This window comes from Kitasatospora sp. NPDC032121 (assembly GCF_055580145.1).
Genome location: NZ_JBVILX010000003.1, coordinates 375,633 through 433,303, shown reverse-complemented (window position 1 = coordinate 433,303; position 57,671 = coordinate 375,633). Strand labels below are relative to the sequence as shown.

General features: G+C 74.5%; 43 protein-coding genes (1 of these 43 only partly in view). 19 read left to right on the top strand and 24 right to left on the bottom strand.

Annotated features, from left to right (window positions below):
• The 15 genes from ACZ5OX_RS12865 to ACZ5OX_RS12795 form a co-directional block, all read right to left on the bottom strand.
• Positions 1-410, bottom strand: the 5' end (the start) of a protein-coding gene (locus tag ACZ5OX_RS12865) for a non-ribosomal peptide synthetase (protein WP_465629932.1). 13,045 nt of this gene lie to the left of the window's left edge; 410 of the gene's 13,455 nt are visible here — the first part of the coding sequence; the start codon lies at positions 408-410; the stop codon falls past the left edge of the window.
• Between the two features lie 91 nt (positions 411-501).
• The gene (locus tag ACZ5OX_RS12860; protein ID WP_465629931.1) at positions 502-1,497 is read right to left on the bottom strand and encodes a TauD/TfdA family dioxygenase; all 996 of its coding nucleotides are present in this window, start codon (positions 1,495-1,497) and stop codon (positions 502-504) included.
• 8 nt (positions 1,498-1,505) lie between these two features.
• Positions 1,506-1,718, bottom strand: coding sequence for an MbtH family protein (locus ACZ5OX_RS12855; protein ID WP_380451513.1), 213 nt, complete (start codon positions 1,716-1,718; stop codon positions 1,506-1,508).
• Positions 1,719-1,833: 115 nt separating this feature from the next.
• Positions 1,834-3,018 (bottom strand): cytochrome P450, encoded by a 1,185-nt coding sequence (locus ACZ5OX_RS12850; RefSeq protein WP_465629930.1) that lies wholly within the window; start codon positions 3,016-3,018, stop codon positions 1,834-1,836.
• The gene (locus tag ACZ5OX_RS12845; protein ID WP_465629929.1) at positions 3,018-3,797 is read right to left on the bottom strand and encodes a thioesterase II family protein; all 780 of its coding nucleotides are present in this window, start codon (positions 3,795-3,797) and stop codon (positions 3,018-3,020) included. The genes ACZ5OX_RS12850 and ACZ5OX_RS12845 overlap by 1 nt, the downstream gene beginning before the upstream one ends.
• The gene (locus ACZ5OX_RS12840; RefSeq protein WP_465629928.1) at positions 3,794-5,635 is read right to left on the bottom strand and encodes a non-ribosomal peptide synthetase; all 1,842 of its coding nucleotides are present in this window, start codon (positions 5,633-5,635) and stop codon (positions 3,794-3,796) included. The genes ACZ5OX_RS12845 and ACZ5OX_RS12840 overlap by 4 nt, the downstream gene beginning before the upstream one ends.
• A 9-nt stretch (positions 5,636-5,644) precedes the next feature.
• Positions 5,645-10,108, bottom strand: coding sequence for an amino acid adenylation domain-containing protein (locus ACZ5OX_RS12835; protein ID WP_465629927.1), 4,464 nt, complete (start codon positions 10,106-10,108; stop codon positions 5,645-5,647).
• Positions 10,109-10,140: 32 nt separating this feature from the next.
• Complete coding sequence (locus tag ACZ5OX_RS12830) at positions 10,141-14,847, bottom strand: amino acid adenylation domain-containing protein (protein ID WP_465629926.1); 4,707 nt, start codon at positions 14,845-14,847, stop codon at positions 10,141-10,143.
• A gap of 177 nt (positions 14,848-15,024) precedes the next feature.
• Positions 15,025-16,287, bottom strand: a complete 1,263-nt coding sequence (locus ACZ5OX_RS12825; RefSeq protein ID WP_465629925.1) for a glutamate synthase-related protein — start codon at positions 16,285-16,287, stop codon at positions 15,025-15,027.
• A 23-nt stretch (positions 16,288-16,310) separates the two neighbouring features.
• Entirely contained in the window at positions 16,311-17,303 is a 993-nt protein-coding gene (locus ACZ5OX_RS12820; RefSeq protein ID WP_465629924.1) for an asparagine synthetase A, read from the bottom strand.
• A 111-nt stretch (positions 17,304-17,414) separates the two neighbouring features.
• Positions 17,415-18,731, bottom strand: a complete 1,317-nt coding sequence (locus tag ACZ5OX_RS12815; protein ID WP_465630134.1) for a methylaspartate mutase — start codon at positions 18,729-18,731, stop codon at positions 17,415-17,417.
• Positions 18,732-18,817: 86 nt separating this feature from the next.
• Entirely contained in the window at positions 18,818-19,261 is a 444-nt protein-coding gene (locus tag ACZ5OX_RS12810) for a cobalamin B12-binding domain-containing protein (protein ID WP_465629923.1), read from the bottom strand.
• A 210-nt stretch (positions 19,262-19,471) separates the two neighbouring features.
• Positions 19,472-20,746 carry a helix-turn-helix domain-containing protein gene (locus ACZ5OX_RS12805; protein WP_465629922.1) on the bottom strand — a complete coding sequence of 425 codons (1,275 nt, stop codon included), beginning with the start codon at positions 20,744-20,746 and terminating at the stop codon, positions 19,472-19,474.
• 436 nt (positions 20,747-21,182) lie between these two features.
• Positions 21,183-21,617, bottom strand: coding sequence for a DUF7144 family membrane protein (locus ACZ5OX_RS12800; RefSeq protein WP_465629921.1), 435 nt, complete (start codon positions 21,615-21,617; stop codon positions 21,183-21,185).
• Positions 21,618-21,782: 165 nt separating this feature from the next.
• Entirely contained in the window at positions 21,783-22,994 is a 1,212-nt protein-coding gene (locus tag ACZ5OX_RS12795) for a hypothetical protein (protein WP_465629920.1), read from the bottom strand.
• Between the two features lie 497 nt (positions 22,995-23,491).
• Here ACZ5OX_RS12795 and ACZ5OX_RS12790 point away from each other — a divergent pair, with 497 nt between their 5' ends.
• Together ACZ5OX_RS12790 and ACZ5OX_RS12785 are read left to right on the top strand one after the other, a co-directional pair.
• A complete protein-coding gene (locus ACZ5OX_RS12790; protein WP_465629919.1) occupies positions 23,492-24,013 on the top strand; it encodes a DUF6325 family protein in 522 nt (173 codons plus the stop codon).
• 22 nt (positions 24,014-24,035) lie between these two features.
• Complete coding sequence (locus ACZ5OX_RS12785; RefSeq protein ID WP_465629918.1) at positions 24,036-24,323, top strand: SHOCT domain-containing protein; 288 nt, start codon at positions 24,036-24,038, stop codon at positions 24,321-24,323.
• Positions 24,324-24,413: 90 nt separating this feature from the next.
• On the opposite strand, the gene ACZ5OX_RS12780 is transcribed toward ACZ5OX_RS12785, so the two are convergent.
• The gene (locus ACZ5OX_RS12780; RefSeq protein WP_465629917.1) at positions 24,414-24,935 is read right to left on the bottom strand and encodes a hypothetical protein; all 522 of its coding nucleotides are present in this window, start codon (positions 24,933-24,935) and stop codon (positions 24,414-24,416) included.
• Positions 24,936-25,264: 329 nt separating this feature from the next.
• On the opposite strand from ACZ5OX_RS12780, the gene ACZ5OX_RS12775 reads away from it, so the two are divergent.
• From ACZ5OX_RS12775 to ACZ5OX_RS12750, 6 genes are all read left to right on the top strand, one after another.
• Positions 25,265-27,094 carry a glycoside hydrolase family 15 protein gene (locus ACZ5OX_RS12775; protein ID WP_465629916.1) on the top strand — a complete coding sequence of 610 codons (1,830 nt, stop codon included), beginning with the start codon at positions 25,265-25,267 and terminating at the stop codon, positions 27,092-27,094.
• 12 nt (positions 27,095-27,106) lie between these two features.
• The gene (locus ACZ5OX_RS12770; RefSeq protein ID WP_465629915.1) at positions 27,107-28,519 is read left to right on the top strand and encodes an MFS transporter; all 1,413 of its coding nucleotides are present in this window, start codon (positions 27,107-27,109) and stop codon (positions 28,517-28,519) included.
• 73 nt (positions 28,520-28,592) lie between these two features.
• Positions 28,593-28,946 (top strand): hypothetical protein, encoded by a 354-nt coding sequence (locus ACZ5OX_RS12765; protein WP_465629914.1) that lies wholly within the window; start codon positions 28,593-28,595, stop codon positions 28,944-28,946.
• Positions 28,943-30,307: a DUF2252 domain-containing protein gene (locus tag ACZ5OX_RS12760; RefSeq protein WP_465629913.1), complete on the top strand. Its 1,365-nt coding sequence runs from the start codon at positions 28,943-28,945 to the stop codon at positions 30,305-30,307. The genes ACZ5OX_RS12765 and ACZ5OX_RS12760 overlap by 4 nt, the downstream gene beginning before the upstream one ends.
• A gap of 348 nt (positions 30,308-30,655) precedes the next feature.
• Positions 30,656-31,546: a YhjD/YihY/BrkB family envelope integrity protein gene (locus ACZ5OX_RS12755; RefSeq protein ID WP_465629912.1), complete on the top strand. Its 891-nt coding sequence runs from the start codon at positions 30,656-30,658 to the stop codon at positions 31,544-31,546.
• A 135-nt stretch (positions 31,547-31,681) separates the two neighbouring features.
• Positions 31,682-34,405, top strand: a complete 2,724-nt coding sequence (locus tag ACZ5OX_RS12750) for a winged helix-turn-helix domain-containing protein (protein ID WP_465629911.1) — start codon at positions 31,682-31,684, stop codon at positions 34,403-34,405.
• 29 nt (positions 34,406-34,434) lie between these two features.
• Here the strand turns inward: ACZ5OX_RS12750 and ACZ5OX_RS12745 are convergent, their stop codons facing one another.
• Entirely contained in the window at positions 34,435-35,319 is an 885-nt protein-coding gene (locus tag ACZ5OX_RS12745; RefSeq protein ID WP_465629910.1) for a hypothetical protein, read from the bottom strand.
• Between the two features lie 260 nt (positions 35,320-35,579).
• Here ACZ5OX_RS12745 and ACZ5OX_RS12740 point away from each other — a divergent pair, with 260 nt between their 5' ends.
• The 3 genes from ACZ5OX_RS12740 to ACZ5OX_RS12730 are packed head-to-tail and all read left to right on the top strand — an operon-like array spanning position 35,580 to position 38,555.
• Positions 35,580-36,251 (top strand): HEAT repeat domain-containing protein, encoded by a 672-nt coding sequence (locus ACZ5OX_RS12740; RefSeq protein WP_465629909.1) that lies wholly within the window; start codon positions 35,580-35,582, stop codon positions 36,249-36,251.
• Between the two features lie 3 nt (positions 36,252-36,254).
• On the top strand, positions 36,255-37,280 hold the full coding sequence (locus tag ACZ5OX_RS12735; protein WP_449807096.1) for a MerR family transcriptional regulator: 1,026 nt from the start codon (positions 36,255-36,257) through the stop codon (positions 37,278-37,280).
• A 24-nt stretch (positions 37,281-37,304) separates the two neighbouring features.
• Positions 37,305-38,555 carry an MFS transporter gene (locus tag ACZ5OX_RS12730; RefSeq protein WP_465629908.1) on the top strand — a complete coding sequence of 417 codons (1,251 nt, stop codon included), beginning with the start codon at positions 37,305-37,307 and terminating at the stop codon, positions 38,553-38,555.
• Between the two features lie 51 nt (positions 38,556-38,606).
• Here the strand turns inward: ACZ5OX_RS12730 and ACZ5OX_RS12725 are convergent, their stop codons facing one another.
• The gene (locus ACZ5OX_RS12725) at positions 38,607-39,413 is read right to left on the bottom strand and encodes a hypothetical protein (protein ID WP_465629907.1); all 807 of its coding nucleotides are present in this window, start codon (positions 39,411-39,413) and stop codon (positions 38,607-38,609) included.
• Between the two features lie 139 nt (positions 39,414-39,552).
• Positions 39,553-40,539: a helix-turn-helix transcriptional regulator gene (locus ACZ5OX_RS12720; RefSeq protein WP_392876576.1), complete on the bottom strand. Its 987-nt coding sequence runs from the start codon at positions 40,537-40,539 to the stop codon at positions 39,553-39,555.
• A 336-nt stretch (positions 40,540-40,875) separates the two neighbouring features.
• On the opposite strand from ACZ5OX_RS12720, the gene ACZ5OX_RS12715 reads away from it, so the two are divergent.
• The 4 genes from ACZ5OX_RS12715 (at position 40,876) to ACZ5OX_RS12700 (ending at position 48,554) form a co-directional block, all read left to right on the top strand.
• On the top strand, positions 40,876-41,112 hold the full coding sequence (locus tag ACZ5OX_RS12715; protein ID WP_465629906.1) for a hypothetical protein: 237 nt from the start codon (positions 40,876-40,878) through the stop codon (positions 41,110-41,112).
• 27 nt (positions 41,113-41,139) lie between these two features.
• Positions 41,140-41,382, top strand: coding sequence for a hypothetical protein (locus tag ACZ5OX_RS12710; RefSeq protein ID WP_465629905.1), 243 nt, complete (start codon positions 41,140-41,142; stop codon positions 41,380-41,382).
• A gap of 239 nt (positions 41,383-41,621) precedes the next feature.
• The gene (locus ACZ5OX_RS12705; protein WP_465629904.1) at positions 41,622-47,825 is read left to right on the top strand and encodes a DNRLRE domain-containing protein; all 6,204 of its coding nucleotides are present in this window, start codon (positions 41,622-41,624) and stop codon (positions 47,823-47,825) included.
• A gap of 174 nt (positions 47,826-47,999) precedes the next feature.
• Positions 48,000-48,554, top strand: coding sequence for a hypothetical protein (locus ACZ5OX_RS12700; protein ID WP_465629903.1), 555 nt, complete (start codon positions 48,000-48,002; stop codon positions 48,552-48,554).
• Positions 48,555-48,646: 92 nt separating this feature from the next.
• On the opposite strand, the gene ACZ5OX_RS12695 is transcribed toward ACZ5OX_RS12700, so the two are convergent.
• From ACZ5OX_RS12695 to ACZ5OX_RS12675, 5 genes are all read right to left on the bottom strand, one after another.
• Positions 48,647-49,123, bottom strand: a complete 477-nt coding sequence (locus ACZ5OX_RS12695; protein WP_465630133.1) for a hypothetical protein — start codon at positions 49,121-49,123, stop codon at positions 48,647-48,649.
• 346 nt (positions 49,124-49,469) lie between these two features.
• The gene (locus tag ACZ5OX_RS12690; protein WP_465629902.1) at positions 49,470-50,222 is read right to left on the bottom strand and encodes a choice-of-anchor P family protein; all 753 of its coding nucleotides are present in this window, start codon (positions 50,220-50,222) and stop codon (positions 49,470-49,472) included.
• Between the two features lie 143 nt (positions 50,223-50,365).
• Positions 50,366-51,853: a glycosyltransferase family 2 protein gene (locus ACZ5OX_RS12685; RefSeq protein WP_465629901.1), complete on the bottom strand. Its 1,488-nt coding sequence runs from the start codon at positions 51,851-51,853 to the stop codon at positions 50,366-50,368.
• Positions 51,850-52,467 carry an archaeosortase/exosortase family protein gene (locus ACZ5OX_RS12680; protein WP_465629900.1) on the bottom strand — a complete coding sequence of 206 codons (618 nt, stop codon included), beginning with the start codon at positions 52,465-52,467 and terminating at the stop codon, positions 51,850-51,852. The genes ACZ5OX_RS12685 and ACZ5OX_RS12680 overlap by 4 nt, the downstream gene beginning before the upstream one ends.
• Before the next feature lie 93 nt (positions 52,468-52,560).
• Positions 52,561-52,776 (bottom strand): hypothetical protein, encoded by a 216-nt coding sequence (locus tag ACZ5OX_RS12675; RefSeq protein ID WP_465629899.1) that lies wholly within the window; start codon positions 52,774-52,776, stop codon positions 52,561-52,563.
• A 371-nt stretch (positions 52,777-53,147) separates the two neighbouring features.
• Between ACZ5OX_RS12675 and wecB the strand changes: the two genes are divergently transcribed.
• The 4 genes from wecB to ACZ5OX_RS12655 all read left to right on the top strand — a co-directional run bounded on the left by wecB (position 53,148) and on the right by ACZ5OX_RS12655 (position 57,597).
• Complete coding sequence (gene wecB / locus ACZ5OX_RS12670; protein WP_465629898.1) at positions 53,148-54,365, top strand: non-hydrolyzing UDP-N-acetylglucosamine 2-epimerase; 1,218 nt, start codon at positions 53,148-53,150, stop codon at positions 54,363-54,365.
• Positions 54,366-54,600: 235 nt separating this feature from the next.
• Positions 54,601-57,195: a class III lanthionine synthetase LanKC gene (lanKC, locus tag ACZ5OX_RS12665; protein WP_465629897.1), complete on the top strand. Its 2,595-nt coding sequence runs from the start codon at positions 54,601-54,603 to the stop codon at positions 57,193-57,195.
• 62 nt (positions 57,196-57,257) lie between these two features.
• Entirely contained in the window at positions 57,258-57,380 is a 123-nt protein-coding gene (locus ACZ5OX_RS12660; protein WP_402399241.1) for a hypothetical protein, read from the top strand.
• A gap of 94 nt (positions 57,381-57,474) precedes the next feature.
• Entirely contained in the window at positions 57,475-57,597 is a 123-nt protein-coding gene (locus ACZ5OX_RS12655; RefSeq protein ID WP_465629896.1) for a hypothetical protein, read from the top strand.
• Positions 57,598-57,671: the final 74 nt, after the last annotated feature.

Below are 57,671 nucleotides of genomic sequence, written 5' to 3'. Positions count from 1 at the left end.
GACCAGCCGTCGCCGGCGATGTGGTGGAGCACGACGAGCAGCACGTGCTCGGTCGGGCCGAGGGTGAACACCGTGACCCGGATGGGCAGTTCGCGACTCAGGTCGAAGGTCTCGGCGGCCGCGGCGTCCCGGCGGGCCGGGTAGTCGTCCGGTGCGCAGTCCACGGCCAGGAAGCGCGGCTGCGCCTCCTCGGCCGGCAGGATCCGCTGCACCGGGACTCCCCCGGCCACCGGGAACACCGTGCGCAGGGCCTCGTGCCGGGCGACCACGTCCGCCGTCGCGGCGCGCAGCGCGGCGGTGTCGAGGCGGCCGCGCAGACGCAGGGCGAACGGCAGGTTGTACAGCGCGGTCGGCCCCTCGATCTGGTCGATCAGCCAGAGCCGTTGTTGGGCGTACGAAACCGGGATCACGGTGCTTCCTCTACTCGGGTCTGCTCACGGCAACGGCACGGGCTGGTCGGCGGGGCGGGGACGACCGCGCGGGCGGGGCGGGACGGGGCCCTCAGACGGCGGCCAGGGTGGGCCGGACGCTGGGCCGGCAGTCCAGGACGTCCAGCGGGCGCCCCATCGAGACGGCGATCCTGCGGGCGCCGCGGTACGGGTCCCGGCCGTGGGCGCAGAGCACGTTGTCGACCAGCATCACGTCGCCGACCTGCCAGCGCTCGCGCACGGTCGCCGCGTGGTACGCCTCGTTGAGGGCGTCGACGTCGGCGCGCTCCAGCGGTTCGCCGTCGCCGAACCCGGTGTTGAACGGCAGGCCGTCCGGGCCGAACTCGTCGGTCATCGCCTCGCGGATGTCCGGGTCGAGCGACCACTCGTTCCAGAACGCGAGGTGGTTGAACCAGACCTCCTCGCCGGTCACCGGGTGGTGGATGGTGCCGGGGCGCAGCTGGGTGGTGCGCAGGTTGCCGTCCGCCGACCACTCCCAGGTGATGCCGTTCTCCCGGCAGTAGGCCTCGACCTCGGCGCGGTCCTCGGTGGCGAAGGCGGTGCGCCAGCCGAGGGAGACGTAGTCCGAGTAGTTGCGGGTGAGGGTCCAGCCGGAGGTCCGCATCCGCTCGACCAGGTGCGCGGGCAGGTGGTCGAGCACCCGGCGGCAGTCGGCGGTGGGGGTGGCCCCGCCCTCCTCGGGGGCGGTCAGGCAGGCGAAGAGCAGCCGGCCGGGGAAGGTCAGGGTGTAGCTGTTCTCGTTGTGCATCCGGATCGGCTGGGCCGGCGGCAGGTCGGTGGAGGAGAAGACGCCGTTGCCGTAGTCGCTGCGCGGGGTGGCCTTCTCCCGGTACGGGGTGCGCTCGGGGATGAGGACGTCGCGCACGGCGGCGACGTCCTCGGTGCCGGCGACCGGCAGGCCGCGCAGGAAGATCGTGCCGTGCCGGTGCAGGGCTTCGGTGAGGGCGCTCTCGTTCTCGCGCAGCCACTCGCAGGCCTCGCCGATGTCGGCGGTCCGCGGCGCGTGGGCGAGGGCCGGGCGGCCGGGGTTCAGTTCCCAGGTCGGCATGGCGGCGGTCACCGGTCGGCGAGGGCGGCGACCAGGCTGGCAGGCCTGATGTCGGTCCAGTTGGCCTCGATGTGGTCGAGGCAGCCCTGGCGGGTGTCCTCGCCGTGGACGGTGGTCCAGCCGGCCGGCACGTCGATCCAGACCGGCCACAGGGAGTGCTGGTTCTCGTCGTTGACCAGCACCAGGTAGCCGGCGTTGTCGTCCTCGAACGGGTTGCTCATGGTGTCCTCCTTGGGTTGTTTCGAAGGTAGGGGCGGGCCGCGCGGCGGAAGGGCAGGAGTCGCGGCAGGAACGCGGCAGTTGGGGCCCTGCCGCAGGGGCCGGGTGGGCGCCGGCTCAGCGCGGGGTGAGGCGGACCGGGAAGCGGTCCAGGCCGAAGTTGATGATCGAGCGGTTGTGGGTGACCGGCCCGGTCGGCTCGATGGCGGCGACGCGCTCCAGCATCGCCGTGAACAGGCCGCCGAGTTCGGCCTTGGCCAGCGGCGCGCCGACGCAGTAGTGGGCGCCGAGGCCGAGTGCGAGGTGCTTGTTGGGGGCGCGGTCGAGCAGGATCTCCTCGGGCCGGTCGAAGGCCTCCGGGTCCCGGTTGGCGGACCAGACCCAGACCGCGACCCGGTCGCCGCGCCGGATGGTGCGGCCGTCGAGCTCGGTGTCCCGGCCGGCGGTGCGCAGGGTGTGCAGGCCGACGGAGGTCCAGCGCAGCAGTTCGTCCAGGGCCGAGTCCATGCCGACCTCGCCGCGCTGCAACTGCCGCCACAGGTCCGGGCGTTGGACCAGGGTGTGCAGGCCCATGGCGGCGGTGTGGCGGACGGTCTGGACGCCGCCGACCACGATGTTGTCCAGGTTGAGGACGACGTCCTCGATCGGCAGCAGCTTCCCACCGACCCGGTAGGTGGCCATCATGCTGATCAGGTCGTCGCGCGGGTCGCTGCGGCGCAGCATCACCTGGTGCAGCAGGTACGGGATGAGCTGCTGGTGGCCGGCCCTGCGCTCCTCGGGGGTGCGGCCGAGGAAGGCGACGTCGCAGACCCGCACGACCATGTCGCGGTCCGCCTCCGGGACGTCCAGCAGGTCGCACATGACGGACAGCGGCAGCGCGGAGACGGCGTCGACGAGGTCCACCTCACCCTGTTCGACGGCCCGGTCGACGATCGAGGCGGCGAGTTCGGCGATGCCCCGGGAGGCTCCGCGCACCGCGCCCGGGGAGAAGAACGGGTTGGCGGGGGCCCGGAGTTCTCGGTGCCGGGGCGGGTCGGTGAGGGCCATCATCCGGCCGGAGCCGACCGGCACGTTGCCCTCGCCGGCGCCGAGCAGCGAGCCCTGTTCGGAGCTGTAGACGGCGGCGTTGCGCAGCACCTCGGCGGAGTGCCGGTAGGAGAGCACCGACCAGACCGGCCCGTCGTCGACGGTGTCGGTGAGGTGGACGGCGGACTCCCGGCGCAGCTCCGCGACCAGCGCGGGGGTGTCGGGGCGGGCCCACAGGTCGGGGTCGGTGAGGTCGACCGCGGTGGTGGTTGGCATCAGTGCTCCGTGGTGGGCTGGTGGGCGGCGCCGGGCCGCGCGATGAGGGAGGTCAGCAGGTCGACCGGGCCGGGCCCGTCGACGGTGGCGAGCAGGTGGCCGCCGGGGACGACGTGGTGGCCGTGGCCGCCGCGGGTGTGGACGGCCCAGCCTTCGAGCCCTCCGCCGGCGAGGAGCGGGTCCTCGACGCCGACGACGGTGTGCAGGGCGGAGCCGATCGGCGGGTGCGGGCGGGGCCGGTAGGTGTCGACCACGGCCAGGTCGGTGCGGATGCCGCGCAGCGCGTGCTCCTTCAGGTCGCCGTCGCCCGCGACGAGTTCGCCCATCCCGGCGAGCCGCAGCAGGTCGTCGGCGGTGTACTGCGGGCGGTCGGCGCCGGCCCAGGCTGCGGGCGGCGAGGCGGAGGCGGCGACGACGAGTTCGGGCCGGCGCTCGGCGGGCAGCGCCCGGGCGACCTCGTAGCCGAGCAGGGCGCCGAAGCTCTGCCCGTAGAAGCCGAACCGGCCGGTCAGGTGCGGGGTGAGGGCCTCCAGGACGGCGTCGACGAGCAGGTCGAAGCTCGCGGGCATCGGGTGGCCGAGCCGGCCGCCGCGGGCGGGCGGGCGCAGGGCCCAGACCTCGGCGGCCGGGGCGAGGGCGCGGGCGAGCGGAGTGTAGGCGGTGGCGTCGCCTCCGGCGTGCGGGAAGCAGAACAGCCGGTACGGGCGGTGCGGTTGGGGTGCGGGGACGAACAGCCAGTCCCCCTCGACGCGGGGCCGCACCCGCAGTGCGGTGGTCATGCGCCGGCCGCCCGGGCGCGGGCGGTCAGGGCGGGCCGGGGGGCGGCGGTGCCGGCGGCGACGGCGCGCTCGACGGTGGCGGTGAAGGCGGCGAGGTCGGCCGAGTCGAGCAGGTGGCGCAGCTGGAGTTCGATGCCGAGCCGGCGGCGCAGCAGGTGGACGACCCGCAGCGCGGCGATCGAGTGGCCGCCGAGCGAGAAGAAGTCGTCGGTGGGCCGGACGCCGCCGACGCCGAGCACGGTGCTCCAGACCTCGGCGACCTGCCCGGCCAGTCCGGCGTCCTCCTGCGACGCGCCTTCCTCGACGGAGGCGGGGGCCGCGGGTACGGGCAGCGCCGCCAGGTCGACCTTGCCGTTCGGGGTGAGCGGCAGGGCGTCCAGCACGGTGATCGCCGAGGGCACCAGGTGGGCGGGGACGGTGGCCCGCAGCCGCTCGGTCAGTTCGGCGGCGGTGACGGCGCCGGTGACGTACCCGGCGAGCCGGCGGTCCCCGGGGGCGGGCTCGTACACGGTGACGGCGGCGGACCGGACGCCCGTCAGCCGGGCCAGGGCGTGCTCGACCTCGCCGAGCTCGATCCGGTAGCCGCGCAGCTTGACCTGGCGGTCCACCCGGCCGACGTACTCCAGCCGGCCGCCCTCGCCGCGCCGGGCCTGGTCGCCGGTGCGGTACATCCGCTCGCCGGCGGCGGTCGGGTCGGCGACGAAGCGCTCGGCCGTCAGGCCGGGCCGACCGACATAGCCGTGGGCGAGGCCGGGCCCGGCCAGGTACAGCTCGCCGACGACGCCGTCGGGGACGGGGGTGAGCTTCTCGTCCAGCAGGTGCAGGCGCACCCCGGGCAGCGGCTCGCCCAGGTGCGGCCCGGGGCCGGTGATCGGCGCGGTGACGGCGTCGACGGTGCACTCGGTGGGCCCGTACAGGTTGAGCGCGTCGATGCCGCCGTCGGCCAGCTCCCGCCAGGTGCGCTCGGGGACGGGCTCGCCGCCCATGAACAGCCGCGGCACCCGGGCGCCGGCGAGCGGCTCGCGCAGCAGCTCCCAGTGCGAGGGGGTCAGGTCGAGGTCGGTGACGGCGTGCTCGGCGAGCAGGGCGGCGAGCAGGGCCGGGTCTGCGCGCTGCTCCTCGCCGATGACCAGGACGGTGTCGCCCCGGCAGATCCGGGCCCACTGCTGGACGGAGGCGTCGAAGGAGACGCTGGCGTTCCAGCCGACCACGCCGGGCTCGGCCCGGTAGGCGCCGGAGGCCTCCAGGGCCTCGACCAGGGCGGCGACGGCGCCGCGCGGCACCTCGACGCCCTTGGGGCGGCCGGTGGAGCCGGAGGTGAAGATGACGTAGGCCGGGTCCAGCGGGTGGGCGTGCCCCGGCAGTTCTCCCCCAGCCTGGCGGCCGGGAGGTACCCCCACCCCAGCCTGGCGGCCGGGAGGTACCCCCACCCCAGCCTGGCGGCCGGGAGGTACCCCCGGCCCGTCGGCGGCGGCGTCCGGGCGCAGCACCGGCACGCCCTCGGCGGCGGGCAGGCCGTCGGCGCTGATCAGGGCGGCGATCCGGGCGTCGGCGGCCATGAGGGCGAGCCGCTCGGCGGGGTAGGCCGGGTCGAGCGGGACGTAGGCGGCGCCGGCCCGCCAGACGGCGAGCAGGGCGACCGGCAGGTCGGCGGTGCGGGCGAGGTGCACGCCGACCCGGTCGCCGCGGCCGATGCCGCGCTCGCGCAGGGCGCGGGCCAGGGCGGCGGTGCGGCGGTCGAGTTCGGCGAAGTCCAGGCGGGCCGGGCCCGCGAGGACGGCGGTGCGACCGGGGTGGGCGGCGACGGTGTCGCGCAGGCGGTCCAGCAGATCGGTCATGACGGCTCCTCAGGACTCTCGGGCGGCGGCGGCCATGGTGTGCAGGGCGGCGGCGTAGGTGTCGATGAACTGCTCGGCGGTGCTGTCGGCGACCAGCGAGCGCTGGTGGTCCACGGCGAGCAGCACCCGCTGCGTGACCGGGTCCTGGATCACCGAGGCGCCGAAGGCAAAGCTGTTGGGTTCGTGGCGCAGGGTCGGCTCGGTGCCGATCCGGCCGTCCACGATGCGGGCCGAGCTGAGCCGGCCGAGGGCGTGGAAGCGCAGGTAGCCGAACTGACTGTCCAGCGCGGTGTCGGTCATCAGCCGGGCGAGCCGGGCGAAGGGCACCCGGCGGTGCGGCATCATGTCCAGCTCCTCCCGGTGGACCTCGCGGACCAGGGCGAGCAGGTCGTCGGTGGGCTCGCAGCCGAGCGGGACGGTGTTGAGGAACAGCCCGTACACCTCGGTGCCGCCGAGCCGTTCCAGCCGGCCGTTGACGGCCAGGCCGGTGGTGACGCGCCGACGTCCGGTGACGGTGGCGAGGGCGTGCAGGTGGGCGGCGAGCGCCACCGACTTGACCGGCACGCCGAGCGCGTCGGCGACGTCGCGCAACTGCCCGGGCGCCTCGGGCAGCACCCGTTCGACGGTGCGGGGCGCCTCGTGGACGTCCTCGCTGCCGGGGAACAGCTGGCCGCTGACGCCGGTCAGCCGCTCGCGCCAGTAGCCGAGCGAGCGCTCGTCCCCGGCGGCCTGCCGTTCGACGGCGACGAAGTCGCGGAAGGCGGTGCGCGGCGGCGGGGCGGGCACGCCGAGCGGGTCGGCGGCGAGGGCGCTGTGGCGCTCCAGGATCTCGGTGAGCAGCGAGGTGAAGCTCCAGCCGTCGAGGATCGCGTGGTGCTCGGAGACGGTGAGCTGGAAGGCGTCCTCGGCGAGGCGCTGCACGGTGATCCGGAACAGCGGCGGCGCGGTGAGGTCGAAGGGCGTCCACCGGTGGGTGTCGAAGACCTCGCGGATCGCGGCGTCCTGGTCCGCCTCCGCCGTGCCGCGCAGGTCGGCGAACTCGACGGGGGCGGGCAGCCGGCCGTGCACGAGCTGCAGCGGTTCGCCGTAGCCGGACAGGTCCAGGCCGGTGCGCAGCACCGCGTGGCGGTCCATGGCCTCGGCGACGGAGCGGCGGAAGGCCTGCTCGTCGAGGTCGCCGGCGATGCGGTAGGAGTTGACGTTGTGGTAGCTGTCGGTGCCGCCGGCGATCTCCATGTGGAAGACCATGGAGAGCTGCATGGACACCATCGGGTAGGCGTCGACGAGGCCGGGCGGCAGGTCGGCGCGGTCCTCCGGGGAGATCAGGGCGAAGGGCTCGCGGGCGTCCCGGTCCTCGGTGACGGGCTTCGCCAGCGGCAGCAGGGCGGCCACGGTGGGGGCGTTGAAGACGTCCCGCAGGCTGAGCCCCCAGCCGCGCTCGTGCAGCGCGCCGGCCAGCTGGACGGCCCGGATGGAGTCCCCGCCGAGGTGGAAGAAGTCGTCGTGGACGCCGATGCCGTCCACCCCGAGGACCTCCGTCCAGACGGCGGCGAAGGCCTCCTCCTCCGGGGTGCGCGGCTCGACGTGGCGCCCGCCGGTGGCGGCGCTGCGCTGGCCGGGGGCGGGCAGGGCGGCGCGGTCCACCTTGCCGTTGACGGTGAGCGGCAGCGACTCCAGCACGGTGTAGCTCGCCGGGACCATGTACGGGGGCAGCGAGCGGCCGAGGAAGGCGCGGACGTCGGCGGGCTCGCGGCCGGTGACGTACGCGGCGAGGCGGTCCTCGTGCACGGTGACGACGCACGCGTCGACGTCCGGGTGGGCGGCGAGCGCGTTCTCGATCTCGCCGAGCTCGATCCGGAAGCCGCGCAGCTTGACCTGGAAGTCGGCGCGGCCGATGTACTCCAGTCCGCCGCCGGGCAGCCGACGGGCGACGTCGCCGGTGCGGTAGAGCCGGGCCCCGGGCGGGCCGTACGGGTCGGCGACGAAGCGGCCCGCGGTGAGGCCGGGGCGGCCCCAGTAGCCGTGGGCGAGGCTGCCGCCGCCGATGTACAGCTCGCCGGCCGCGCCGGGCGGCACCGGCCGCAGCCAGTCGTCCAGGACCTGGGCGCTCAGGTGCGGCATGGGGGCGCCGATCAGGCTGCGCTCGAAGCCGGCGCTGCCGGCCAGGTCGTGGGTGGTGACGTGGACGGTGGTCTCGGTGATGCCGTACAGGTTGCACAGCCGGGCCGGGGGCGGCGGGTCGAGTTCGAACCAGCGCTGGACGACGGCCGGGTCGAGCGCCTCCCCGCCGAGCATGATCCACTTCAGTGCGGGCAGGGCGCGCGGGCTGCGGCGCAGCACCGGCTCCAGCTGGCGCAGCGCCGAAGGGGTGAGGCAGAGGCAGGAGACGGCCTCCTCCTCCAGCAGCTGGGCGAACTCCTCCGGCGAGCGGCTGGTCACGTACGGGACGACGACCAGGCGGGCGCCGTGCAGCAGGGCGCCCCACATCTCCCAGACCGTCCAGTCGAAGGCGTAGCTGTGGAACAGCGTCCAGGTCTCCTGCGGGCCGAAGCCGAAGTGCCGCTCGCCGTCCGCCATCAGCCGGCTGACGTGCTCGTGGGCGACGGCGACGCCCTTGGGGCGGCCGGTGGAGCCCGAGGTGAAGATGACGTAGGCGACGTCGCCGGGGCGTCCGGCGGCCGGCGGGCGGGTGTCGGGGCGGGCGGCCAGGTCGGCGGCCTCGGCCGTCAGGTCGTAGGCCCGCCAGGGGCCCTCGGGCACCCGGTCCGGGCGGTCGGTGACGACGAGGGTGACGCCGGTGTCGCCGAAGACCAGCGCGGCGCGGTCGGCGGGGGCGGCGAGGTCGACGGGCACGTAGGCGGCGCCGGTCTTGAGCACGCCGAGGACGGCGACCAGGACGTCGGCGGTGCGCTCCAGCAGCATGCCGATCCGGTCGCCGGGGCCGGCGCCGCGGGCGCGCAGGGCGTGGGCGAGGCGGTTGGCCCGGCGGTCCAGTTCGGCGTAGCTCAGGGTGCGGTCGGGGTCGCTGACGGCGGGCCGGTCCGGGTGGGCGTCGGCGGCCCGCTCGAACAGGTGGTGCAGGCAGCGGCCGGGGGTGTCGGTGGCCGCCGTGGTCTCGGCGCCGGCGCCGGCCGCCCGGGTGGTCAGCCGCAGCACGGTGGCGTCGGGGTCGTCCAGGGCGGCGGTGAGCAGGGTGTCGTACTCGGCGGCGAGGCGGCGGACCGTCCCGGCGTCGAACAGGTCGCTGCGGTACTCGGCCTCGCCGCGCAGCTCGCCGCCGGCTTCCCCGGCGTCGAAGACCGACCAGGTGAGGTCGAACTTGCTGGTGCCGTTGGACCGCACCCGGCTCTGCGCGGTGGCCGCCGGGCCGAGCGCCAGCGGGGTGCGGTCCTCGCCGTGGGCGCCGAACACCACCTGGACCAGCGGCGGGTGCTGGGCGCTGCGGGCGCCGCCGAGCAGGTCGACGATCCGGTCGAAGGGCAGGTCGAGGTAGCCGTACGCCTCGAAGGCGACGTCCTGGACGTGCTCCAGCAGGTCCCGGAAGCCCATCGTGGGCGCGAGCCGCAGACGCAGCGGCAGCAGGTTGACGAAGTAGCCGAGCAGGTGCTCCAGTTCGGGGCGGTCGCGGGTGGTGACCGGGGTGCCGACGACGAGGTCCTCGGCGCCGGTCCAGCGGTTCAGCAGCAGGGCGAAGGCGGCCAGCTGGACGGTGAACGGGGTGACGCCCTGCGCCTCGGCCAGGGCGCGGACCCGGGCCGCGGTGCCGGGGGCGAGGCCGAACCCCTCGGTGCGGCCGGCCGCGCCGCGCTCGGCGGGCCGGGGCCGGTCGGTGGGCAGCTCCAGCAGGGCGGGGGCGCCGTCCAGCCGCTCCTTCCAGTAGGTCAGGTGCTCCTCGTACGAGGTGCCGAGCTGCTCCTGCGCGTAGTCGGCGTACTGCACCGTCAGCTCCGGCAGTTCGGCCTCCCGGCCGCGCACCGCCGCGCCGTACAGCTCGGCGAGCTCGCGCTCGAAGACCTCGGCGGACCAGCCGTCCCAGACGATGTGGTGGACGGTGAACAGCACCGTGGTGCGCTCGTCCGCGAGCCGGAACGCCTCGGCGCGCAGCAGCGGTCCGGCGGCCAGGTCGAAGGGCTCGGCGCAGCGGGCGGCGAGCAGTTCCTCCAGGCGCCGCGCCTGGCCGGAGCCGCTCAGCGGGCGCAGGTCGGTCACCGCGAGCGGCACGGTGAGGCCGTGATGCACCTGCTGGCGGGGGCCGTCGGGGTGCAGCGCGAAGCTGGTGCGCAGCGTCTCGTGGCGGGCCGTCACGGCGTCCAGCGCGCCCTGGAGGAGCGCGAGGTCGAGCGGGCCGGTGACGTCGAGGGTCCAGGGGGTGCAGTAGGTGACGGCGCTCGGGTCGAGGCGGTCGAGGAACCAGAGGCCGCGCTGCAGCCCCGAGGCGGGCGCGGTGCGCGCCGGGTGGTCGGACGGGCTCACGGCCTCGTTCCCTTCGTGTGCGGTGCGGGCCCTCACCGGGCGGCCAGCCGTTCGGCGATGGCGCTCACGGTCCGGGCCCGGAACACCAGTTGCGGGGGGACGCGGCTGCCGGTCTCCCGGGACAACCGCATCGCGACCCGGACGGCGGCCAGCGAGTTGCCGCCGATCCGGAAGAAGTTGTCCTCGCGGCCGACCTCGGCGAGGTCGAGCACCTCGCGCATCGCGTCGGCGACCAGCCGTTCGGCCTCGGTCATCGGGTCGGCGGCGGCGGTGGCGCGGCGTCCGGCGGGGGCGGGCAGCGCCTTGCGGTCCACCTTGCCGTTGTGGTTGAGCGGCAGCGCGTCCAGGACGTCCAGGGTCGCGGGCACCATGTGCTCGGGCAGCAGGCCGGCCAGGTGGTCGAGCAGGGCGTCCGGCTCGGGGGCGTCCGGGCCGACGGTGACGTAGGCGGCGAGCCGGCGGTCGCCCGGGGCGGGCTCGTGGACGGCGACGGCGGCCTCCCGGACGGCCGGGTGGCGGGTGAGCGCGTCCTCGACCTCGCCGGGCTCGACCCGGAAGCCCCGGATCTTGATCTGGTCGTCGATCCGGCCGGTGACCTCCAGCAGGCCCTCGGCGTTGACGTAGCCGAGGTCCCCGGTGCGGTAGAGGCGCTCGCCGGGGGCGCCGTACGGGGAGGCCACGAAGCGCTCGGCGGTCAGCCCGGGCCGGCCGAGGTACCCGTAGGCGAGGCCGGCGCCGGTGGCGTACAACTCGCCGGTCACGCCGGGCTCGACGGGGCTCAGCCGCTCGTCCAGGACGAGGACGCCCTTGCCGTTGAGGGCGACGCCGATCGGGACGGAGCCACCGGTGACGTCCTCGGGGCCGACCCGGTGGCAGGTGGTCAGGCCGAGGCTCTCGACCGGGCCGTAGCCGTTGGCGACCGCCAGCTCCGGGTAGGCCTCCAGGGCCTTGGCGACATGGGTGACGGAGGCCCGCTCGCCGGCGGTGATGGCGAGCTTCAGGCCGTCGTAGGTCTCCGGGAAGTCCTCCAGCAGGAAGTTGAACAGGCTGGCGGAGAGCTGGAGTTGGGTGACGCCGTGGCGGCGGGTCAGCTCGGCGATGGTCTGCGGGTCCGGCCGCTGGCCGGGCTGCAGGACGCAGGCGCCGCCGAAGCAGAGCGCACCGTACAGCTCCAGGGCGAAGGCGTCCCAGGAGACCGGGGAGCACTGCAGCCAGACCTCGTCCGGGCCGAAGCGGGCGTAGTCCTGGCCGAGGTAGGTGGTGGTGAGTGCGCGGTGCGGGACGGCGGCGCCCTTGGGGCGGCCGGTGGAGCCGGAGGTGAACATCACGCAGGCGAGGTCGCCGCCGTCGACCGGCAGGCCGAGGTCGTGCGCCGCGTGGCGGGCCAGTTCGGCGGCCGAGGCGTCCAGGTCGACGAGGCGGTCGACGGGGAAGGGCACGGTGGTCCGCCGGTGGGTGACCACCGTCGAGGCGCCGGTGTCCGCGACGGCGCCGGCCAGCCGCTCGGCCGGGAAGTCCGGGTCGAGCAGGGTGTAGGCGGCGCCGGTCTTGAGGGCCGCCAGCAGGGCGACGACCATCTCGGGACCGCGCTCGGCCAGCACCGCGACGGTGTCGCCGCGGCCGGTGCCGAGGCCCGCCAGGTGGCGGGCGAGCCGGTTCGCGGCGGCGTTCAACTCGCCGTAGCCCACGGTCCGTTCGCCGGAGATCAGGGCGACGGCCTCCGGGCTCCGGGCGGCCCTCGCCTCGAACAGGGCGTGCACCGGCACCTCGACGGCGGCGGCCAGGGTGCCCAGCCACTCCTCGCACAGTCCGGCCATGGTGGTGGGCTCGAAGAGGTCGCTGTCGTACTCGAAGCGGCCGGTGAAGCCGGTGCCGAGGTCGTCCACCGAGACGGACAGGTCGAAGCGGGAGACCGGGTTGGAGTGCAGGGCCCGGGTGACCTCGTGACCGCCGACCGTGAACGGCCTCGGGTCCAGCGGGTGCAGCTCCAGCAGCACCTGGCAGAGCGGGTTGCGGTCCTCGGGGCGCTCGTCGAGCACGGCGTTCGCGATGTCGTCGAAGGGCACCTCCTGGTGCCGGTAGCCGCCGATCGACACCTCGCGCACGTGCCGGACCAGCTCGCGGAAGGAGACGCCCTCCTCCAGCTTCAGCCGCAGCGGCAGCAGGTTGACGAAGTAGCCGATCAGTCCGTCGAGTTCGGCCCGGCCGCGGACGTTCACCGGGGAGCCGAGCACCAGGTCGCGCTGCCCGGAGCGGCGGTGCAGGGTGAGCGCCAGCCCGGCCAGCAGCACCATGAACGGGGTGGCGTCCTCGCTGCGGGCGAGCGCCCGGACGGCCTCGGCGACCGGGCCCGGCATCGCGAAGCGGTGGAAGGCGCCGCGGAAGGCCTGCTCCTCGGGGCGGGGGTGGTCCGGCGCCAGCGCGTCGGCGGTCGGCGCGTCGCGCAACTGCTCGCGCCAGTAGTCGAGTTGCCCCTCGATGGTGTCGTCCCGGTACTGCCAGGCGGCGTAGTCGCCGTACTGGACGGCGAGCTCCGGCAGCCCGGCCGGGCGGCCCTCGGCCAACGCGGCGTACAGCTCCTGGAGTTCGGTCTCCAGCACCGCCAGCGAGCCCTCGTCCCAGACGATGTGGTGGAGGGCCAGCAGCAGCGTCGTCGCCCCGTCGGCCCGGAACACCCGGGCCCGCAGCAGCGGCCCCCGCTCCAGGTCGAAGGGCTCCAGGGCGGCCTCGGCGACGAGCGCGTCCACCTGCTCGGCGGTGGTCTCGGTGAGCGTGAACGGCAGCTCCACGGACGGGTGGACGACCTGGCGCGGACCGTCCTCGGCGAGCTCGAAGGTCGTCCGCAGGCTCTCGTGCCGCTCGACCACGCCGGCCAGCGCCCGCCGCAGCAGCTCGGGGTCGACCGGGCCGGAGAAGCGGAACACCCAGGGCACCACGTAGGTCGGCGCGTCCGGGTTCCACTGGTCGAGGAACCACAGGCCGCGCTGGAACTTGGACAGCGGGGCCTCGGTGGCGCCGCTCCTGGTCAGCGCCGGGCGCTCGCCGCCGGACGCGGAGGTCACCGCGGCGGCGAACTCGGCCAGCGTCGGCGCGTCGAAGATGGTGTACGGCGACACCATGCCGAAGACGTCGAAGACCCGGCCCACCACCCGGACGGCGGTCAGCGAATCGCCGCCCAGGTGGAAGAAGTTGTCGTCGGCGCCGACCTCCGGCACCCCGAGCACGTCCGCCCAGACCGCGGCGATCAGCTGCTCGGCGGGCGTGCGCGGCGGGCGGCCGGCCGGCTTGCCCTCCGGCGCGGCCTGCGGCTCGGGCAGTGCCGCGCGGTCCACCTTGCCGCCGGCCGTCAGCGGGAAGGCCTCCAGCGCGGTGACCGTCGCCGGGACCATGTGCTCGGGCAGCCGCTCGGCCAGCCAGGCGCGGGCCTCGGCGTACCCCGGTGCGGCGCCGGTGACGTACGCGGCCAGCCGGCCCTCGTGGGCGACCACCACGCAGCCGGTGACGCCGGGGTGGCCGGCCAGCACCTGCTCGATCTCGCCGGGCTCGACCCGGAAGCCGCGGATCTTCACCTGGTGGTCACTGCGGCCGAGGAACTCCAGCGGGCCGTCCTCGGCGGTGCGGCGCACCAGGTCTCCGGTGCGGTACATCCGGGCGCCCGGGGCGCCGTCCGCCGGCGCGAACGGGTCGGCGACGAAGCGGCCTGCGGTGAGGCCGGGGCGGCCGAGGTAGCCGGAGGCCAACAGCGGCCCGCCGACGTACAGTTCACCGGTCCCGCCGGGCTCCACCGGGCGCAGCCGCTCGTCCAGGACGTGGAGCCGGCGCGCGCCGACCGCGGTGCCGATCGGCACCCGGGCGGCCGGCTGCTCCTGCCCCGCCCGTTCGCCGTCCAGCCGGTGGGTGGTGGCGGTGACCACGGTCTCGGTCGGGCCGTACGCGTTCAGCAGCGGCACTCCGGTGGCCGACCACCAGGCGGCGGCGGTGGCGGGCTCCAGCTTGTCGCTGCCGGAGACCATCAGCCGCAGGGTGCGCGGCACCCGGCCGCCGAGGGCCGCCACCACGTCCTGGAAGTAGCCCGCGGCCAGGTTGGCGACGGTGACGCCCTCGTCGTCCAGCAGGTCCAGCAGCGCGGCCGGGGCGAGGAGTCGCCGCTCCGGCAGGACCAGGCAGGCCCCGGCGGACAGCGCGCCGAGCACCTGCTCCACGGCCACGTCCACGGTCGGGCGGGCGAACTGCAGCACCACGTCCCGCTCGGTCAGGCCGAAGGCCCCGACGATGCCGGCCAGGTGGCCGGTGAGCGCGGCGAGCGGGACGTGCACGCCCTTGGGGCGGCCGGTGGTGCCCGAGGTGTAGATGACGTAGCCGGCGCCCGCGTTCCCGCCCGGGCCCGTGCCGAGCTCGGTGAGCTCCTCGCCGTCGAGGGCGAGGCAGGCCCCGGCGTCCTCGGTGATCCACCGGTTGCGCTCCTCGGGGGCCTCCCGGTCCAGCGGCAGGTAGGTGGCACCCGCCCGCAGCACCGCCAGCAGCGCGACCACGTGGTCCAGCCGGTCGCGTCCGGTGACGGCGACCGTCCGCCCGGGGGCGATCCGGGCGGCGAGGGCGGCGGTCAGGCCGTCCAGCTCCCGGTAGCTGATGCTCCGGCCGGCGGCCCGGACGGCCGGCCGCTCCGGGAAGCGGGCGACGGCGGCGGCGAACGGCGCCAAACCGGACGGCGCGAGTCCGGACGGCGCGAGTCCGGGCACCGGGAATTCGGTTGCCGGGAATTCGACGGGAAAACCGCGCGAGGACATCATCCAACCCCAGATCGTGAGAGAAACCGGCGACGAAAGCGACGATAGGGGGAATTCGGCGGCCCTATCGGCAGAACGAGCGGAAGGAAATCGGCAGTTTCACCATGCCGCTTCCCGAGCAGGCCAGGGCTACCGGCCGGAGATTGCGAAGGAATTCCCCGGGGACCAGACATCCTCCCGGCCCAGGGCCTCGGGAGCGTACTTCCCGAGCGAACTGATCAGCAGCCGGAGCTCCAGCGCAAGGCATTCCGCGAAACGGCGGAGCCCGGATTCCCGGTCCTCGGCGACGGCGAGCAGCGCAGCCCGGCCGAGGCCCACCGCGCGGGCCCCCAGCGCCAGGCTCTTGACCGCCCGGGCGCCTTCCCAGATCCGCCCGGAGACCAGCAGGGAGGGCGGCGGCGCGTCCGCCAGCCGGCGCAGGCACTCCGCGAGCGGCAGACCGACATGCGGCAGGAACACCCCCGGCGCCCAGCCGGTGCCGCCCTCCGCGCCGTCCACCACGACGGCATCCGCTCCGGCCTCGTGCGCCACCCGGGCGGCCTCGGCCACGTCCCGGCCGGGGTAGAGCTTCACCCAGATCCGCACCCGCGGGTAGTTGTTGCGCATCAGCCGGATCTGCTGGCGCAGGATCTCCGCGGTGAAGGTGCCCGGGGTGGCGGCGCGCAGCATCCGGCCGTCGCCGAACAGCGGGTCAAGACCGAAGCGGTCGCCGAGCGCGGCGGCGGCATCCGCGTCCAGCACGGTCATCCCGCCGAGCCCCGGCTTGGCGCCCTGGCCGACCTTCAACTCGAAGGCCAGCCGCCCGGATTCGAGCAGCGGCAGGGCCGCCGGATCACTGTGGACGAGGTTCCACACCTCGGCGTCGGCGTCCTCGGTGCTCTGCTGGACGGCCACGCCGCCGAGCCCGTCCGGCAGTTCCTCGGCGTAGGCGCGCAGCCGGCCGAGCAGCGTGCGGTCGGCGGCCTCGCCGAGCCGGCCGTAGCCGTTGACCGGCACCACGTTCTCGCCGATCACCATCGGGATCCCGAGCGCCCCGGCCTGCCGGCTCAGGGCCAGCCCGAGGTCGCCGCCGGCCGCCCGGGTGGATCCGGTCGCGGAGACGTACACCGGCAGCGCCGAGGCGAACCCGCCGGTGGTGGTGGCGAGTTCGACGTCCCGGTAGTCGGGCTCGCGGCCGAGGTCGATCAGCTTGGCGAGCCGCTGCGGCAGGAACAGCGGCGGGACGATCCGCAGAGCGTCCAGGGCGTCGGCGGGTGCCGCCTCCCCGGGCCCGCCGGCACCGAACAGCACGTGCCCGTACTCCTCGGCGGGCGGGAAAGCGGCGGCCGCCCCGGCACGGGCCCGACGCCGGACCTCCTCCTCCGGGAACCCGGGTGCGGTGAGCTCGCTCACTCCCACCGCCTCGCTTCGCTCCCTCACGGTGACACCACCCCGGCGAGCTTCGGGAACGCACTGGCCTGCCAGACGGCGTCCAGCCCGGCGACGTACCGGGTGAGCCGCTCGACCCCGATGCCGAAGCCCGCGCTGGCCGGCACGCCCTCGCGCACCAGGTCCAGGTACCAGCGGTACTTCTGCGGGTTCTCGCCGGTCTCCCGCATCCGGGTGATGATCTCCGCGTAGTCGTTGGTCCGCTGGCTGCCGCTGCACAGCTCGCCGTAGCCCTCGGGCGCGAGCAGGTCGAAGTTCCGCAGCAGGCCCGGGTCCTGGGGGTGTTCGCGGTCGTAGAAGCCGCGCGAGCCCTTCGGGTAGTCGGTGACGAAGAACGGCCGGTCGCGCCGGGCGGACAGCAACGCCTCGCCCTCCCAGTCGAGTTCGGCCTCCGGGCTCTGCGGGTGGCCGATGCCGCGCAGTTCGGCGACCGCCTCGGCGTGCCGGATCCGGCCGAAGGAGCCCTTCAGGAGTTCGGCGAACGCCTGCGGGTCCCGGCCGAGTTCGGCGAACTCCTTGGGCAGCTCGCACAGCACGCCGTCGACCATGTGCACCACCAGGTCCTCGGCCAGCTGGACGACGTCGTCCCGGCTCGCGCCGGCGACCTCTACGTCCAGCTGGTGGAACTCGGCCAGGTGCCGGCTCGTCCCGGCGGTCTCCAGCGGCTCCAGCCGGACGTTCGGGGCGATGCAGAAGATCTTGTCGAAGGCGAGCAGCGAGGCCTGCTTGTACAGGATCGCGCTGGTCATCAGCTTGTAGCGGTGGCCGTAGTAGTCGATGTCCACCTGCTTGGAGCCGCGCGCGCCGGGGTCGGTGACCGGGCCGATGATCGGCGGCAGCAGCTCGGTGAAGCCCCGGCCACGCAGGAACTCGCGGGCGGATGTGAGCAGTTGCTGCTGGATCCGGAGCGCGCTACGGGTGGCCGGTGCGGTCAGGTGGCGGCCCGGATCGGTCGGGGGCAGGGGCGTGGCGTCGGGCATGGCCGGGGTCCTCTTCTCTCGGGGAGTGTCCGTGCTCGTTCGGCGTGAAGTGGTTTCGGGCGTATGGCGGTTCGACCTGGAGCGGCGGCGCCGCGGGCCCGGTCGGGAGGGTCAGCGCGCCACGGGCAGGCCACGGGCCGCGGACGCGGACGCCGCCGCGGCCGCGTACTCGGCCCGGCCGTCGTAGCCGCGCTGGACGTGGGAGAGGGCGGCCAGCAGCCCGGCCGAGCCGAGGATCGGCGTCCGGCCGCGCTCGCCGAGTCCCGCGATCGGCATCGAGCCGACCGCGGACCAGTGCAGCCGCCCGTCCGGGCCCAGCGAGCTGCGCGTCCGCCCGGCGTTGTCGGGGTGGAGGCAGTACGGCACGTCCAGGTAGCCGGCCGCGAACGCCCGCACCAGGGCGCGCCCGACGTCGGCGTCCAGGTCGAGCACCGCCCCGATCAGCGCCCTGGCCTCGGCCTCGATCCCGGTGTCCGGTGGCGCGGCGGGCCGCGGGCGGGCCCGCTCCGCCGTGGCGGCCGCGGCGGCCGCCTCCAGCGCCCGGACGTTCTCGGCGACGGTCGGGATCCGGTGCGCCTCGGCCGTGGTCTTGACGATCAGCCGGGCCGCACCGCCGCGCACCGAGAGCCGCGCCGCGTCCTCCAGCAGCAGCCGCGCGCCGCCGGGCGAGCGCGGGTACACGCCCATGTACGCGTACACCACGAGGTGCCAGTCGACGTCCGCGAGCAGTTCCCCCGCGATCCGGCCGAGCGCGGCGAGCGCCTCCTCGTCCTGGCGGGCGTTGGCCTGCTGGGCGTAGCTGAGCGAGATGCTGCGCAGTCCGTGCGCCCGGAAGAACAGCGCCTCCAGCACGCTGACGGCGATCAGCAGCGAGGGCGGGCAGAGCTGGCCCATCAGGCAGCCGCCGAAGGTCTCCAGGTGCGGCTCGGCGCCGAACTCCCTGGTGGACGCCAGGAGTTCGCAGCTGGTTCGCCAGCGGGCGACCGACTCGTGGAGCGGGGTGCGGCCGTACGGCAGACAGTAGGAGACCGGCCCGCCCTCGGTGGCGTCCAGGCCGGCCGCCAGCAGTGCGCGGAAGATCCGCTCCGGGGCGGCCGAGCCGTGCCGTACCTGCACCGGGAAGCCCGCGTCCGCCACCCCGCGCAGCACCTCCCGGGTGACGTCGACCGGGTGGGTGGCGATCGGGTAGCCGTTGAGGCCCGCCCCGGCGGCCAGGGCGCGCCGCGCGGCCGCGAGGTCGCCGGTGCGGGTGTAGCTGTCCAGGGTGATGGTGCCGACGGTGACGGCGGCCGCGTCCCGGGTGGCCAGCAGGCCCTCCCGCATCCGGGCCGCCTCCGCCATGCCCATCCGGGGCTGGACCACCGGGGCGCCGGCCTCGGCGGCCTGCGCCACGAAGGCGCCGAAGCCCGCCCGGGCCGGGCCCGCCACAACAGGGCCGATCGCCAGCGGCCCCGCCACAACAGGGCCGGTCGCCAGCTGCCCCGCCGCAGCAGGGCCGGTCGCCAGCGGCCGCGTCACAGCAGGGCCCCGGAGCGCAGCCCGGCGACGAACTCGCGGAACCCGGCCACCGCCGCGCCCTCCTCGAAGACCGCGTCGAAGCCGGCCGCCAGCAACTCCCGCTCGCGGTCCGGGTCATCGGCTCCCGCGATGCCGAGCTTGCCGCCGATGACGGTCGGGGTGCGCCGCAGTTCCGGACAGGCACGGAGGGCCTCGATCACCCGCAGGCCCTCCTGGTGGCCGTGCCCGTTGACGCTGCTGATCACGATCAGGTCCGGTTCGATCCGGCGGCATTCGGAGAGCAGCAGCGCGTCCGGGACGCAGGCGCCCAGATTCGTCACCCGGTGGCCCGTCTCCTCCAGCAGGACCTGGAGGAACACCAGGTTCCAGGTGTGCGAATCCGAGGCGGTCGTCGTCACGACGACGGCCAGACCGTTCTGTTCGGCGTTCCCGTGCTCCACAACTCAGCCCTCATCGGTAGAGATCGTCGATGGCGTTCCGGCACGCTCCTCGCGGTGGTCCGGCCCCACGGAGAACGCTAGGAACGATCGGGCCGGGCAAGCGGCAGCTCCTGCGGCATTAAGCGGCAGAATCGGCGCAGTGGGCAGAGTCGGCGGAGTCGGCAGCCTGCCGACGCGTCGCGGTCGGCCGGCGACAGCCGACCCCGGCGGTCAGCCCGCGACGGCCAGCAGCGGGACGTCCCCGCCCGAGCCGAGCCGGGCCCCCGGCTCCTCCCGGACGAGGCGCCGGCACAGGTTGAGCACCGTGAAGCGCACGCCGTCCCGGGCGGGCACGCTGCGGATCAGCCCGCGCGACAGCAGTTCGTGCACCGTGGCGAGGCAGGTCTGCAGCGCCCAGCCGCTGCGGACCACCGCGTCCTCCCCCGACCACTCCCCCGGTTCGTCCACCAGCACCTCAAGCAGGGCGCGCTGACGGTCAGTCAGGCATCGGATCGCGGGCTCCACCTCGTCCCGCAGGTCACCGCGCGCGCCGAACACCACCGGCGGCGCGGCCAGGGTGAACGGGACGGCCCCCAGCCGGGCCACCAGCTGGGCGGTGGACTGCACCAGCGCCCACCCCGCCGCCCGCTCCAACGCGCCGGGCAGGCCGTCGAGGCGGCGGCAGAGCTCCGCGACGGCGGGTGCCTCGGAGCGCTCCAGGGTGTAGCCGGGGCGCAGCCGGCACAGGTGTGAGAGCAGCAGCCGGACGGCTCCGACCTGCGCCAACGCCTCCGGCTCGGCGTCGAGTTCGGGAGCCGGGACGGGCAGCGGCGCGAGCGGGATGACCTGGCCGCCGGGCAGCGGCCTGGCCTGCCGGGCGGTGATCAGCACCCGCAGCCCGGGGCAGTGGTGGAACAGCCCGTCCAGCTGCCCGGCGTCCACCCCGCCGTCGGCGCCGTCCAGGACCAGCAGGGCGGGCCGGTCGCCGAGGTCGCGGACGAGGTCGTCCAGCGGCGCGCGCCAGGGGTGCGGGCCGCCGCCGCAGTCCACCCAGCGCACCGACCAGCGGACGGCCAGGTGCAGCCGACGGGCGACCTCCAGGGCGAGCCGGGTCTTGCCCACTCCGCCGAGGCCCACCAGCGAGACCAGCCGGTCGCCGTGCACGGCGAAGGCGTCGGCCAGCACCTCGGCCTCCATCTCCCGGCCGACGATCGCCCCGCGCGCCACCGGCGGGGCGGCCGGCGCGGCCACCGGCTCGTCGGCGAGCGGGTGCCGGCGGGCGGCCTCCTCGAAGTCGGCCCGGCTGCGGCCCTCCAGCCGCAGGGCGTCCGCGAGCAGCCGGACGGTCTCGTTGCGGGGCCTGCGCACCCGGCCGCTCTCCATGTCCCGGATCGCCCGCACGCTCAGGGTCGCGTGGTCGGCCAGGCACTGCTGGGTCAGCCCGATCCGCTCGCGCCGTAGCCGCAGCAGCTCGCCGAAGACCGCCGCCGTTCTCACCGCTTGCACCGACTGCCCGCCGTCCATGCCTCGTCTGCCCTTCGTGGTCCGGACTCCTCCTGGCGTCGGGACCGGTGGCGGCATCAGCGCCGGGTCCCGTTCGGCCCGTGGTCCGGCCGTACGGGACCCGCGTCCAGGCTGTGGCCTCCGACCGGCTCCCTCCGGTTCCCGATGCTCCAGGCTCGCCGTCTACGCCCGATCAACGGCCGATCACCGGCCCTACCCACGACCTTCACCCGGGCCTCACAGTCCGTTTCGGTACGTCCGACGCGGCGCCGGTGGCCCGGTCACCCGGCGGCCCGGCCCGGGTCACCCGGCGGGCACGACCGGCACCCGGCAGGCACGCGACCGGCACCCGGCGCCCGGCGGACATGCGGCGGCCCGGACCCCGACGGGTGCCGGGATCCGGGCCGGTCGCGCGGTCAGCGCCAGGCGTCCCGGGAGGTCATTCGGCCGCCTGCCTGAGGCCGCCGACGCACAGCGCCCAGATGACCAGGGCGTCGATCCCGATCAGGATGGCGGCCCACGCCGGGTAGTACGGCAGCCACAGGAAGTTGGCGATGATTCCCAGCGAGGCGACGGCCACACCGAAGATGCGGGCCCACAGGGCGCCGCTGAAGACCGCGATACCCGCCACCACGATGAGGACACCGATGATCAGGTGGATCCACCCCCACCCCGCGGTGTTCATCGAGTACACGTAGTTGCGGGTGACGACGACCAGGTCGTCCTTGGCGATCGAGGAGATCCCCTCGAAGATCGCCATGAGACCGCCGGTGATCAGCATGACCCCGGCGAAGATGGTCCATCCGGACGCATAGGGATGCCGCTGGGGCTGGGGGATCTGGCTGGTGCCGACTCCACTGACGCTGCTGGTCATGGTGACTCCTTCGATGGCAACCGCCTCGCGGGCCGCGGTGGGCGGGAGGGTGGAACAGAAGTCCTACGTTCACGGTAGAGCCGGATCCCGGTCCTGTCGTTCGCACGGATCCGGCCGCGGCTGCGGAGCGTGGCCGCCGCCCCGTACGACCACGTGGGGTTTCCCTCAGTCCTCGTCCCGCGGACTCCCGGCCCCGACCCGTCCGGAGGCGGCGAGCAGCGCCAGCACGGCGAGGACGGCGAGGAGCACGAGGGCGAGCAGCAGCACGGTCAGCACCGTCGGGTGGTTCCAGAGGGCGAACACCAGGGCGACGATCAGCAGCGCCGCGAGGACGAGCCAGCGGCGGTGGGCGTCGGTCCAGGTACCGGCCCGACCGGTGTGCACGCCGTGCGCACCGCTCCACCGGGCGACCGAGTCCGCGGCGTGGTCCGCCCGGCCGCGCACGGCGCGCGGCAGGCGGCCCGCCCCGGAGAGGTAGGCGCCGAGCGCCACCACCACGCCCAGGACGATCGCGGTACGCAGACTGACCCGCAGGAACCTCACCAGCGTGTCGAAGATCGCGGCCGCGGCGTCCGGGGACTGGACGGCGGGCGGCAGGTGGTCGAGGTAGTAGTGCCGGGCGACCACCAGGGCGATCGCCACCAGCAGACTGGCCCCGGCCGCTCCGAGCGCCGTGGCCACCAGGGCGCGGCGCCGGCGCCGCGCCAGCAGGACGCCGACCAGGCCGAGCAGCACGGTGATCACCGGCAGCCAGTTGCCCAGCACGTCCAGCGCGTGTGCGGCACCGCGGGCCTTTGCCAGCTCGTCGGACTGGAACAGCACCATCTGCTTGTTCACTTCCGGGATCTTCTCGGCCGGGGTCAGGCCCGCGGCCACCAGATCCTGCTTCAGCTGGTCCACGGCCTTGCCGACGTCGAGGGTGACCGTGCCGTCGCCGACCTCGACGGCGCCGCGGCCGTGTCCGGTCAGGGCGTGGACCACGGCCGTGTGGGCGGCACGGTTCGCCTGGGTCCAGACGGTGTCGAAGGCGTCGCTGCGCACCACCTTGGTCGCCGCCGCGGTGACCACCTGGTCCACCGCGTCGTCGATCTTGGGCCCCAGCGACTTGACTGCGGACGCGGCCCGGGGCGGCAGCCCCTGCGACTGCAGCCAGCCGGCCAGATCGGAGGCGACCTCCGGGCCGTTCACCCTCACGTCCACCGCCTCGGTGATCCGGTGGACCGCGGCGTCCTGGACCGCGGGGTTCCTCGCCAGAGGCGCGACCGTGCTGACGTACCGGTCGGTGTCCAGCGCGATGTCGTGCAACCAGACGGTGAGCAGCGAGACCGGCACCAGGATGCAGGTCAGCGTGATCAGCACGGCCGACACGGTGCTCATGACGATCCGGCCCGCCCGGGGGCGGTGCCCGGGCCCCACGGGGGCGCTGCCGCCCCCTGTCGGAGGCCCGTCGCCTGGCGGGGGCCCGGACGCCGGGGGCCCGGACGGCTGGGACCTGGACGGCTGGGGCCCGCCCGTCGGACGCTCGGACGGCTGGGGCCCGGACGGCTGGGGTTCACTCGGTCCGTTCAACGGCTCTCCCGGCACTCGCCACGCGGCCCTGGCACCGCTGGACACCATTCACGCCGCACCGCCCCCCGCCCGGCACGCCGGGCTGGGCCGCCCGGACGAGGTGTGTTCCGGGCCGGCCGGCCCGGAACACACCCGACACCGGGCCGTTCCTCACCCCGGGCAGGTGATCCGCGGGCCCGGCGGCGGCCCCTAGCGTCGGAAGCAGCGCCCTGCCCGACGGACCGACCTGCCCGACGGACCGAACGGACCGAACGGACCGACCCGACGGGCCGGGCGAGGGACTCCACGTGGAAGGGAACACCACCATGACCGAGGACGTCCTCGCCGAGACCGGGCCCATCGACTACCTGGTGGTCGAGTTCCCCGGCAACCGGATGACCGGCGAAGCACTCCCGCTGCTGATCGACCTGGTGGACCGGGGTCTGATCCGCATCCTGGACTTCGCGTTCGTACGCAAGGACACCGACGGCACCGTCGCGGGCATGGAGATCGCCGACTTCGACGGGGACGGCCGACTGGACCTGGCCCTCTTCGAGGGCGCCGGATCGGGCCTGCTCGACGAGGACGACCTGAGCGAGGCCGCCGGGGTCATCGAGCCCGGCAACTCGGCCGGCGTGCTCATCTACGAGAACACCTGGGCCGCGCCGTTCGCCGCGGCCCTGCGCCGCGGCGGCGCCCAGGTGGTCGCCAGCGGCCGGGTGCCGCTGCAGGATCTGCTGCACTCCCTGGACGCGCTGGACGGCACCGAAGGAAACGACGGGAACGACGGGAACGACGGGACGGACGCGTCGGACGGCTCCGGCTCCGGAACGTCCGCCGCCGGGTGAACCGCCGAGAGGAGAACGAACCATGCCAGGTCTGCTGCGCGGTGTCGCGCGCACCGCCGTCGTCGCCGGCACGGCGACCGCCGTGTCCAACCGGGTGTCCCGTCGCCAGGCGGGCCGCTGGGCCCAACAGGACCTGGTGGCCGAACCCGCGCCGCCCCCGCCACCGGCTCCCGCCGCTCCTGCCGCGCCCGCCCCGGCGGGCATGGACCAGAAGATCGCCCAGCTGCAGCAGTTGGCGCAGCTGCGGGACCAGGGTGTCCTCACCGAGGAGGAGTTCACCGCGCAGAAGCAGCGGCTCCTCGCCGCGTAGCACCGTCTACGCAGAGCGCCCCACAGCACCGTCCGCGCACAGCGCCCTCGGCACACCGGCGGATCCGGCGGATCACCCGCGGAGGGTGATTCAGTGCCCCACCGCGACCTTGGCCGCCACGATCACCAGACCCAGCACCAGGTTGACCGCCCCCTCGGCGGCGATCTGGCCCGGTGAGGCGCCCGCCCGGCGGGCGCCCAGCGCCGCCCAGGCCACCTGCTGCGCCACGGCGACGCCGAGGGCGAGCCAGGCGTTCTCCCCCGCCCCCAGCCACGGGCTGACCAGCACAGCCAGGGCGGGCAGCGCCGACGCCTCGACGAGCGGCCACTCGTGCCGGCCCACCTCGCGCACCTGGCGCCGGGTGACCTGCCGGCCGGCCTCACGCTCTCCGGCCACGCGCGCGTAGACGTGGGCGGCCCAGAACACCAACCCGGTGATCACCAGCAGCAGGATGAGCGACAGCCTGGGGTGCGGTTCGTTGAGGCTGGCGGCCGCGATCACGGAGGCGGCGAGCATCGAACCGTACACCGCGCCGGCGTAGTCGGTCCGGGGCCGGATTCCGGCCGCGGCCGGTTCGCCCGGGGCGGGGGTGCGACTGCGCGAGGTGGTCATGACGCCTGCTCCCGTCATCCCCTCGAACACGTCCGATGGGTCCCACGACCGACGGGTCCCACCTCCGGGTCCCACGTCCGACGGGCCCGTTGCGGCCATCATCGCCCGCGTTCCGGGTTCCGGCGCGTCGGCGCGGTCACCCACGCCGGGTGATCCGGAGTCCGGCCGACGCTCGTAGCGTGGGCGGGAAAGGTCGTTTCCCCCGTCGTCCTGCGGAGGTCGTTTCCCCCGCCGTCCGCGGTTTCCCCCGCCGTCCGCGGAGGTCGTTCCCCTCGCCGTCCGTCCGTCGTTTCCCTCGCCGTCCACCGAGGAGTCCACGAGGAGTCCGCGTGAGCCCCTACCCTCCGATCGCCGAGCACGGGATCATCGGCGACCTGCAGACCGCCGCGCTCGTGTCCACCAGCGGTGACATCGACTGGTGGTGCACCCCCCGCTTCGACTCCCCGAGCCTGTTCGCCTCCCTGCTGGACCACGCCCAGGGCGGCCGCTGCAGGCTGGCCGTCGACCGGGACGCGGTGCCCGACGTACAGGTGAAACAGCTCTACCTCGCGGACACGGCCATTCTGGTCACCCGGTTCCTCGCCCCGCAGGGGGTGGCGGAGGTCGTCGACTTCATGCTCCCCGACACCTCCCCGGCCCCGAGCGACCGGCACCGGATCGTCCGCACGGCCCGGGTGGTGCGCGGACGGGTACCGTTCCTGCTGGAGTGCCGGCCGCGCTTCGACTACGGCCGGGCCCCTCACGGGCTCACCCTCGTGGACGAGCACTGCGCGGTGCTCCGGGGCCCGGAGCAGGAGCTGTGCGTGCAGACCACCGCTCCCGTCGCGCTCGGGCCCGACGGCTCCGACGTGACCGCGGCGTTCACCCTGGACGCGGGAGAGTCGGCCACCGTACTGCTCACGACCCAGCCGCCGGACGCCACCCCTGCCGCCGCGCCCACCGAGGCGGAGCACGCCGCCGCCTTCGAGGCCTGCCGGAAGTTCTGGTACGGATGGCTCAAGTCCTCGACCTACCAAGGACGTTGGCGCCAGATCGTGGACCGCTCGGCGATCACGCTCAAGCTGCTCAGCTACCACCCGACCGGTGCGCTGGTCGCCGCCGCGACGATGGGGCTGCCGGAGCAGATCGGCGGCGAGCGGAACTGGGACTACCGCTACACCTGGATCAGGGACGCCTCGCTCTCCGTGCACACCCTCATCAGCCTCGGCTTCAACGACGAGGCGCGCGCCTTCCGCCGCTGGGTGCGGGAGCGGATCGAGGCCGCCGGTTCCGGGGGCGAACGGCTCCAGATCATGTACCGCGTCGACGGCGACCCCCACCTGACCGAGGAGTCCCTCACCCAGTGGGAGGGCTACCGCCGCTCCTCCCCGGTGCGCGCCGGGAACGCCGCCGCCGAACAGCTCCAGCTCGACATCTACGGCGAGGCCGTCTACGCGTTCGCCGCCGACGAGAGCGACATGGGGGCGCTGCGCGGCTGGACCGCGTTCCGCGGGCTCCTGGACTGGCTGACCGAACAGTGGGACCGCCCGGACGAGGGCATCTGGGAGACGCGCGGCGGACGCCAGGACTTCACCTACAGCCGCCTGATGTGCTGGGTCGCCTTCGACCGCGCCATCCGCCTCGCCCTCCGGTTCGCCCGCCCCGCGGACCTCGACCGCTGGAGCTCGGAGCGCGACGACATCCTGCGCCAGATCGTGCAACGCGGCTGGAGCCCCGAACGCGAGGCCTTCACCCAGCACTACGGCACCGACGTCCTGGACGCCTCGCTGCTGCTGATGCCCAAGGTCGGTTTCCTCTCCCCCACCGACCCGGCCTGGCTGTCCACCCTCGACGCGATGGACCGGGAACTGGTCCAGGACAGCCTGGTCTACCGCTACGACCCCGCTGCCTCCCCCGACGGCCTGAAGGGCTCCGAGGGCACCTTCAACCTCTGCACGTTCCTCTACGTCGAGGCCCTGGCCCGGGCCGGCCGGGTCGCCCAGGCCCGCTACGCGTTCGACAAGATGCTCACCTACGCCAACCACGTCGGCCTGTTCGCCGAGGAGATCGGCCCCTCCGGCGAGCAACTGGGCAACTTCCCCCAGGCGTTCACCCACCTCGCACTGATCGACGCGGCGCTCGCCCTCGACGAGGAACTCGACCGCCGCGGGACCTCCTGAAGGGGACACGCGATGACCTCCACCGTCGCCACCGCCCCCACCGCGGCCGGACGCAAGGTGCTGGTGCCGCTGGCGCTGGCCCAGTTCATCTGCAGCTTCGCCGGCTCCAGCATGAACGTGATGATCAACGACATCAGCCGGGACCTGGACACCACCGTCCAGGGCGTCCAGGTCGCCATCACCGTCTTCCTGCTGGTGATGGCCGCCCTGATGATCCCCGGCGGCAAACTCACCGACCGCTGGGGCCGCAAGCGCTGCCTGATGGCCGGTCTCACCGTCTACGGCGTCGGCGCCGTGCTCAGCGCGGCCGCCCCGGGGCTCGGCGTCCTCCTCCTGGGCAACTCCGTGCTGGAGGGCGTCGGCACCGCCCTGCTGATCCCCCCGGTCTACATCCTGACCACCCTGCTGTTCACCGGTACGGCCGCCCGGGCCCGCGCCTTCGGTGCCATCATGGCCCTCGGCGGCATCGGCGCCGCGGCCGGACCGCTCCTCGGCGGCCTGCTCACCACGGCCATCGACTGGCGGGCCAACTTCGCCTTCCAGGCCGTGATCGTGGCCCTGATCCTGTTCCTCACCCGCAAGCTGGAGGACCCGCTCCCCGCCGACCCGGACCGGCCGTTCGACACCGTCGGCGCCGTCCTGTCCGCCGCCGGGCTGATCCTCCTGGTCACCGGCATCCTCGCCGCCGACAACAACACCTGGCTGATGATCGCGCTGTTGCTCGCCGGCGCCGCCGTGCTGGCCGGCTTCTTCCGCTGGATCCGCCGGCTGGAACGCGCCGGACGCGAACCGCTGCTGGCCACCAGCCTGTTCCACAACCGCACCTCCAACCTGGGCCTCATCACCCAGAACGCCCAGTGGCTCGTCCTGATGGGCGTCTCGTTCACCGTCGGCGCCTACCTCCAGGTCGTGCGCGGCTACAGCGCCATCGCCACCGGAGGCGTCTTCACCGCCGCCACCCTCGGCCTGCTCGCCACCTCGCTCGCCGCCGAGCGCCTGGCCGAGCGCCGCTCCCAGCGCACCCTGGTCCTCGCCGGCTTCGCGCTCACCACCGTCGGCATCGTCGTGCTGCTGCTCCTGGTCCGCGCCGTCGACGGCGTCTGGGCGTTCACCCCCGGCCTGCTGCTGATCGGGCTGGGCATCGGCCTGATGCTCACGCCCTCGGTCAACATCGTGCAGTCCGCCTTCCCCGACAGCCGTCAGGGCGAGATCTCCGGCCTCTCGCGCAGCATCTCCAACCTCGGCTCCTCGCTGGGCACCGCGATCGCCGGAACCATCCTGGTCTCGGAGCTCACCCGCAACGGCTACGCGGCGGCCATGGCCGTCCTCGCCCTCTGCGGCCTGGCCGGACTCTGCGCGGCGCTGTTCCTGCCGCACGACCGGCCCGCCGCGGCGGGCACCCCCGCAACCGGCCCAGGCCGCTGAACCCGAAGGAGGCCCCCGAAGGAGGGAAGTCCCACCACCCCCGGCAACCCCGTCCCCCCAGGAGGCGAGAACGGTGCTCGGCATTCACCACCAGGCAGCTCATTCCACCAGCACGACCAAGACCGACGAGCTCGGACGAGTCGGCTGGGTCGTCCTCGGGTCCTCGCTGTTCGTCGCCGGCGCGGTCGCGCACGCGCTGTCCGGCATCACCGCGATCACCAGGGAGATCCTGCGCCCCGCGCCGCAGCGCGCACCCGCACCGGTCGGCCCGGTGCGCCCGGGCGACCTCAGCGTCAACGAGAAGGACGGATGGATCCTCATCAGCGTCCTGCTCGTCGCGAGCGGCGCGGTGGCCCACGCCGTCTCGCACGTCGTCGGGACCATCAGGGAGGTCACCCACGCGACGCACCGGCAGGCCGGGGTATGACGCTGGCACCGGCACCGGCCCCGGCGACCTCCGACTCGGTGTCGAAGGGGCGCCGGGCCCGCCGCACCGTGCCGCGCTCGGAGCACGGGACCTGGGCCCCCGCGCAGGACCGCGCCGACCCCGTCGGCATCCTGGAGGCGCAGGCCGCCACCCGCGTTCCCGAGCTGGTGCCGATCCGCTACGGCCGGATGGCGGCCTCCCGGTTCGCCTTCCTGCGCGGCGCCCCCGCCGTCATGGCCGCGGACCTCGCCGCCGGTCCGCACACCGGCCTCACCGTCCAGCTCTGCGGGGACGCGCACCTGTGCAACTTCGGGCTCTTCGCCTCGCCGGAGCGCGCCCTGCTCTTCGACCTCAACGACTTCGACGAGACCCTGCCCGGCCCCTTCGAATGGGACGTCAAACGCCTGGCCGCCAGTATCGCCGTGGCCGCGCGCGAGAACGGGGCGCCCGACGAGTCCGCCCGGGCGGTGGCGCTCACGTCCGCCCGCGCGTACCGGCTCTCCATACGACGGCTCGCCGGCCTCGGCGAACTCGACGTCTGGTACCAACGGGTGGACACCGCCGACCTGCTGCCGCTGATCGAGGAGACGAAGTACCGCAAGCGCGTCCGAACCACCCTGGCGAAGGCACGCGCACGGACCAGCCTCCAGGCGCTGGCCAAGCTCACCGAGCCCGGCCCGGACGGCGAACCCCGGATCGTCCACGACCCGCCGCTGCTGGAACCGATGGGCCGCGACGAACTGCCGAGCCTGCGGCAGATCCTGCTGGACTACCGGAACACCCTGCCGGAGGAGCGGGCGGCGCTGCTCGACCGCTTCGAGCTGGTCGACGCGGCCCGCAAGGTGGTCGGCGTGGGCAGTGTGGGCACCCGGTGCCACATCGGGCTGTTCCGCGGACGCGCCGGCGGCGAACCGCTCTTCCTCCAGGTGAAGGAGGCCCAACGCTCCGTGCTGGAGCCGTACCTCGCGCCCGGCCTCCACCGGCACCAGGGCCGACGGGTGGTCGCCGGGCAACGCCGTCTCCAGGCCGTCGGCGACATCTTCCTCGGCTGGGCCACCGGCCCCGGCGGCCACGAGTTCTACTGGCGCCAACTGCGCGACATGAAGGGCTCCGCCGTCGTCGACGGCATGCCGGTGGACCTGCTGGACCGGTACGCCGAGCTGTGCGGCAGCACCCTCGCGCACGGGCACGCGCGCACCGGGGACCGCGTCGCCATCACCGCGTACCTCGGCTCCGGCGACGTCTTCGACCGCGCCATCGCCGACTTCGCCGTCGCCTACGCCGACCGGACCGACGCCGACCACGCCGCGCTCACCGCCGCGATCGACAGCGGCCGGATCAGCGCGCGGCCCGGCGTGTGAGCCGGCCCCGGCGGCGGGACGGCCCTACGCCCGGCCCGTCCCGCCGCCCTCGCGCGCCGGCTCGCCCGCGCCGGACGCGCGCCGGGCCGGCAGGTGGCCGGTGAAGGCGAAGCAGGCGAGCGTGATCGCGGCGACGGCCGGCATTGATCACCTTGAGGCCACCGAGCTGGGCCGCGCAGTACCCCCGTACGCGCCCGCGGCCGGGACGCCCGTCGAGGGCGGTCACCGCGTTGCGCCGAACGGCGGACCGCCCGAGGTGCCGCACGGCGTCCCGTCGCCCAGTCTTGGACGGAATCCGCGGCAGCGGACCGGGAACGGGGCGAGGGCATCGACCGGAGGGAGCACGGCGTGGCGCAGCAGCGTGGTCAGCCCAGCCGCGCCGACTGGATCCGCGGCAGGACCGCCTGGCTGAAGGGGCGGACGGCCACCCTGCGCGACGCCCCGTTCCTGCGCCGGCTCGCGGCCCAGCTGCTCCACGTCCACGTCCTGGACACCGCCACCCGCCTCGCCGCGCAGACGTTCCTGACCGCCATCCCGGTGCTGTTCGTGCTGGCCGCCTTCATGCCCCAGGAGGTGCGCACCAGCGTCTCCGAGTCGCTGCGCACCGTCCTGGGCCTCCAGGGCGCCTCACTCAACGAGATCACGGCGGCGCTCAACCCCGCCGGTGAGGAGTCCACCACCGAGACGTTCGGCGGCATCGGCATCCTGGTGACCCTGCTCTCGGCCACGACGTGCAGCCGCGTCCTGCAGCGCCTGTGCGAGCGGAGCTGGCACCTGCCCCACCTGGCGGGCCGCCTGGCGGCGTGGCGGTGGCTCGCCTGGCTCCTGGTGTGGCTGACCGCCCTGATCCTCCAGGGGCAGATCCGGGTCGGGCTCGGGGCGGGCGCGGTCCTCGGGGCCGTGCTCTACCTGATCACGGCCACCCTGCTCTGGTGGTGGACCCAGCACCTGCTGCTCGGCGGCCGGATCCCCTGGCCCCCGCTGCTGCCGGGGGCGGTGCTGACCGCCGCCGCGCTGACGGTGCTCGCCTGGGCGTCACGGCTCTACGTCCCCCACTCGCTGAACCGCAGCATCACCCAGTTCGGCCCGCTCGGCCTGGTCTTCACCCTGCTCAGCTGGCTCATCGTGGTGTTCACGGCCATCACGCTCTGCATCGGCATCGGGTACGTGGTGGCGAGCCAGGGACGACTGGCCCGGCTGCTGGGAACTCCGGTGCCGGACCCGGAGGACGAGGAGTGAGGCCGCTGTGGCAGCGGCCCGTGGGGCACCCGCCCGGGCGCCCCGGCCGCCTTTGCCAGCCCGGACGGTGTCGGACAGGATGGGGTTGTCAGCGATCCGCGCTCACCATGCGCCATCCCCTCTGAGGTGAGCACCATGCCCCTCAGCCCAGCCGCCGGCTCCCCCGTCCGCCCGGCGGACGCACCTCGACGCGGCTCCGCGCGGCCGGCCCGCATACCCGGGGGCGACCCGGTGCTCGCGGCCCGCTTCGCCGTCCCCCCGATCCCGGTGACCTTCGTGCACAGACCGCGACTGGTCGGGCGCCTCGGCGACGGCCCGGGGACGTCCCTGCTGCTGGTGAACGCCCCGGCGGGAGCGGGAAAGACCCTGCTCGTCGCCGACTGGCTGGCCACGACGCGGCTGCGCGGCTCGGCGGTCTGGCTCACCGTGGAGCGGGAGGACAACGCGCCGGGCGTCTTCTGGGCCTACCTGCTGGAAGCCGTCCGGCACCACGGCGTCGCACTGCCGGACGACATCGGCTGCCCCGCCCGGGCTTCCGAGGTCGACCACTCGCTGCTGGCCCGGCTGGCCGCCCACCTGAGCCGCCGCGAGGATCCCGTGGTCCTCGTCCTCGACGAGTTCGAACACGTGTCGTCCACCGAGGTGGCCTCCGGACTCCACTTCCTGCTCGGCCACGCGGGCCCGGGACTGCGGCTCGTCCTGATCAGCCGCACGGAGCCGAGCCTGCCGCTGCACCGCTACCGCGCCTCCGGCAGCACCACCGAGATCCGGGCCGCCGACCTGGCCTTCCGCCCCCGGGAGACCGCCGCGCTGCTGCGTCGGCACGGCCTGGACCTCTCCGCCGGGACGATCCGGTCGCTGACCGAGCGGACGGGCGGCTGGGCCGCCGGTCTGCGGCTGTCCGCCCTGGCCGCCCAGGGCGCCGCCGATCCCGAGGTGTACCTGAAGGAGTTCGAGGCCTGCCGCAGCACGGTCGCGGACTTCCTGCTCGCCGAGGTCCTCGACACCCAGCCCGCCGAGGCCCAGGACCTCCTGCTGCGCACGAGCGTCCTGGAACGGGTCCACCCCGATCTGGCCGACGCGCTGACCGGCCGTCCTGACGGGGCGCGGATCCTCGCCGACCTCGCGCGCGCCGACACCTTCGTCGAGGCCCTCGGCCACGGCTGGTACCGCTGCCACCCGCTGTTCGCCGAGATCCTGCGCGTCCACCTGGCGGCACGCAGCCCGGGGCTGGAACGGGCGCTGCACCGCAGGGCCGCCCGCTGGCTGATCACCGCCGGGCACCTGACGGACGGGCTGGTGCACGCCGCCGCGGCCGGCGACTGGGGGTTCGCCGCGACGCAGGTCGTCGACCGGCTGGCCATCGGACGGCTGTTCACCGGCCGCGGCGCGGACCGGCTCGACCGGCTGTTCGCCGACATGGCGCCCGACGCCCTGGGGCCCGCCCCGGAGCTGGTCCGGGCCGCGCGCGACCTCGCCCGCCACGACGTGGACCGCGGGCTCGAACACCTCCGGCGCGCCGAGGCGCTGCTCGCCGAACGCGACGGCGAGGACGTCCCGGCGGCGGCCCTGCTCAGCCTCGCCCACCTGCGGGTGCTGGCGGGCCGGCTGCTCGGCTCGGCCGACATGGCCCAGGCCGCCGCCGACCAGGCCGCCCGGTGGGAGGAGCACCTCCCGGCGGGGCTGCTGCGGCAGCACCCCGAGCTTCCCGCGCTCCGGCTCACCGACCTCGGCTCCGCGCTGCTCTGGGCGGGGAACCTCGACGCCGCCGAAACGGCGCTGTCCGCCGCCGCGGCCGGCGACGGCGCCACCACGGCCTGTCCGCGCCAGGAGTCGCTCGCCCGGCTGGCCCTGATCGACCTGCTCCGGGGCAGGCCGGGGCGAGCGGAGGTCCGCCTGCGGAAAGCGGGGGCGGAGGCCGAACGCGCCGGTCTGCCACCGGACTCCCGCACGGGGGCCGGCCGGCTCGTGCTGGCCGCGCTCGCCGTCGACCGCGACGACCTGCCCGCGGCGCGGGCGGCGATCGACCGGGCCGCCGGATCGGACGCGGCCGACCACGACCCGGCCGTCGCCGCGGGGATCGCGATCGTCCGGGCGAGGACGCTGCTGGCCGAGGGCCGTACCCGTGCGGCCCTCGACCTCCTCGACGGGCTGGAGCACGGCGGCCCCACCGCCGGACCGCCGCCGCCCTGGGTGCGGGAGAGCGTGGCCGTGACCGTCTGCACCGGGCACCTCGCCGAGGGGGACCCGGCCGCCGCCCTCCGGGCACTGGAGCGCAGTGGCGCGGACGGACCGGAGTGCGCCGTCGCCGCCGCCCTGGCGCGGCTCGCCGCCGGGGAGAGCCGACACGCCCTGCGGATCCTGGACGCGATCCCCGATCACGACGGCCACGGGCCCGCGGTCACCGTACGGGTCCTGCTCGCCCGGTCCCAGGCGGCCCTCGCCCTCGGCGACGAGGCCGCGGCCCAGCGCCTGCTCGCCCGCGCCCTCGCGGTCGCCCGGCCGGAGCGGCTGCGCCGGCCGTTCCGGGACGCCGGGCCGTGGCTGGAGCGGCTGCTGCGCTCCCGGCCCGAGCTGGTGGACTCCCACGGCTGGCTGCCCCCCGACCTCCTGCCCGGCCCCACGGGCGAGGCGGCCGGGGACACCGCCACGGCGGACGATCCGGTCGAGCCGCTGAGCGACCGCGAACTGGACGTGCTGAGACTGGCCGCGCAGATGCTGTCCACGGACGAGATCGCCGCCGAGCTGTTCCTCTCCGTGAACACCGTCAAGACCCACCTCAAGAGCATCAACCGGAAGCTCTCCGTCACCGGGCGCAACCGGGCCGTGCGGCGGGCGCGGGCGCTGCACCTGCTCTGACCCCGGACCGCTCCACCGCTACCCGCGGCCTAGGCGCGCCGGGACCGGCGGGCGCGCAGCCAGCGCCATCCGACGGCCAGAGCGCCCATCCCGAGCAGCACCAGGAACATCGCGAGCCAGGTGTTCCCGACGACCCGGGCCCCGGTGAACAGCACGATCAGCACCGCGCCCGCGGTGGCCAGGACCGCCAGCGCGGTCCGCAGCACCACGAGGAGCATGCTCGGGCGCAGGATCGACGAGGTCCCCGCCCGTACGGCCGCGCGCCCCTCCAACCCGTACCGGAGCAGGGCCCGGTCGGCGAGCTCGCCGGTGGCGCGGCGGTACATCACGCCGCACGCGGGCACCCACACGAAGGGGATCACGGTTCCGACGAGCAGCAGCCCGCCCAGCCCGGCCCAGCCGAGCCACTTGCGCACTGCCGAGCGCTCCGGGTCGTCGGGGGTCAGCAGGCCGATCAGGTACGCCTGGCGGCGGACGACGGCCGGCCAGGAGGCCTTCTCCCGGCCGTCGACCGAGGTCCGCGACGCCTTCCGGAGGGCCTCGTGCGCCTGCGCCGGCGTCGGATGGACCCCCTGCACCACCAGCACCTCCGCCGCCGCGTCGGGACCGCAGGGGTCGCGGCCGGACAGGGCGGCGAGTTCCAGCACCATGCGCAGCTGGGCGAGCAGCGCGGCGACGAAGGCGACCGGGAGCAGGAGGATGAACGGGCCGCCGAGGAAGGAGCCCTCGACCACGGTGCGGCGCACCCCGCGGTCGATGATCCGACCGACGGGATCCGGCCCGGCGTCCTCCGCTCGCTCGGGCGCCCGCTCGGGGTCGCCCCACGCCCGCTCGGGGTCGCGCAGCGCCGCGGCCGTCTCGGCCGCCTGGGGGCCCAGGTAGTCGACCACGAAGGCCGCCAGTCGCTCGGGCATGTACGCGGGATCCGCCCGGAGCGTCCTCAGCAGTCGTCCCACCACGCCGGGTTGTCGCCGCGCACTCTCCGATCCGCCCATCAGCCGCAGAATAACCCCGCCGCCGCACGACCGCCCGGGGCCGTCCCACCCGCCGGCCCGCACCGCTCCCCCTCCCCCTCCCCCTCGGCCCGGACCCGCCCGACCGACCGACCGACCGACCGACCGCTTGACCTTGACACGGTGACAAGGACTTCACTGCGGTCCTGGAGGTGGTCCTGATGATCAGGCCGGAAGAGGACACGGAGACGACGCCGCTGCTGCGGGGGCTGGAGCACGACGACGCGTCGGTGCGGCTGCGGGCGGCGCTGGCCGTCGGCAGCCGCCCGCACCCCGGGTTCGTCGGCGGGCTCGTCGAGCGGTGCGCGGTCGAGCCCGAGTTCACCGTGCGCGAGATGCTCACCTGGGCGCTCACCCGGCACGAGGCGGCGGCGACGCTCCCACTGCTGCTCGACGAGGTCAGGGCGGAGCGCGCCCAGGCCCGCAGTCAGGCCCTGCACACGCTGTCCAAGATCGGGGACCGGCGGGCCTGGCCGGCGATCACGCCCGCGCTGCTGGCCGACGCCGACGACGAGGTGGCCCGCAGCGCCTGGCGGGCCGCGGTCGTGCTGGTACCCGACGGTGGGCAGCGCGACCTGGCCGTAGTCTTGGCGGCTCAACTCGGACGCGGCGGACGCGAGACGCAGCTGAGTCTCAGCCGGGCGCTGGTCGCGCTCGGGGAGGCGATGCTGCCCGCGCTGAACGCCGCGACGACGGACCCCGACCCCCGGGTGCGCGCCCACGCGCTCGCCACCGAACGGCTGTGGCACGACCCGGACGCCGGATTCGAGTCCGCGATCGAGGAGGCGAAGCGCACGGCGGTCTACGGTCAGGGCCGCCAGGAGGGACGGTAGGCAGTGTTGATCGGCGACGTCGCGCGGCGGTCCGGGGTCAGCGCCCGCATGCTCAGGCACTACGAGTCGCTCGGACTGGTACGGCCCACGGGGCGCACCGGCTCCGGCTACCGCCGGTACTCCGACGAGGACATCCGGCGGATCTTCCACATCGAGAGCCTGCGGTCGCTGGGCCTGTCGCTGCGCGACGTCGGCCGGGCGCTCGACGACCCCGGCTTCGCGCCGGCGGAACTCGTCGACGACCTCATCCGCCGTACCCGCGAGCGCATCGCGGCGGAGACGGAGCTGCTCACCCGGCTGCGGCGGATCGACGCCGCGGAGCCCGCCGGTTGGGAGGAGGTGCTGGGGGTCGTCGCGCTGCTCCAGGCGCTGGAGTCGAAGAGCCCGGGCGCCCGGCAGCGCGCCGCCCTGTCGGCGGGCGACGCGGCCCGGTCCGCGGGCGAGGACGTCGCGGTGCCGGTGGAGGCGCTGGTCGAGGCCGTGCTGGGCGAGTCCGACCCGAACGTCGCCGGGGCTCTGCGCTGGGCGCTGGCGCGGGCCGGCGGGGACGGGGCGGCCCTGCTCGCGGCGGGCCTGCGCTCGCCCGCGGCCGAGGTGCGCGAGCGGGCCGTCCGGTCCCTCGCCGAGCTGCCGGACGGCGCGGCGACGGCGCTGCTGCGGGACGCCCTCGGGCACCCCGACGCCGTGGTCCGCAGGTACGCGGCCCTGGCGCTCGGGGCCCGCGGGGTCGCCGACGCCGTCCCGACGCTCGTCGACATGATCGTCGAGGCGGTGAACGACGCCGACGCGGCCGACGCGCTCGGCACACTGGCGGGCGACCCCGCGCTGGCGGAGCGGATCGCCGCCGGGCTGGTCGACCGCCTCGCCCACGACGCCGTCGGCCCGGACGCCCGCCGCCGCCTGGCCCAGGCGCTCGCGGAGGTCCCGGGCGGCACCACGGACCGAGCCCTCGACGAGCTCGCCCGGGACGAGGACCGTGCGGTCGCGCTCACCGCGACGTACATTCTCAAGCTGCGCAGCACGCGATAGTCGCGGGGCGGGGACGGGGGCGGGGTGACAGGGGCCGGGCGGTTCCGTCGGCAGCGGCGGCTGTTCCTCTCGGTGGCGATCGACACCTTCGGCTCCGGCGTCTTCCTGCCGCTGTCGCTGCTGTTCTTCGTCACCGTCCAGCACTTCCCGGCGGCCGCCGCGGGCACCGCCGTCACGGTCGGGTCGCTCGCGTCCTTCGCCGTCGTACCGCTCTGCGGACGGCTGGTCCAGGCCGCGGGGCCCAAGGCCTGTCTGCTCGTCGGCAACGTCCTGACCGCACTCGGGTACGGCCTGTTCTTCGCCACCGGGAACCTGGCCACGGTGGCGGCCGCCACCTTCCTGGTGACGGCCGCCGACCGGCTCTACGGCGCCGCCTGGCCGACCCTGGTCGCGCGGTTCGCCGAACCGGAGGAACTCACCGAGTGGTTCTCCGCGGTCACCGTCCTCAAGACGACCTCCCTGGGCGTCGGCACCCTGGGGGCGACCGCCCTGATGGCACTCGACGGCGGCCACGGCCTGCGGGTCGCGCTCGCGTTGAACAGCGCGAGTTCCCTCCTCGCCGCCGTCCTGCTGCTGGGGGTCACCGTGCCGGCCGCCGAGCGGCCCGGGCCCCGGGCGGCGGCGCGCTCGAACAGCCGGGCGGCGCTCGGCGACCGGCGCTTCGTGTCCCTGGTCGCGTCCCAGACGCTGTTGTCGGCGGCCTGGCTGATCCCGACGGTCGCCTTCCCTGTGTACCTGGTGGAGAGCCTCCATCAGGCGCCCTACTGGCCGACCGTCGTGGTCGCCGTCCGCTACGCCACCGCCACCACCCTGCAGATGCGGATCAGCCGCCGGCTCTCCGGCTGGAGCCGGTCCCGGGTGCTGCGCCTGTCGATCGGCGCGGTGGCCGCCGCCATCGCCCTGACCGCGGCCATCCCGACCGCCCCGCACCGCCTCCAGGGCCCGCTCGCCGTCCTCGTCGCGGCGATCCTGGCGCTCGCCGAGCTGGCCTCGAAGCCCACCGCGGCCGCTGCGGCGGTCACCATGGCCCCCAAGGGCGACGAGGGCCCGTACATGTCCCTGTTCCAGCTGACCTGGACGGTCTCCTACGCCGTCGGCCCGGCCGTCATCGGCCTGGGCCTGCAGAACCCCCCGCTGCTCTGGACCGCCCTGTTCCTCTGCGTCGCCGCCAGCGCTCTCGCCCACCGCCTCCGGGCCCCGCTGCGACAGCCGGCCGCCCCGCCAAGTCCGGTGCCCCGTCAGCCGGTTGAGGGGCGATCGACCCGACTCCGCTGACCTGGAACGGGAGTCCCAAGACCCTCGACCGGCACCGGAGACCGCCGGACGTCAGCGCCGGACCGGCGGCCGCTCCACGAGCCCGAAGGCGCGCAACTGGTACGGGAGGGCGGCCGGGCGGCGCCACCGCAGGTCGAGGCCGCAGGCGCCGAGGACGGCGCCGAAGGCATGCCGCATGGCGTCCTGGACGGCGGTACGGGCCCGGGCGGCCTGCTCGGCGGGGGCGGCGGCCAGGCGGCGGGAGGGGTTCCAGCGGAGGTCGGCGACGCCGGTGGTGTCGTCGCCGTCGTCGACGGGCCGGCACGGCGCGAGGGTGATGCCGGGTGCGTGCAGGTGGTCGGCGACCGGGAGGCCGGCGAGTGCGGCGGTGCGGCACACCGCGTCGACGACGTCCGCGTCGATGCCGAGGTCCTGCGGGCGGGAGCCGGGCGTGGCGGAGCCGGGCGTGGTGGAGCCGGCCGGGCCGGTGGCCGGGGCGGGGCCGCCGGCGCCACCGACCCTGGTCTCGCCGTCGAGCCGGCCGGCCACGACCTCGATGCCGAAGGCCGGCAGGAACTCCGCCAGCGCGTTCTGCATGCCGGCGGTGACGATCCGTCGGGCGGCGGCCGCGGGCTGCCGGGGCTCCTCCATGGCGGCGGCGGCCGCCAGCCGGGGGCCGGGTTCCCAGTGCAGGGCGATCAGTCCGGCGCAGTCGTCGGAGTCGTCGTACGGCCGGGCCGGGCGCAGTCGGACGCCGGGCCCGTGCCCGCCGTACCCGACGGGCAGGCCGGCCAGCAGGAGCGCCTCGGTGACGCGGTCGGCGAGCAGCGGGTCGATCCGGGGCCCGCCCAGGGACGTGTCCTCCGCAGCCGTGTCCACGCCGTCCTCCTCCTCAGGGCCACGGGCGGCGGCCGACCGGCTGCGCCCCGAGGGTACGGCGTACCCGGGCGGCCGGCCGGTGAATCCCGGAACCGGCCGCCGCGACGCCCGCCCGTCCGGCGGTCAGGCCCGCGGGGCCCTACAACCAACCGCGCCGCGCCGTCTTCAACCCGGCCTCGAAGCGGCTCGCCGCGTCGAGGCGTTCCATCACGGAGGCCATCTGCCGCCGTACGGTCCGCACCGAGACGCCCAGCCGCTTGGCCGCCGCGTCGTCCGTGAGCCCGGTGGACAGCAGCCGCAGCAGCTCGCGCTCCCCGGCGCTCAGCGTCAACGACGCCACCTCGTCCCGGTCTCCGCAGATCGGGACGGCGGTCTCCCAGGTCTGCTCGAACAGGGCGACCAGGGAGGCGACGATGCCGGGCTCCCTGGTGCACAGCGCGCCGGCCCGGGTGTTCTCCGGGTCGATCGGCACCACGGCCGTGCTCCGGTCGAAGACCAGCATCCGCGGCGGCAGCGCCGACGCGGTGCGCACCTCGGCGCCGAGGTCGGCCATCCAGCGGGCGTAGTCGAGGGTCTCCGGGGCGTCGTGGATGCTGTCCTGGTAGACGGTGCGCAGCCTGACTCCGCGTCGCAGGGCGTCCTCGTCGAGCGGGCGGGACGCGGCCAGGCTGGCCGCGGACTGGCCGCCGCCGGGCATCACCGCCAGGACCTCGGTGGTCAGCCGGGCGCTCAGCACCTCCAGCTTGTCCTGGATGGCGTCCAGGCCGAGCAGCCGCTCGCGGTCGGCCACCGGGGTGTCGGTCCGTACCTTCGCGTACTCCCCCAGGGCGCGTGCGACGGCGGCCTTGGAGGCCGCCAACTCCTGCTGGCGGCGCGCGAGTTCCTCTTCCTGGCGGCGCAGCAGGATCTCCAGTCCGCGCTCCGGGCTGACCGGCCGCAGGGTGCCGGGCCGTTCGCGGGAGGTCCGCAGCAGGGTGAGGTCGGCGAGCCGGTCGAGGGCTGTGCGCACGTCGGCCTCGGGGAGTTCGAGCCGCTCGCAGAGTTCCGCGACCCCTCCCTCTGGGTCGGCGAGCATTTCCCGGTAGACGGCTTCCGCAGTGGCGTCCAGCCCCAGCAGTTCCAGCACTTCACGACCCCTGATCCCCGTGGACGATTCCGTTATGCCCGGTCGGCCCGGAGCCGATCTTTCCTCCGGCCGGAACGCGATCGCAAGGGCATGATCCGGTCAACGCCCCACTCCAGGGGCGTCCGGGCCCCGGCAGGTCCCGCGGCGGGGCGGAATCCGTCCCGCCGCCCCGCGCAATTTTGCAGCATGCTGCCTGTCCTGATCCTGCCCCCGGATTCCCTTCCCGTGGGGGGCCGCGAAACGGAAGGATTCGCCGTGCGCGCAATGCACGAATTTCCGGACATCCAGAACTGCGGTCTCCCTCAACGCAGTTCCCGCACAGAACAGGACTCCGTCGTGGCCGTCCGTCCATTCGCCGCCGCTCTCCTGACCCTTACCATCGCCGGCGCCACCGCCCCGGCCCTCGCCGCCGCCTCGACCGCCTCCGGCGCCGCGCCGTCCGCCGTCCAGGGCACGGGCGGGTCGATCGGCTGGGACGTCCCCGGCGCCGACTCGATCGGGTGGGACAGCCCGTCCCCCCGGTCGATCGGCTGGGACGCCCCGCCGGTCGACGACTTCGCCGGGCGGGTCTGACCTGCGGTGTTCGCGGTCCATCTGACCGTGCCGGCCGATGCCGCCTCCCCGTCGGGAGAGGCGGCGGCCGTGGAGGTCCAGGCCGCGCTGTGGGCGTGTGCCGGTCCGGGTGACGGCCTGGAGCACGTGCGCGCCCGCGCCGTGCCCGACGGCGTGGGCCTGGTGCTCTACGTCCGGGCTCCGGACGGGACGGCGGCCCGGTCGAGGGCGCAGGGCCTGCTGGACCGGGTGCTGACGGCCACCGGCCGGCTCCCGTCCGACCTCCGCTAGTCGCGCCGACCGCCGGTTCCCGGCGGCGGTGACCCGTCGTCACGCCCGAACGGTTTCCGCACTTCCGGGCGGTTTTCGACCGATCTCACCGGTCCGGAAAGTTGGCCGATTCATTGCGCCGGCTTTACCCCGGCATACCTGACATGCACTCGGCAAGTCGACTATGCCCCCCTTCCCCGACGGCCCTTCCTCTCCTTTCAACAGACCGAACAGACCGACCAGAACAGTCGAGGAGTTCCATGTCACGCCCCACGGGCGAATCACCACGGCACCGGACCGAAGCCGGCTCGCCTCCCCCCACCGCGCCACGCCGCCGCAACAGCGTGCTGCGCAACACCGCCGTCGCCCTCGCCGTGGTGCTCTCCGCCGAGGCCGCCGCCGTCATCATGACGACCGGTCAGGCCGTCGCGGTCACCCCGGAGCAGGCCCCGAAGCCCGCCAAGGCGCAGGGCCCCGCCGAGGCCAAGGACATCCCCACCGCCCACCTCAAGGCGCGGCTGGAGAACCGTCGGATCGAGGTGGTCGACGAGCGCACCGAGTCCACCACCACCTGGATCAACCCGGACGGCACCACCACCCTGGACCTCGCCACCGGCCCCGTCCGCTACAAGGACAAGGCCGGCAAGCTCCAGCCGATCGACGTCGACCTCGCCAAGCAGTCGGACGGCAGCGTCAAGGCCAAGGGCCACCCGCTCAACCTCTCCCTGGCCGGCGCCACCGCACCCGCCACCGCGTCGAAGTTCAAGGCCGCCGGCGCCCCGGCCGGGGACGCGAAGGCCCCGACCACCCCGCTGGTCTCGCTGGACAACGGCCAGGGCACCGCCATGTCGCTGTCCTGGCGCGGCACCCTGCCCGAGCCCACCGTGGACGGCGCCAAGGCCCGCTACAAGGACGCGCTCACCGCCACCGACCTGGTCATCGAGTCCACCCGGACCGGCTTCGAGCAGTTCCTGGAGCTCAAGGACCGCTCGGCGGTGGCCGCCAACGGCAGCGTGACGCTCACCCTGGACGCGGCCGGCCTCCAGGCCCGGCAGAACCCGGACAACTCGGTCTCCTTCCTCGACCCGAAGACCGGCGAGGAGAAGGGCCAGCTGCCCGCCCCGGTGATGTGGGACGCGCAGGTCGACGAGCGCAGCGGCGACCACACCCGCACCGCGCCGGTCGCGCTGAAGGTCACCCAGGACGGGAACGCGATCGACCTGACGCTCACCCCGGACGCCGCCTTCCTGAACGACCCGAAGACCAAGTACCCGGTGACCATCGACCCCGCGGTCAACATCGGCGTCGGCTTCGACACCTTCGTCCAGGAGGGCTACGCCACCGACGTCTCCTCGCAGACCGAGCTGAAGCTGGGCAACAACGGCTCCGGCCAGGTGGCGCGTTCATTCCTGCAGTTCCCGATGGCGAAGATCAGCGGGAAGCAGATCACCAGCGGCAAGCTCAACCTCTGGAACTTCCACAGCTGGTCCTGCACCGCGAAGAGCTGGGAGGTGTGGGACACCGGCACCGCCACCACGGCGACCCGCTGGACGGCCCAGCCCGGCTGGAACAAGAAGTGGGCGACGTCCACCGCGACCAAGGGCTACTCCAGTTCCTGCAACGACGGTTGGGTGAACCAGGACATCACCAGCCTGGTCAAGGCCTGGGCCGCCAACGGCAACGCCAACAACACCCTGGGCATCCGGGCCACCGACGAGTCGGACCCGTACGGCTGGAAGAAGTTCAACTCCGGCAACGCGACGTCCAACACCCCGTACCTGTCGGTGACCTACAACACCCCGCCGGCCGTCTCCACCCTGGTCTCCCCGGCGAACGCCGCGCTGACCAACGACGCGACGCCGACGCTGTCCGCCAAGGCGACCGACCCCGACGGCGGCAACATCGCCCTGGACTTCGAGGTCTGGACGTCCAACGGCACCGCCGCCCTGCAGTCCGGCCGCACCGCCATGGCCGCCTCCGGCTCCACGTTCACCTGGACCCCGGGCACCGCGCTGCCGGCCGGCGCCTACAAGTGGCGCTCGCGCTCCTGGGACGGCACCGCCAACAGCGCCTGGTCCGCCTTCCGCACCTTCACCGTGGACACCACCGCGCCGGGCGCGACCACCGTCTCCTCCGGGGACTTCCCGGCCGGCCAGTGGTCGGGCACCCCGGACGCCAACGGCGACTACAGCGGCACCTTCACCTTCACCCCGCCGACCAGCGACGTGAAGGACCTCCAGTACAGGCTGGACGGCGGGGCCTGGGTCACCGCGGCCACTACCGGCACGCCGGTCAGCGCCAAGCTCACCTTCAAGGCGGGCTCCCACACCATCACGGCGCACACCCGCGACGCCGCGGGCAACGTCTCCGCCGACAAGACCTACGCCTTCTACGCCGGCAAGGGCGCCGCCCTGGTCGCGCCCGGCTCGGGCGAGCGCCCGGCCCGGCGCACCTCGCTGCTGGCCGAGGGCAACAGCAACTACACCGGCGTGCGCTACCAGTACCGCCGCGGCGAGACGGACGCCTGGAAGGACGTCCCGGTCGCCAACGTCGCCACCACCGACGGCAAGGCGGTGGCCGCCTGGCCGTTCGCCGCCCCCGGCGGCAAGCCGGCCGCGCTGACCTGGAACATCACCGACACCCTGGCCGAGAACGGCCCGGTCGACGTCCGCGCGGTGTTCACCGACGGCACCGCCACCGACGCCACCGAGCCGAACACCGTCACCGTGGACCGCAACGCGGGCACCGCGCCGGAGACCAAGGTCGGCCCGGGCGAAGTGAACACCCTCACCGGTGACCTCACCCTCTCCGCCACCGACGCCGAGGGCTTCGGCCTGCACGCCGAGCGCTCCTTCTCCTCCCGCCGGCCCGCCAACGGCTCGGCCCAGGAGGGCCAGGCGGCGATCTTCGGTCCGCAGTGGAGCTCCGGCACCACCGCCGAGCTCACCGACTCCGCCTACACCTACGTCCGCCAGACCTCGGCGACCTCCCTGTCGGTGGTCTCCTCGGACGGCTCCGAGATCGGCTTCACCGCCACCGGCGCCGGCGGCTGGAAGCCCGAGCCCGGTGCCGAGAACCTCACCCTGACCGGCGCGTTCACCGGTGCCTTCACCCTGAAGGACACCGAGGGCACCACGGTCACCTTCGCCAAGGTCGACTCGGCCGCCACCACCTGGCAGATCTCCGGCTCCTCGCTGCCCAGCGACAACTCCACCACCTCGGTGGTCTCGGAGAAGGTCGTCGCCGGCGGCAAGACCCTGGCCCGCCCGAAGTACGTCGTCGCGCCGTCCTCGGCGACCGCCTCCGCCAACTGCGCGGCCGTGCCGTCCACGGCCGGCTGCCGGGTGCTGGAGTACGTCTACGCCGACACCACCACGGCCACCGCGTCCGCCCTGGGCGACAAGGCCGGCCAGGTGAAGCAGATCCGCCTGTGGTCCACCGACCCCGGCGCCGCCACCGCCACCGCCGTCGTCGTCTCGCAGTACGCGTACGACGAGCAGGGCCGGCTGCGCGAGGTCTGGGACCCGCGGATCAGCCCGGCACTGAAGACCGCGTACGGCTACGACGCGACCGGCCGGGTCACCACCGTCACCGAGCCCGGCGAGCTGCCGTGGACCCTGGAGTACGGCAAGGCCGGCAACGCCGCCACCGCCGGCGACGGCATGCTGCTCGCCGCCTCCCGCCCCACCCTCAAGCAGGGCAGCAAGGACGTCACCGACGGCACCGCCACCACCTCGGTGGTCTACGACGTCCCGCTGAGCGGCGCCAACGCGCCGTACCCGCTGGCACCGTCCGACGTCGCGGCCTGGGGCCAGAGCGACGCCCCGACCGACGCCACCGCCGTGCTGCCGCCCGACGCCGTCCCGGCCACCCACGACGGCAAGGCGCTCGGCACCGCCGGCTACAACCGCGCCTCGGTGACGTACACCAACGCCTCCGGCCGCGAGGTCAACACCGCCACCCCCGGCGGCGGCATCACCACCACCGAGTACAACGCCTACGGCAGCCCGGTGCGGACCCTCTCCGCGGAGAACCGCATCCTCGCCCTGGCCACCACCGGCAACGACCTGAACAAGCTGCGCGCCCTCGGCATCGCCGGCCGCTCGACGGCCGACCGCGCCCAGGTGCTCTCCTCCACCTCGGTCTACTCGGCCGACGGCAAGCGCCTGGTGGAGCAGTTCTCGCCGCTGCAGCTGGTCACCCTGGAGCACCCGCTGGCCGCCTCCGGCACCAGCCCGGCCCTCGCGGCCGGCGACGAGGCCCCGGCCCGTTCCCACACCGTCAGCAGCTACGACGAGGGCCGCCCGGCCAACGCCGTGGTCAGCGACCTGGCCACCTCGGTGACGGTCGGCGCCCGGATCGACGGCTACGCCGCCGACGCCGACCAGCGCACCACCGCCACCGGCTACGACTGGGCCCAGGGCCTGGCCACCAAGTCCGTCCAGGACCCGGCCGGCCTGAAGATCACCACCGCCACCGGCTACGACGCGAGCGGCCGGGTGATCTCGCAGAGCCGCCCGAACTCCACCGGCTCCGACGCCGCCACCACGGTGACCACCTACTACACCGGCACCGGGACCGGCCCGTGCGCCGGCCACCCCGAGTGGGCCGACCTGGTCTGCTCCATCGCCCCGGCCGCGCAGATCGCCGGCGGCGGCAGCAACCCGCTGCAGCTGCCGACGAAGACCTTCCAGTACGACCGCTGGGGCAACGTCGCGGTGCAGACCGAGACCGCCAACGGCGTCACCCGCACCACCACCCGCAGCTACGACGCGGCCGGCCGCCCGGTGAAGATCTCGACCAGCGGCGGCACCGGCACCGCGGTCGCCGACACGGTGTTCGGCTACGACCCGGTCAACGGTGAGCTGACCACCACCACCAACGGCAAGGCCACCATCACCCAGGGCTACGACAAGCTCGGCCGCCCGGTCTCCTACGACGACGGCGCCGGCAACGTCACCACCACCGAGTACGACAAGCTCGACCGCCCGGTGAAGAAGTCCGACTCGGTGCCGTCCACCGTGACCTACGGCTACGACACCGCCAAGGACCCGCGCGGCCTGCCCACCTCGCTGACCGACTCGGTGGCCGGCACCTTCACCGCCACCTACGACGTCGAGGGCCGGCTGGTCACCCAGACCATGCCCGGCGGCAACACCCTGACCAGCACCTACGACAGCCAGGGCGTCCAGACCGGCAAGACCTACACCAACCAGGCGGGCACCGTCCTGCTGGCCGACACCGCCGACTTCACCGTCCACGGACAGCAGGCCGGCCGCACCCAGTCCGACGGCAACAGCACCACCAGCGGCTACACCTACGACGCCACCGGCCGCCTCACCAAGGCCGCCGACAGCACCGGCCTGGCCTGCGCCACCCGGACGTACGCGTTCGACAAGAGCAGCAACCGGACCAACCGCACCAGCGTCACCGACGACTGCGACCCGGCCACCGCCGACGCCGTCACCCAGGCCGAGAACCACGGCTACGACACCGCCGACCGCCTCACCGACACCGGCTACGTGTACGACGCCTTCGGCCGCACCACCGCCCTGCCGAAGGGCACCCAGGTCGGCTACTACAGCAACGACCTGGTCCGCACCGAGACCCTCGGCGACACCCGCAGGACCTGGGACCTGGACGCCTCCGGCCGCCTCGCCGTCTCCACCACGGAGACCAAGGGCACCGACGGCACCTGGGCCGTCACCGCGCAGGACACCAAGCACTTCGACGGCGGCAACGACAGCCCGACCTGGTCCAAGGACGCGGCCGGCCGACTGACCCGCAACGTCCTGGACCTGACCGGCCAGCTCACGGCCGCCACCGGCACCGACGGCGGCGCCGTCCTGCTGCTGACCAACCTGCACGGCGACGTGTCCGTCCAGATGTCCCCGGACGGCACCGAGGACCTCGCGGTCTACCACTACGACGAGTACGGCAACGTCGTCGACGCCACCGGCTCGACCGACTACGGCTGGCTCGGCGGGGCGCAGCGCGAGACCGACAGCGTCTCCGGCCTCTCCCTGATGGGCGTGCGCCTGTACGACGCGACCACCGGCCGGTTCCTGCAGACCGACCCGGTCCTGGAGGGCTCGCCGAACGCCTACGGCTACCCGGTCGACCCGATCACCATGGACGACCTGACCGGCATGTCCTGGAAGAAGAAGTGGGTCGCCAACTTCAGCCGCGCCGAGGGCAACACCATCGGCGGACTGCTGATCGTCTCCAGCAAGGTCTCCAAGGGCATCTCCAGCATCCTGAAGAAGCTCCCGCACATCGCCGCCCGGGCCGCCGGCTGGGTCCTGTGGGCGCTGTCCTACCTCATGAAGAGCATCGGCAAGAAGTTCATCAAGTGCGCCAACAAGCGGGGCAGCCACGGGGTCCGGTTCACCTTCGGGATCTGGGACTCCAGCCACTGGTACGTGCCGGACTACCCGACCTACCGGGTGGACCCGCGCTACTGAGCCGGGTGCGAAACCCGCTGACGCCCCTACTGACGTTCCACTGACGCAAGACAGCATGCAGGACAGGTGAGGCCGGGCCCGGGGGATGTTCCCCCGGGCCCGGCCGTCTGCGTGCGTCGGTGATCGTTTTCGGGCGTAGGCTCTCGGCTGATCACAGGGGCAGGAGAGGAAGTCATGGGCCAGAAGATCATCCGGTTCTCGGACCTGACCGGCGAGCACGTGGAGAGCGACGGGGACCTGGTACGGGTGGTGGTGCTGCAGCATCCCGACCTGACGGACGGTCCGGTCGAGATCGACGCGCTCGCCGGGGAGTTGGGCGGGGTGCGGGAGCTGGCGCTCGACCTGGTCACGATCGAGCTGCACCACCCGGACCGGGCGGAGCCGCAGACCGTGGTGATGGAGGCGGCCACGTTCGACCGGCTGGCCTCGGCCGCGCCGATGGCCGAGGTGCTGCGCGCCGCCAGGCCCGCCGCCCGGGCCTCCCTGTCCCGGGCGGCGACCGCCGCCGGCCGGGACCGGGTCGACTACACGAGCCTGGAGCACGCCGGACGGCCGCACAAGGGCCGCACCACCGAGGCGGAGAAGCAGCTCGTCCAGCAGAACCTGGACAAGATCAACGAGCGGCTCGCCGCCGAGGGCGTCCGCACCATCGACCCGGCCAACGTCGAGCACGTGACCCGGTACGGCCTGGACATCCTGGCCCGCGAGACCGGCGTGATGTTCGGCTGACCGGCCCGGTCGGCCCTGCCCGAGGGCGGGGCCGACCCGCGGTGTCGGAGCAGGCGCCCGTCCGGCCGGGAGGGCCGGTCCCGCCGGGACGTCTAGTCCAGCTGGGACAGCGCGTCGGTGACCAGCTTGGTGGCGAAGTCCTCGCCCTTGTTGGAGATCCGGTTGATGTACTCCGCGAGCAGGACCGTCATGGCCTCCAGCGGGTTCATCTCCTCCTTCGTCCACGGTCCGTACTGGGCGCGCCACAGGTTGGGGCTCAGGCCGGTGCCGGCCGCGATGAGCAGGCCGGCCATGGTGGGGATCACCTCCGGGCTGAAGGTCCGCGGCATCATCCGCATCGTGGCCACCAGGCTGGGGACCGCGTGTTCGAGCACGTCCTCCTCGTGGTTCTCGAAGGCCGAGCGCAGCCAGTTCATGTACATGTAGACGAGCGTGCACACGCCTTCCACCAGCGCCTCGGCCTCCTCGGGGCCGAAGGACGCGGTGAGCTGGTCGACCATCCGCTGGTGCTCGGGGTCCGTCCCGGACTTGCCGTCGTAGACGGACTTCAGCCGGGAGTCGATCACCATGAGCGCTGCGCTCACATCGCCGACGGGAGCGTGTTGGGGGTCGCAGGACGGCACGAGACTCCTCCTAGAACGGCGACGGCCCGGTACGGCCGGTCCGTTCGTAGGGTAGGCGACCGATCGAACGGGGAGGGACGGATCCGGGCGCGGGCACCCCGCGGGAGCGGGTGCGGGGCGGTGGGACGGGCGCGCGGCGACTGCGGGACGGGCCCTTCCCCCGGCCCCCGTCACCCTTGGGCGGCTCACCACACGTCAGAAGGAGCCACCCGCAGCCGAGTTGACGACAGTGCGCGGAGGGCGGCCGGCCCGGGACCGTCGCGGGCCCCCGGGCCGGCCGCCCTCCCTGCCGTCAGACGCCCGAGACGGCGTTCCGGGCGTTGCGGCGGCGGACGTAGACGGTGGCCAGGACGCCGGCGAGCACCGCCCCGCCGCTCATCCCCGCGACCGACGGGTTGATCATCGGAACGGCAGCCGCGGGCTCGGCCCCGCCGCACTGGGCGTGGCCGATGACCAGGTTGGCGCCGTTCAGCGACGGCAGCAGGGTGATGTGGACGGCGTTGACGGTCAGCACGCCGTTGGCGTCGGTGGTCTGCTCGTTGAGGACGATCGAGCCGACCAGCGGGATGCTGACCCTGGTGTTGGCGGGGGCGTTGGCCTGCAGGTTGGTCGGGATGCCGGCGACGCTGACCGACCCGCCCGCGATCAGGCCGCTGCCGGTGGCCCCCGTGGGGGTGGCGGTGCAGGTCGAGTTGACGCCGGTCAGGGAGACGGACGCGACGCCCAGGTCGAGCCCGAGCTTGTCGACCGTCGCGGAGGCGGACGCGGTGCCGTCGGCGGGGTTGCCGGCGGTGGTCGCGGTGAGCGTGGAGTTGGTGGCGACCGGCCCGATGTTGAGGCCGACCAGGGTCTGGGTGCCGCCGGACGGGTAGGTCGACTCGGGCGACGGCGCGACGGCGACCATCCCGCCCAGTGCCTCCGTGGAGACGACGTAGGCCTCGGCCACGGGAGCGGGCAGCGCGGCGAACGCCGGGGACGCCACGGACAGGGCCGCGACGGCGAGCGCGGTTCCGGCGAGGACACGGTTGCGGGTACGAGTTCTCACGGGTGGGCCTTTCGGACGGGGGCACGGCGGACGGAGGTGTCCGCCGCACGGGGCAGGAAAGGGGGTGGTGCGTCGACTCCGCCGACCGGCCGCGGGGCCCGGATCGGCCACGGCCTCACCGGTCGGGGAGAAGTCTCGGTGCTTCAGGCGGTGGCGATCTCCTGACCGGTGATCTCCTTGGCGGGGATCTGCCCGGCGGTGAGTTCCCGGCCGGCGAGTTCCCGGGCGGTGAGTTCCCGGGCGGGGACCTCCCTCGCCGTGAGTTCCCGGCCGGCGAGTTCCCGGGCGGCGGACGCCGGCAGCGGCACGGCCGTACGGGCCGTCTTGTGCCAGGCGCCCTTGCGTCGCACGATCCGCCAGAAGGCGCGGACCGCGACGAGGTAGGTGGTCGCGGCATAGACCGCGAGTGCCAGGCCGTAACCGAGCGCGGCCCGGCGGCTGATCCCCGGCTCGCTGCGGCGCCGGTACAGCGGCCCCCAGAGGGCGAACTCGGCGACCCCCAGGACGAGGTAGAGCGCGATCAGCACGGCGCCGCCCTCGCGGAGGAAGGCCAGCACGAACTCCGGGTAGAAGACGATGTTGTAGCCGAAGGCGGCGATCGGCACGGTGTAGACCACCAGGCCGACGACCTGCAGCCAGGGCTGGACCATGAAGTAGAGGACTTCCAGGAAGCCCAGCGTGGTGAACTCCCGGGAGCGCCAGACCCTGCGCAGGTACGACGCGCACTGCATCGAGCCCTGCGCCCAGCGGACCCTCTGGGTGATCAACTGCCTTACGTTCCACAGGGCTTCCTGGTCCACCCAGGCGGTCGTGGTGTAGCCGTTGCGCCAGCCGGCCAGCATCATCCGCAGCCCGAGCTCGAAGTCCTCCAGCAGCGCCCGGCCCCACGGCTCGCCACCGGCCCGGTCGATCGAGCGCAGCGCGCTGAGCCGGTTGGCCTGGCCGTTGCCGCCGACGTTGACGGTGCGGGTGAGCCGGCGGGTGATCTGGATGGCGGAGATCGGCCCGCGGAACTCGATGTCCTGGAGCCGGGCCAGCAGCCGGGCGAACCGGTTGGCGAGGCGCCCCCGGTGAGGCAGCGGGACGCCCACGTCGCGGTTGGACATCCGGACCTCGACCTGGACGGCGCCGACGGCCGGGTCGCCGAAGGAGGACGGTCCGGCGAAGGTGTCCAGCATCCCCGGGGAGGGCCGCCCGTCGGCGTCCAGGACGATCAGGACGACCCGGTCGGCGTCGGTGTCCTGCGGCAGCCAGGCCTCGATCGCCCGGTAGGCGGCGTTCAGGGCGTCCCCCTTGCCGGTGCGCGCCCGCGGCAGCCGCCGGCCGACCAGGTGGACGGGCCGCCCCTCGGCCGCCCTGGCCCGTACCACCTCGGCGGTGCGGTCCTCGGAGTGGTCGTCGACCACCCAGACCCGTGCGCGGGGGAAGTGCCGGGCGAGGTGGTCCAGGGTGGTGCCGATCACGGCCTCCTCGTCCCGGCAGGGTATGAGGAAGTGCCAGTCGAACCGGCTCGGGTCGCCCGGGGCGTCCGGGCCGGCCCGCAGGAAGTTGCGCACGATCACCGTGACGTAGGCGAGGAAGCCGATCCCCAGCACGAAGGAGAGGGAGACGGACAGGTCGAGCAGGGTCACGGCGCATCGGCCTCCGCGTCGCGGGTGGACGTTCGGGTGATCAGGAAGAGGAAGAGCAGCAGCGCGGTCAGGCCGGCGGCCATCATCAGCACCGAGCCGAACAGGACGTGCGTCCAGCCGAACCCCTCGTCGCCGTACCGGTGTTGCATGGCGACGATCAGCGTCAGCCGGCCCAGGTTGGCGGCGAGGACCAGGGCGGCCGCCAGGGCGAAGCCCAGCAGGACCCGGGCCGGGCCGCGGGTGCCGAACAGCAGCAGGACTCCGGCCAGCAGGGCCAGCGGGGCGATCAGCAGGGCGCTGCTGCAGCCGGTGGTCAGGGCGATCCCGCGCCCGAACCCGCCATCGTCGCCGGCGTACAGCACCGGCGCGTCGGGCGCCGAGAGCAGCAGGGTGCGCAGGCCGAGCGCGTGGGAGACCAACCACCGCGCCCCGGCCATCTCGTGGAACCGGTAGGCGCGTTCACCGGCGACCAGGACCCCGCCCAGGCCGAGCAGCAGCGGTCCGGCCACCCCGGCGAGCACCCGGCCGGCCAGCGGGGCCCGGCCGGGCCCCGACGCCGTCGGGCGGGCCGGGCCCGGTGGCCGGGCGGGTTGCGGGAACACGTCTGCGGTCACGAGGAAACCCCCTGGGAGAAAGGCGAGTCGGCGGAGATCGGCCTGGCGGGGCGGCCTTTGTCGGCCGGGGCGGCTGCCGGACGGGCGGTGCGGCTAACGCCCGCCGCGCGTCCGATCGGTCCGGCCGGTCCGACCGGTCCGCTCGTCCCGGTCCGCGGCGAGCCGGCTGCGCCGCAGCAGGGCGACGCCCACCAGCACCAGGGCGGTACCGACCGCCGCCACGAGGCCGAGGCCGGGCGAGCCGGTCGAGGCCAGCACGCCGCCGCCGGCCGCCGTCGGGGGAAGGCCGCCGCCTATGGGTCCGTACATGGTGGTTCCTCTCGTTGCGACCGGGTTGTCCCGATCTTTGCGATCTGGAGCCGTATGTTGCTGGGCTGATCGGATGATCGGATAGATGCGCCGCGCCCATTCGGGTGGAAATCACCCGTTTGCCGCAGTCGGCCGCGCGGAAGTGGCGGCGAGCCGGTATCCGGGAGCGAGCGCGCCGCCGCCAAGTCGGCGCCCTGCGACCGGCCTTGATGCACCGGCATACGAACCATCGACGGCGCCGCCGACGGCTCGGACGGACCCGAGTGGGCCAAGTGGGTGACATCACCCCCGCGTATGGATATTTCCCGTGAATCCACCCATATCGTCTGCTGATACTTCCCCACCCCACCCCCTCGCCCCTTCGGAGCGCCATGTCCTCGACCGATGTCGCCCTGGTCCTCGGAACCCGGCCGGAGATCGTCAAACTCGCCGGAGTGGCCCGCCTCCTCGGCCCGCGGGCCCGCATCGTCTGGAGCGGCCAGCACTGGGACCCGGCCCTCACCAGCACCTTCTTCGCCCAGTACGGCCTCCCCCGCCCGCACCACCTGCTGCAGGGCGTCGGCGGCGAGCCGCGCGGACGGCAGATCGGCCGGATGGTCAGCGCGCTGAGCGACCACCTCGCGGCCCGGCCGCCGGCCGCCGTCGTCGTCCAGGGCGACACCAACACCGCCGCCGCCGGCGCCCTGGCCGCGCACTGCGCGGGCATACCCGTCGTCCACGTCGAGGCCGGTCTGCGCTCCTTCGACCCTGACATGCCCGAGGAGGCCAATCGCCGCCTGATCGCCCCGCTCGCCGACCTGCACTGCGCGCCCACCGCGACCGCCGCGGCGCACCTGCTGCGCGAGGGCGTCGAACCGGACCGGGTGGTGATCACCGGCAACACCGTCGTCGAGGCGACCCTGGAGACCCTGCCCGACGAGGCCGAGGCCCACCGCATCGTGGCCGAACACGGCGTCACCCCCGGCGGCTACGTACTCGCCACCATCCACCGCCCCGAGAACACCGACGACGCCGCCCGGCTCGCCCAGATCCTCGACCAACTCGCCGCCCTGGAGCTGCCGGTGCTGCTGCCCCTGCACCCCCGGACCGGGGCCGCCGTCGAGGCCTTCGGCCTGCGCGGCCCGGCCGCGCGGCTGCGCCGGACCGAGCCGCTGGACCACGCCGGCTTCCTCGCCCTGGCCCGGCACTGCCGCCTGCTGGTGTCGGACTCCGGCGGGGTGCAGGAGGAGTGCACGGTGCTCAAGCGCCCGCTCGTGGTGGTGCGCAACTCCACCGAGCGCCCCGAGGCCGTCCGGGCCGGCTTCGCCCGCCTCGCCCGCCCCGGCCACCAACTCGCCCGCGCGCTACGGGAGATGCTCGCCGACGAGGCCGCCGCCGACCGGCTGGCACGGCTCCCCTCGCCGTACGGCGACGGGCAGGCGAGCGCCGAGATCGTCGCCGCGCTCCACAGTCGCTACCTGTCCTCCGAACTCCCCTCCGAAGCCGTGAAGTTGCCCGACCTCGACGTCGAACCTCCCACCATCGAGGACCGGTTGGCCGCTCCCCTCCCAGCGCCCGTAGCCGCCGCGGCCGCCCACCCCCGGCACTGACCTGACCGGCGACCTCCCCCGGCAGCCGGCCCGGATCCCCTGGCAGGAAGGTGGCGGATCCGAACCGTCGACCCTACGCACACCGGCTGGCAAGGTCGGAAGCAGCCCGCAACCGGCGGGATCCACTGCATCCGGGGGGCTCCCTTGACGACGACATCCGACGGCCGGGCGACCACCGGGACCGGCGCGGACACGGACGCGTACCGGCCGCGGGCCACGGGCTGAGGCGGGCCCCGTGGACGACCGCTACGAGCGCCACTGCCTCGCCGACCCGCTGTTCTACGACGACCCCGCCCGCGCCGAGCGCCCCGACGACCGGTTCGCCGCCGCCTCCGTCCCGCTGCCGCCGGGCTGGCAGCGGGTCGAGCACGGCCCCTGGGTGCACATCAGGGCGCCCCGCGCGCAACTGCCCGAGCAGGGCTGGAAGGTGCACGTCTCGGCCACCCCTGACGAGGCCGAGCGGGTGATCGACCAGGTCCTGGCGTACTGCCTGGAACACGAGCTGACCTGGAAGTTCCTGCGCGGCCGGGCCACCGTGCTGACGGCGAACGGCAAGTACGCCGACCGCCGCTCCAGCGGCAAGCTGATCACGCTCTACCCGGAGGACGACACCCGGCTGGCGCAGGTGCTCGACGAGCTGTCCACCCTGCTCAAGGGCGTGCCCGGCCCGTACGTGCTGAGCGACCTGCGCTACCGGGAGGGGCCGCTCTACCTGCGCTACGGCTCGTTCGTCCGGCGTTACTGCACCGACGAGCGGGGCCAGCGGGTGCCGGCCATGATCGGGCCGGACGGCGAGCCGGTGCCGGACGTCCGGGGCACGGTCTTCACCGTGCCGGACTGGGCGCCGGTGCCGGAGGTCGTCACGGCCCAACTGGCCGCCGACACCGCGCGGGAGGCCGAGACCGCGACCGACTTCCCGTTCGAGGTCACCAAGGCGCTGCACTTCTCCAACGGCGGCGGCGTCTACCGGGCCACCGACCAGCGCGACGGCCGCGAGGTGGTGCTGCGCGAGGCCCGCCCGCACGCCGGCCTCGACCGCGCCGGCCGGGACGCGGTGCAGCGGCTGCTGAGCGAGCGCCGGGTGCTGGAGGCGCTGGCCGGGCTGGACTTCGTGCCCGCGCTGTACGAGCACCTGCAGGTCTGGGAGCACCACTACCTGGTCGAGGAGTACATCGAGGGCGAGCGGCTGGAGGACGTCTTCACCCGCACCTGCCCGCTCACCCACCCCGAACCGGACGAGGCCGGGCTGACCGAGTACACCGACTGGGCGCTCGACGTGATCGACCAGGTCACCGGCATGCTGGCGGCGCTCCACGAGCGCGGACTGGTCTTCGGCGACCTCCACCCCAACAACGTGCTGATCCGGCCGGACGGGCGCTGCGCACTGGTCGACTTCGAGATCACCTTCCCGGCCGACGACGCCACCGCGCCCCCGCTGGGCGCGCCCGGCTTCGTCTCCCCCAGGGCCCGGCGCGGCACGGCCGTGGACACGTACGCCCTGGCCGCGCTGCGGCTCTACCTCTTCCTGCCGGTGAACAACCTGCTCGCGCTGGACTCCGGCAAGGCCGAACTGGCCGGCCGGGAGATCTCCGCGCGCTACCCCGTGGCCCCCGGTTTCGGGGCCGAGGTCGCCGAGGAACTGCACCGGGCGGCCGGCGGGCGGCTGCCGCTCGGCGCCACCGAGCGCCGGCCTGACCCCGCCGACGGCGGCCCGCGGCCCTCGCGGCCGGCCTGGCCGCAGGCCCCGTCGGCGGACACCGAGGCCTGGCGCCCGGTGCTGGACTCGCTGGCCGCGGGCATCCTGGCGACGGCCACCCCGGAGCGGACCGACCGGCTCTTCCCCGGCGACGTCGAGCAGTTCGGTCCGGTCCACAACGGCCTGGATCTCGCCCACGGTACGGCCGGCGTGCTGTACGCGCTGCGGGCCTGCGGCCGGCCCGCCCCGGCCGAGCACACCGACTGGCTGGTGGCCCGGGCGAACGCGGAACCGGACCTGCCGCCCGGGCTGTACGACGGACTGACCGGCATCGCCTGGGCCCTGGCCCGCCTCGGCGCGCCGGAGGCGGCCGGCACACTGGTCGACCGGGTGCTCGCCGCCGAGCCGCCGCTCGATCCGGGGCTCGGTTCCGGACGGGCCGGCATCGCGCTGGGCCTGCTCGACCTGGCCGGCGCGCTCGGCCGGGACCACCTCGCCGACCGGGCCCTGGCCCTCGGTCACCAGCTGGCCCGGGAGGAGCGCGCCCCGCTGCTGCGCGGCCTGCTGGACGGCTGGAGCGGGCAGGCCGCGCTGTTCCTGCGGCTGCACGGACACACCGGCGAACCGGGCTGGTTGACGGCGGCCGAGGCGGCACTCGGCCGCGAGCTGGACGAGGCGGACATCACCGACGGAATGCTCTTCCTGGTCGAGGACCGCTACCGCCGCAAGCTCCCGTACCTGGCCGCGGGCGGCGTCGGCACCGCGCGCGTGATCGCCGAACTGGCCCGGCGCACCGGCGCCGACCGGCTGCCCGCCCGGTTCACCGAGGCGCTCACGGCCGCCGAGCGCGCCTGCCGCCCGGACCTGATCGCCGCGTCCGGCCTGTTCGAGGGCCGCGCCGGGCTCCTGCTGCACCAGCTGGGGACCGGGCACCGGGCGGAGGCCGACCGCCACCTGCGGCTGCTGGAGTGGCACGTGATGGACCATCGCGGCCACCTGGCCTTCCCGGGCCGCCGCTCGATGCGGCTCTCGGCGGACCTCGCCACCGGCGCGGCCGGCGTCCTGGCCGCACTGCACGAGGCAGTGCTCGGCCCGGTGCCGCTGCCCGGCATCACGGACTTCCCCCGGCCCTGAGCCGGGGGAACACGACGGCCACCACCGGTGGCCTGGAGCACCTCACCGGAAAGGAACGGACCATGTCGAAGATCCTGGCCCTCCAGGGCCTCGAGAGCGAGACCGCGCAGGCGGAGCTGAAGATGAGCTCCATCAGCAGCCTGTCGCACACCCTGCCGTTCGGCCCGGTCGAGACCGAGAAGTAACCGCCCGGAGTCGAACCGCCGCCCAGCCACCGGAGCGGCGCAACCACCACCTGCGCTTCGAGGCGCCGGTGACCAACGAGGAGAGGACACACTGATGTCGAAGATCCTGGCCCTTCAGGCCCTTGAGAGCGACACCGCGACGTCGGCCGCGGTGAGCAGCTTCCTGAGCACCGACTCCCACGAGTGGGTGGACAGCCCGGTCGAGACCGAGAAGTAACCGCCCGGAGTCGAACCGCCGCCCAGCCACCGGAGCGGCGCAACCACCACCTGCGCTTCGAGGCGCCGGTGACC

Bases quoted from the DNA above. Each gene is read 5' to 3' on its own strand.
- ACZ5OX_RS12800 (WP_465629921.1), bottom strand. From the start codon at position 21,617: ATGACCAGCAGCGTCAGTGGAGTCGGCACCAGCCAGATCCCCCAGCCC.
- ACZ5OX_RS12785 (WP_465629918.1), top strand. From the start codon at position 24,036: ATGCCAGGTCTGCTGCGCGGTGTCGCGCGCACCGCCGTCGTCGCCGGC.
- ACZ5OX_RS12740 (WP_465629909.1), top strand. From the start codon at position 35,580: ATGATCAGGCCGGAAGAGGACACGGAGACGACGCCGCTGCTGCGGGGG.
- ACZ5OX_RS12790 (WP_465629919.1), top strand. From the start codon at position 23,492: ATGACCGAGGACGTCCTCGCCGAGACCGGGCCCATCGACTACCTGGTG.
- ACZ5OX_RS12820 (WP_465629924.1), bottom strand. From the start codon at position 17,303: ATGCCCGACGCCACGCCCCTGCCCCCGACCGATCCGGGCCGCCACCTG.
- ACZ5OX_RS12860 (WP_465629931.1), bottom strand. From the start codon at position 1,497: ATGCCGACCTGGGAACTGAACCCCGGCCGCCCGGCCCTCGCCCACGCG.
- ACZ5OX_RS12700 (WP_465629903.1), top strand. From the start codon at position 48,000: ATGGGCCAGAAGATCATCCGGTTCTCGGACCTGACCGGCGAGCACGTG.
- ACZ5OX_RS12660 (WP_402399241.1), top strand. From the start codon at position 57,258: ATGTCGAAGATCCTGGCCCTCCAGGGCCTCGAGAGCGAGACCGCGCAG.
- ACZ5OX_RS12655 (WP_465629896.1), top strand. From the start codon at position 57,475: ATGTCGAAGATCCTGGCCCTTCAGGCCCTTGAGAGCGACACCGCGACG.
- ACZ5OX_RS12695 (WP_465630133.1), bottom strand. From the start codon at position 49,123: ATGGTGATCGACTCCCGGCTGAAGTCCGTCTACGACGGCAAGTCCGGG.
- ACZ5OX_RS12705 (WP_465629904.1), top strand. From the start codon at position 41,622: ATGTCACGCCCCACGGGCGAATCACCACGGCACCGGACCGAAGCCGGC.
- ACZ5OX_RS12795 (WP_465629920.1), bottom strand. From the start codon at position 22,994: ATGAGCACCGTGTCGGCCGTGCTGATCACGCTGACCTGCATCCTGGTG.
- ACZ5OX_RS12845 (WP_465629929.1), bottom strand. From the start codon at position 3,797: ATGACCACCGCACTGCGGGTGCGGCCCCGCGTCGAGGGGGACTGGCTG.
- ACZ5OX_RS12745 (WP_465629910.1), bottom strand. From the start codon at position 35,319: ATGCCCGAGCGACTGGCGGCCTTCGTGGTCGACTACCTGGGCCCCCAG.
- ACZ5OX_RS12855 (WP_380451513.1), bottom strand. From the start codon at position 1,718: ATGAGCAACCCGTTCGAGGACGACAACGCCGGCTACCTGGTGCTGGTC.
- ACZ5OX_RS12780 (WP_465629917.1), bottom strand. From the start codon at position 24,935: ATGACCACCTCGCGCAGTCGCACCCCCGCCCCGGGCGAACCGGCCGCG.
- ACZ5OX_RS12850 (WP_465629930.1), bottom strand. From the start codon at position 3,018: ATGCCAACCACCACCGCGGTCGACCTCACCGACCCCGACCTGTGGGCC.
- ACZ5OX_RS12840 (WP_465629928.1), bottom strand. From the start codon at position 5,635: ATGACCGATCTGCTGGACCGCCTGCGCGACACCGTCGCCGCCCACCCC.
- ACZ5OX_RS12760 (WP_465629913.1), top strand. From the start codon at position 28,943: ATGACGCTGGCACCGGCACCGGCCCCGGCGACCTCCGACTCGGTGTCG.
- ACZ5OX_RS12770 (WP_465629915.1), top strand. From the start codon at position 27,107: ATGACCTCCACCGTCGCCACCGCCCCCACCGCGGCCGGACGCAAGGTG.
- wecB (WP_465629898.1), top strand. From the start codon at position 53,148: ATGTCCTCGACCGATGTCGCCCTGGTCCTCGGAACCCGGCCGGAGATC.
- ACZ5OX_RS12675 (WP_465629899.1), bottom strand. From the start codon at position 52,776: ATGTACGGACCCATAGGCGGCGGCCTTCCCCCGACGGCGGCCGGCGGC.
- ACZ5OX_RS12750 (WP_465629911.1), top strand. From the start codon at position 31,682: ATGCCCCTCAGCCCAGCCGCCGGCTCCCCCGTCCGCCCGGCGGACGCA.